Source organism: Komagataeibacter nataicola, from assembly GCF_003207795.1.
Classification (GTDB): Bacteria; Pseudomonadota; Alphaproteobacteria; order Acetobacterales; family Acetobacteraceae; genus Komagataeibacter; species Komagataeibacter nataicola.
This window is the reverse complement of record NZ_NIRT01000019.1, coordinates 1-56106: the sequence shown is the minus strand read 5'-3', so window position 1 is coordinate 56106 and position 56106 is coordinate 1. Positions and strand designations below refer to the sequence as shown.

Here is a 56106-nt window from a genome sequence, read left to right as displayed (position 1 = left end):
CTGCGCGCGGTCACAGCCAGCCGGGCCGATCCTGTTTTCATTGTGCTCGGCCACCGTGCCGCCGAGATCCGGCAGGCAGCGTTACGGGGCCTGCCCCCGAACAGACGCCCCCGTTTCATCACCGCGCCCGACCATGCGCATGGCCTGTCACGCACGCTGGCGGCGGGCGTGCGGGCGGCCATGGATGACCCCACCATAACAGGCGCGCTGATCTGCCTTGGTGACATGCCACTGATAGGCCCCCTCCTGCTCGATACCATGATGGCCAGCTTCGGGGCCCATCCCGGCTGCCCCGGCGTGCTGGCCATGCATGAAGGCAGGCGTGGCAACCCGGTGTTGTGGGGCCGTGCCGTTTTTCCCGCCCTGCTGGCGGGCCGGGGCGATAGCGGCGCGCGCCACCTGCTGGCGCAGCATGCCCCCGCCATGCCCCGCGTGGCGGCAGGCGCGGAAATTGCGGCTGATTTTGATACCCCGGAGCGACTGGCTGAATTCAGTCGCCTTTTCGCGGGGAGTTGACCTCAGCCCGGCCCGGCGCAAAGAGGGAAGGCAGCGCATGCGGCGCGCCGCATGCCAACCAACCAACCAGGACCCGTAACATGAGCAAGATCATTCGCACCGAGCCCAACCCCATCCTGTCCAAGGTGGTGGAGTATCATGGCTTCCTGTTCACGCAGGGATTCGTGGCGCGCGACCTGTCCGCCGACATCACGGCCCAGACCAAGGACGTGCTGACCCAGATCGACGAGGCACTGGAACTGCATGGCACCGACAACACCCGCCTGCTGCAGGCCCAGATCTGGCTGAAGGACATCAATGACCGTGACGCGCTGAATGCCGTGTGGGGCCCCTGGCTGCCCAAGGGCGGCGCACCGGCCCGCGCCTGTGTCGAGGCCAAGATGGCGCACCCGGACGTGCTGGTCGAAATCATGATCATCGCGACCAAATAAGACTTCAGGTCAGCGGGAAGGGAGCCTGTGAAACATGTCACATTTTTGCAACTTTCCCGCTTTCCCAGAATCATTCTACTTCTGTTCTCCCCGCTGAAATCCTTGGGATAAGCGACGGAAAATCAGGGCACAAACAGTCCGAATAAAGAATATATTCCTATTTTTTCATTTTGAGCCTGTTTTTGGAGGAAATATGCCTTGTTGCTCTTCATCCTCCACAGCGCAGGCTTGTCAGACTTGCAATGGGCTTGCTACTCGATGAACGCGATGTGAGCGGATCATTTTGAGAATCACCCGGATGGGGTGGAGAGATTGCGAAAAATGCGGATCAGAAACATGAAGCGTGGCGTCCTGCTTTCCGTCCTTACGGCCACTTTCGGATTCATGTTTTCTGAACAGGGCAAGGCCCATACCGTCCGGCATGTCAGCCATGTACACCCCACCGCCGTGCACACCACCGTTTCCCACCATGCGCCTGTCCATCACGTTGCCTATCATGGCACCCGTGAGCGCGGGCATGTGATCCAGTGCGTGGCCTTTGCCAAATCGGCATCCGATGTCGAGATTCGCGGCAACGCGGTAGACTGGTGGTACAAGGCCGCTGGCCGTTACGCACGCGGCAGCGCACCGGAGGAAGGCAGCGTGCTCAACTTCCGTGGCACGCGCCGCATGCCGCTTGGCCATGTGGCCGTGGTGCGCCAGCTCGTCAACAACCGCACCATCATCATTGACCAGTCTCACTGGGGCCAGCGGGGCATCAGCCGCGATGTGCCGGTTATCGATGTCTCCCCCAACAATGACTGGTCCGCCGTGCGCGTGGCGCTTAACAGCCGCAACGGCGCTTTTGGCAGCATTTACCCCACCTATGGCTTCATCTATGCCCGGCCCGATACCACCTCGCACATGATGCTGAGCACTTACCAGAAGGCCATGCATAACCCCACCGTCATGGCACAGGCGCACACCACCGCCACCCACCGCAACAGCACGGAAGTGGCGGAAGCACCCGAGGGCATTGCAGGACGTGCATCCTCATCCCTCGCCTATTCGGATGATGCGCCCAATCGCTCCCTGCGCTAGAACAGCACAGGCCGCATCAGGTCTTTCTCCAGAAAGCTTTACGGAACACCGCCTTTAAACAGGGCGGGGTGTTTTCAGTCCGGGCGGCCGGCCCGGTGATAGGGATGCCCGGCTGAAATGGCGCGGGCGCGATAAAGCTGCTCCGCCAGCATGCCGCGCACCAGCATGTGTGGCCACGTCATCTTGCCCAGCGAGAGCGTATGGTCGGCACGCTGCACAACCGGGCCATCAAGCCCTTCCGCCCCACCAATAACAAAACACAGCGGTCTTGGCGTCTCGATCCACTGCTCGACCGCGCGGGCGAAGGCGATGCTGTCGTAAGTGCGGCCGCCTTCATCCATAGCCACGACAATAGCGCGATCCGGCAATGCTGCCAGAATCGCCTGCCCTTCCCTGCGCTTGATCTCGTTGGGCGCACCGCGCCCTTCAGGTAGTTCAACCAGCTTGATGCGGGGCGAAAGCCGGGTGGCGTAACGCTCGAACAGGTCGCGCTCCACCCGGTCCTTCATGCGGCCCACGGCAATCAGGTGAAACAAGGCTTACGCCACCGGGCCTGCGGGCGCCTCCGGCGGCACGTCGAGGTCATCACCCCACATGCGCTCCAGCCCATAAAGCGCGCGGGCTTCGGCCTTGAACAGATGCACCACGATATCGCCCGCATCCAGCAGCACCCAGTCGGAGCCGGTCGCCCCTTCCGTGCGCACGCGCTTGAGCCCGGCTTCGCCCAGCTTGCGCTCGATATGCGCGGCCATGGCGGCAATCTGCCGGTCGGCAAGGCCGGTGGCGATCACCATGCGGTCAGCAAAGGAGGCGCGGCCCGTCAGGTCGATCACAACGATATCCTCAGCCTTGTCATCTTCCAGGCTGGTGGTGATGATCTCCAGAAACTGTTCCACGCGCGGGTCAGGCTCGCGCGCTTCAGCGCGGGCGGGGCCTGCCACGGCAGCCTTCTTGCGTGGCGTGCCCGGCACCTGCACGGCACTGCCCAGTGAACCCGTGACGGCACGCGGCGCGGCATGGGGGCTGCCGGTACGGCGCTTGGCGCCACTCTCGGCTATAGGCTTTCTGGTTATGGCTGTTACTCCCGTCGGTGGCCATGGGCGGCCTGCGATGCACGTATTTCTGTAGCTGATATAGCGTTCTGCGGCGCGGGAAGAAAGACCCATGCGGGCGGCATGCATGTTGCCAGTGTTCCCGCCCTGCGCGCGGGCAGCCGCCAGCGCGCAAGCCTGCGGGCAATCTGGCCGTGCAATGCGGCAGGATTATAGCCAGGACGCGGCAATACGGCGAAGGGGGTCATATGCACGATATCGCGCCACCGCCGCCACCGGTTCATCTGCGCCAGCCCATCGGCCCCCATCAGCCAGACAAAACGCACATGCGGAAAAAGCCGCTTCAGTCGCGCCAGCGTATCAACCGTATAGCGGGTGCCGATACGGCTTTCGATATCGGTGGCCACCAGCCGCCTGCCCGCAACACCATTAATGCGTGCCCGCACGCCTGCCAGCCGCTGCGCCAGCGGGGCCATGCCCGCCACCGGCTTGAGCGGATTGCCTGGCGAGACAAGGAACCACACCTGATCCAGCCCCAGTTGCCGCAACGCCCGGCAGGCAAGCTGCACATGCCCTTCATGCACCGGGTTGAACGAGCCACCGAGCAGGCCCACGCGCATGCGCCGTCCATCCCCATGGGCCGGGATTACAGGCGCCATGCCACCGCGCACGGCCAGATCAGGGCCGGACCTGCCCCGTGCCGATCACTTCGTAACGGAAAGTGGTGAGCTGCTCGAGTCCGACCGGGCCACGGGCATGGAACCGCCCTGTGGCAATGCCAATCTCGGCGCCAAAGCCGAACTCGCCGCCATCACAGAACTGGGTGGAGGCATTCCACATCACCACCGCGCTATCCGTGCCGTTGAGGAAAGTGGCAGCCGCCTGGGCATCTTCCGTCACGATGGCTTCGGTATGGGCGCTGCCATAGCGGGCGATATGGGCCAGCGCATCCTCCACGCCATCCACCACGCCAACCGAGAGCACGGCATCAAGCCATTCGGTGGCGAAATCCGCATCGGTGGCGGCAGGCAGGTCGGGAATGGTCTCACGCGCGCGCTCATCGGCGCGGAAGGTGCAGCCACGGGTGGCCAGATCCTCGATCAGGCCGGGCAGGATCTTGGGCGCGATGGCCTGATCCACCAGCAGCGTCTCGGTCGCGCCACAGATGCCGGGGCGGCGCAGCTTGGCGTTGAGCACGATGCGCCGCGCCATTTCCAGATCTGCTGCCGCATGCACGTAGGTGTGGCAAAGCCCTTCGGCATGGGCCAGCACCGGCACGCGGGCCTCGGCACAGACTCGCTCGACAAGCGACTTGCCGCCACGAGGAATGATGAGGTCGATCAGCCCGGCGGCACCCAGCATGGAGGCCACATGGGCGCGATCGGCATCGGGCGGGATCTGCACGCATTCAACCGGCAGCCCCACCGCCTTCAGCCCCGCCTGCATGGCCGCATGAATCACGCGCGCACTGTTCAGGCTGTCCGACCCGCCGCGCAGGATCACGGCATTGCCGGACTTGATGCACAGGGCAGCGGCATCCGCGCCCACATTGGGGCGACTTTCATAAATCATGCCAATGACGCCCACAGGCGTTGCCACCCGGCGGATGCGCAGGCCGTTGGGCCGGTCCCACTCCGCCATGACATGGCCTACGGGGTCAGGCAGGGCGGCGATCTGTTCCAGCCCCTGCGCCATGGCCTCGACCCGCTCGGGGTTGAGGGTCAGCCGGTCGCGGAAGGCAGCCGCCCCACTAAAGGCCGCCACGTCACGCGCATTGGCCGCAAGCAGCTCCGGCTGGGCCGCGCGCAGGGCGGCGGCGGCGGCGGTCAGGGCCGTGTTGCGGGTTTCGGTCGTGCTGCGGGCCAGCACGCGGGCCGCCACGCGGGAGGCGAGCGCCATGACGCGGATCACGTCCGGCTGCGGTGCGTCGGCCCGCGCGGGGGGTGCAACAGCCTGGTCCATGATCCGTATCTCCCTGATCTATCCGTGAACGGGCACCGTGCCCGTATCAGACGTTGAAGCGGAACAGCAGGACATCACCATCCTGCACCACATAATCCCGCCCTTCGATGCGCAGCTTGCCCGCCTCACGGGCACCCGCCTCACCATTGCAGGCGATGTAGTCATCATATGCAATGGTCTCGCACGCAATGAAGCCCCGCTCGAAATCATTATGGATGACAGCGGCCGCCTGCGGGGCCCTGGTGCCTTCGGTAATGGTCCAGGCACGGGTTTCCTTCGGCCCTACGGTAAAGTAGGTGCTCAGGCCCAGAAGGCGGTAGCCTGCGGCAATCACGCGGTCGAGCCCGCTATCCTTCAGGCCCAGCCCGTCAAGGAACTCGACCCGGTCTTCCGCGCCAAGCTGGCTGACTTCAGCCTCGATCGCAGCGGAGACAACAACCATCGCCGCCCCCTCCTCTTCCGCCCGCGCCCGCACGCGCTCTGAAAATTCGTTGCCGGTGGCAGCCGAGGCTTCATCCACGTTGCATACATACAGCACGGGCTTCGATGTCATGAGCTGCAGGCGGCGCACGGCCTCCTCCTGCCCCGCCGGAATGGCCTTGCGCGCGGGCAGGCCCTCACGCAGGGCCGCAATCAGCGGCTCCATCAGCTCAACCTGGGCTGCTGCCTCGCGGTCGTTGCCGCGCGCCTTTTTCTGCAGCGCCACGATCCGCTTCTCCAGCGATTCGAGGTCGGCCAGCATCAGTTCGGTCTCGATGATCTCCGCATCGCGGATGGGGTCGACGCCGCCTTCCACATGGGTGATGTCATCATCTTCAAAGCAGCGCAGCACGTGGATGATGGCATCCACCTCGCGGATATTGGCCAGGAACTGGTTGCCCAGCCCCTCCCCGCGCGAGGCGCCGCGCACCAGGCCCGCGATGTCCACGAACTCAAGGCTGGTGGGCAGGATCTTCTGCGATTTGCCAATCCGCGCCAGTTCCGCCAGCCGCGCATCCGGCACGGCCACGCGCCCGACATTGGGCTCGATGGTGCAGAACGGATAGTTCGCGGCCTGCGCCGACGCGGTCTCGGTCAGGGCGTTGAACAGCGTCGATTTGCCCACGTTGGGCAGGCCCACGATGCCACAGTTAAAGCCCATACGCCCTTACTCCCCGGCCTGCGCGGCCATTCTTGTCATGAACAGTTCCGGCTTTCCATCCGCCAGCAGCGTGGCTTCATCAGCCAGCGCATCAAGCATCGGGTCCAGCCACTCGCGGTCCGTGCGGGAAAAATCGCCCAGCACATGGCCCGTCACACGCTCGCGGCTGCCGGGATGCCCGATGCCAAGCCGCACGCGCCAGTATTCTTTCGTGCCCAGCATGCGGTCCATCGACCGCAGGCCGTTATGCCCCGCCGCCCCGCCGCCACGCTTCACGCGGATGCGGCCGGGTTCGAGGTCAAGTTCGTCATGGAAGGCCGTAATGGCCTCGGCGGGCAGCTTGTAGAAGGAAGCCGCCTGCTGAACGCTCTCTCCCGAGAGGTTCATGTAGGTCATGGGCTTGAGCAGCAGCACCTTGTGCCGCCCCACCATGCCTTCGGCAATCTCGCCACGGAAGCGCTTGCGCCACGGGCCAAACCCGTGGCGCTGCGCAATCCGGTCCACCGCCATGAAGCCGACGTTATGACGATTCCGGCTCATCCCCGTCTCGGGATTACCAAGACCGGTCCAGAGCAGCATCGTTCAGTCTCCTGTCAGGGTTCGTGGCGGTGGGTGGGCAATCAGCCCTCGGCTGCGGCTTCGTCGCCTTCAGCGGCTTCGGGCTCTTCATCAACGCTCGGCGGCGCCACGTTGGCGATGACGAAGTTGTTGTCCTGCAGCACGGGGGTCACTTTTTCCGTGCCCTTGAGGTCTTCCCAGCGCACGTTGTCGTGGAAGTCGAGCTGGGACAGGTCGGCGGTGAAGAATTCCGGAATATCGGCCGGATCAACCACGACATCGACCGTGTGGCGGACAATGTTCATCACGCCACCGCGCTTGACACCCGGCGAAACCTCTTCACCCGTGAAGCGGATTTCCACTTCCACGTGCACCTTGTGGCCAGCGGCGAGGCGCTGATAATCCACATGGATCGGGGCATCGGTTACGGGGTGCAGCTGGATCTCGCGCAGCAGGGCGTGCACGGAAGCACCACCTTCAACGGAGATGTCATAGATGCGCGAACGCCAGCCGGACTTGTGCAGCTCACGGTGCACGATGCGGGGGTCAAGCGCGATCAGGGTGGGTTCCTGGCCGCCGCCATAGATTACGCCGGGCACGTGGCCGGCACGCCTCGTTGCACGCGCTGCCCCCTTACCAGCCTTCGCGCGCGAAGAGACTTCGATTTTGGTGAATTTGGTCACTTGTCTGCTCCTGAAACACAAGCGCGCGGGCCTCCAGGGGTGCCAGCGCGTGCGCGGCGTTTAACGGAAAACCGCGCCTTATGCAATCACCAAGCCCGGACAGCCCCGGTTTTTCAGGAAAGTGCGGTGAGACTCCATACCCCGCTCGCCCCCGGCTCGGCCCACATGGGGGTGGCGTTGGGCAGGCGCACGTTGGGCTTGAGGTGCATGGCCGCACGCAGGGCGCGGAACATCGCGCCATGGCACACGATCAGCGGCACGCCATCATGTTCAAGCGCGCGATTGACCGCCGAGACCGCACGCTCGCGCAGGTCGGCGAAGCTTTCGCCATCAGGGGGCGTATACTCGCCAGCAATCCAGCTGTCGTACCACGAACCCATCGGCTTGCCTTCTTCCGCCCCGAAGCAGACTTCCTTCAGCCCGTCGTCAAGGGCGACCTCAAGGCGGGGCGCGCCGTGTGCTGCAAGCTGGTCGGCCACGATCTCGGCCGTGCGCCGCGCCCGCACCAGCGGGGATGCGACAATGCGCACGATCGGCGCATGATCGCGCCAGTGCCGCGCCAGCAGCAGGCCCGCGGCCTCGGCCTGGGCAATACCCGTGGCGTTGAGCGGAATATCGGTGCGCCCCTGCGAGCGCCCCTGCGCATTCCAGTCCGTTTCCCCATGGCGCAGGTACCAGTATGGCCGGGTCATCAGATCAGTCATGCGTCGTTCCTTCACTCTGCTACGCCCTTGGGGGTAGCGCCGTGCGGGCGAGGCGGTCAATCCCGTCCTGCCTCAAAGCGTTCAGTCGAACAGCGAGGAGACGGAGCTTTCATCCGAGATGGCCTGCATGGCGCGTGAAATCAGGGCCGCCGTGCTGATCTGGCGGATATTGGCTGCATCCTTCACCGCCTCGGTCGCCTTGATGCTGTCGGTCAGGGTCAGCATGCCCAGCGGGGACTGGCCCACGCGGCTCACCGCGCTGCCGGTCAGCACGCCGTGGGTCACGTAAGCCTCGACCGCCGCCGCGCCGTGCTTCATCAGCGCTTCGGCCGCGTTGCACAGCGAGCCGCCGCTATCGACAATATCATCGACGAGGATGCAGTAGCGCCCCCGCACGTCGCCAATCACGTTCATCACCTCCGACACGCCGGCGCGTTCGCGGCGCTTGTCGATGATGGCGAGGTCCACGTTCAGCCGCTGCGCAAGCTGGCGGGCGCGCACCACGCCACCCACATCGGGCGAGACGATCATGAGGTTGTGCGGCCCGCCGGGAATGTCCATCGGCGGCGCGTCATAGGGCAGCGGGGGCTCGCCCTCGATCTTCATGCGGCCGCGGATATCACGCGTGAAGAGCGGCGCTGCGTAAAGGTTGTCGACCGGGATGTCGAAGAAGCCCTGGATCTGCATGGCGTGCAGGTCCATGGTCAGCACGCGGTTCGCACCGGCCTCGACCAGGATGTTGGCCACGAGCTTGGCGCTGATTGGCGTGCGGGGGCCGGATTTGCGGTCCTGCCGGGCATAACCGAAATACGGCATGACCGCCGTGATGCGCCGCGCCGAACCCCGGCGCAGGGCATCGAGCATAATCAGCAGTTCCATAAGGTTGTCATTGGTGGGCGAGCAGGTGCTCTGGATGACGAACACATCCTCGCCACGCACGTTCTCATGGATCTCGACAAAAATTTCCATGTCGGCAAAACGCCGCACGGTCGCGTTGCAGAGCGGTAGGCCCAGTTCCGCCGCAACTTTCTCGGCTAGAGGCAGGTTGCTGTTACAGGCGACAATCTTCATCGTGTGACGCTCCCGGGCGGCGGTAGAGGCGCTGGAGGGCGGTTTTTCCCACCCCCGTTGTGTATGTGCGGCGTTCTATCAACCGGCACATGGCCTGTCACCTGCCTAAGGGTGTGCAAACCTGCACGTCTGCCCCCCGTTGCCGATCCGTCACACCCTTGTCGCCTGCGCCCATCATGCCCTGCCAGTCAGCAAGATGGCTTTTGGCGCCGTATTTTTCTACAGGCTCTGCCACAACGCCGCCTTATTTCAAAAACACTGCGCCCAGAAATTTTTATGCTTTTTTATCAACGCATTATTTTTAAAAAATGCATTTAAACAATCAAACGGCCTGCATGCCCCTGCCCGGCCGCCCGGTTTCAGGGCTGCGCGGGGGCGGCAGGGGCGGTGCTGGCTGCCGGGGCTGGAGTGGGCGCGCTCCCCGGCGTAGGCAGGGTGCCATCGGCGGCAAGCGGCGCATTTTCGCGGCCGGAATAACGGGTGATGATCTGCCGCACGGCACCGGCCGCCTCATCAGCGGCGGCCACGGCCACGTCACCCCAGCGGGAATCCAGCGAATGGGCCGCGATGTCGTGAATCTGGGTGGCGGCGCCGGCTTCGGTCCCCTGCGCGTCGAGTACCTTCCAGGTCAGCACGATATGCTGCTGGGGCGTGGTCGAGGTAGTGGTCACCGCATCATTGAGCACCACGGTGCAGCGCACCGTGTAATCCGCGCCCGTGGCCGCGTGGCGCAGGTCTTCATGCGCATCGGGGAAGGCCGCGGTAAAGGCGCGGGCCAGCGCGTGGTCGCCATCGCCCGGCGCGCCCTGCACGCCCGCGAAATAGACATGGGCGGGGCGGTTCTTGAGGCTGTTGGGGTCTTTTTGCATCTGGGCAGCCTGGATACCGGTCAGCAGTTCGGCAACGCCGGGAGCCACGTCCTGCGCCGAGCGGGTCTCGGCCTGCCCGTCAGCCGCCTGCCACTGCGCCGCAGGCACTGCGGCACCGCTCATATGGCCACGCTCCTCGCCCTTGGGGGTCATGACGGCATAGGTGGGAATGACCGTGTCATCCTGCGCCGTGGTGGTCATTTTCAGCCACCAGTCACCGGGTTTGACCGGCTGGCCCATGGCGGGCACCGACTGCGCCAGCATGGCCTCGACCATGGCATGCTGCCAGGCCTGCGCGCCTGCCTCATCCGTGCCGGATGCGGTGGAAACCGGCACGGCCAGCCGCGCGGTAGGGGGCTGCATGCCGGAACCATCATGGCGGAAGGGATGCGGCACATCCACGCAGCCCCCCAGCAGGGAAAGCCCCACCAGGGCCGCGAGCGCGCCCGACCGGCGGGCAGAAACGTCTGACATCATGGCGCTCCTTATACCGCCCGGCAGGCGATAACGGAAATCTGGTGCCCGATCGGGCCGCCGCCTGCCAGCGTGCGGCGACGATGACTGAAAAACCGCGTTTCATCACGCAGGGTATCGAGGCCCAGAGCCACGGCGGAGCCCACCCCGCACCGCTCGAGGCGCATGACACAGTAACCCGGCAGGTCGAACATGAAGTGCCCCGCCCGCGCGGCCGGGCTGAAAAACGCGTGGGCCGTCGCATCACACGCCAGCACGGCACTGCGCATGTCCGGCCCGACCTCGTAGCTGGCGGGCGCGATACAGGGGCCAACGACCGCAGTGATCTTGCCGGGCGCGCTGCCCAGCGCGCCCATTGCCGCCACCGTGGCCTCGATAATGCCGCCACACGCGCCCCGCCAGCCAGCATGGGCCGCGCCCACCACCGTGCCCTGCGCATTGCTGAACAGAATCGGCGCGCAATCCGCCGTAATCACGCCCAGCGCCAGGCCGGGCGTGGCCGTGACCAGGGCGTCCCCCTCCGGCCCGGCACCCGGAGGCCAGGGAGCAGTTGCCGTCTGCACGCGGTCGCCATGCACCTGGGTCAGGCCCAGCAGATGGTCAGGCGCAACACCCACATACTGCGCCACGCGGCGGCGGTTTTCACGCAGCGCGCCGGGATCATCCCCCGAGCGTGTCGAGACATTGAGCGAGGCATACGGCCCGGTGGAGACCCCGCCCAGACGTGTGAAGAACCCATGCACCACCCTGCCGAGAGCGGGGGCCCGCACCACCTGCGCATCCGTGATCGCGCTATCCGTCATCACTGTTTTCCCCTCTGCCCGTAGCAGGACAATTTATAGAAGTTTCCGGGTGTCGCCTTTTTTGAAAAAAGCTTCACCAAAAACGTCCTTATGCTGACTGTGGGGGATTGCCTTCGCGCATCCCCGCAAAACCCGGCAGCAGGCCCGCCACACCTGCCGACAGCCCCAGCACGCGAAACAGCCGCCCCATCTGCCCGGGCGCCACCAGCCGCCGGGCTGCCGCTCTTATATCCCGCGCCTGACCGGGAGCCGCCCGCGCAAGCTGCTCGCAGCGCGCGCCCAGCCCGAGGGCTGCAAGAAAATCCCCCTGCTTCACGCTGCCCCATACATCAACGCCACCCGCCGCCTGCGCCATGCTGGCAAAATCAACATGGGCGGTCAGGTCCGCCGTGCCGGGATTGCAGAGCGGATCGGCGGGTCGGCCCTCACGAAGCGCCTGCAGGCTGTCGCCCCAGGCCGGGGCATCATAACCGTAATCAATCAGCAGCGCCGCCCCGCGCGCGCGTTGCAGGCGGCCAGCCAGCGCATGGACAAAATCCAGCGCGGGCTGGCAGGTTTCAAGCACACTGCCCTCCGGCACAGGCCGCGCCAATGCCGGGTGGCCGGAAGGCAACGCAGCCGCCTGCTCCACAAACCGCCCCGCCTGCACAAAGCGCTCCGCCCAGCCCTGCCCCCGGCGGACAAACTGGCGGATGGGCAGCGCATCGACAAACTCGTTGGCCAGCAGGACCACCGGCGGCCCCTCCGGCAGGCTGGCAAGACCCGCATGCCAGCCTGCCGGGTTTGGCGTGGCATCCTTCAGGGCCGCGTTCTGGCAGGCGCGCAGGCGCGGCGAGGTCTCGATCAGGTGCACCCGCGCCGCCGCATGGCAGGCCGGGGCCACGCGGCGCAGCAGGCGCAGGGCGTCGGCCATGAGCGTGCCCCGCCCCGGCCCCGCCTCGGCCAGCACGAAAGGATCGGGGCGACCAAGCTGCCCCCACACCACGGCCACCCACGCGCCCAGCAGTTCACCGAACATCTGCGAGATTTCGGGCGCGGTAATGAAATCGGCAAACGGGTCGCGGCCCGCGTAATAGGTCGCGTTGGCCCGCACCATGAAGTGATCCAGCCGTTCGGGCTGCCCGGTCATTTTGCAGCCCCGCCATCCCCGGCGGTCTCGCCCGCCGGTTCCGCCATCACCACGCTGCGCGCGGGGCGCATATACGCATTGAGCATCAGCCCCAGCCCGCCAATGGCCATGGGCACGCACAGTACCTGCCCCATGGTCACGCCAAAAGGCAGGAAACCGATGAACGCATCGGGCTCGCGGAAGCATTCGCACACCGTGCGCGCCACCGCGTAGCCAAACAGGAACAGCCCCGCGATGAAGCCGGGGTGCTGGCGCACCTTCAGGCTGCGCGAGACACACCACAACAGGGTGAACAGCAAAAGCCCTTCGGCAAAGGCTTCATAAAGTTCGGATGGATGGCGCGGCTCCGGCCCGGCATCGGGAAAGATCATGGCCCAGGGCAGCGAGGGCGAGGCAGGCCTGCCCCACAGTTCGCCATTGATGAAGTTGGCGATGCGCCCCAGCCCCAGCCCGATGGGCACCACCGTGGTAATGCGGTCGGAAAAGGCAAGGAAGCTCAGCCCGTTGAGCCGCGTGAACGCGATCAGCGCAATGATTACCCCCGCCGCCCCGCCATGGAACGACATACCCCCATGCCACACCTGCAGGATGGCCAGCGGGTGCGAAAGGTAATAGCCGGGCTGATAGAACAGGATGTAGCCAAGCCGGCCGCCCAGCACCACGCCCAGCGTGGCCCATGTCAGGAAGTCATCGACCTGCAGCGCCGTGGCGGCCCGGGGGGGCAGGGCCGCGAGGCGGCGGGCAATGCGCCACCCCGCCACCAGCGCCACGATATAGGCCATGGCGTACCAGCGTATGGCGAACGGCCCGAAATGGACCATTACCGGATCAAACTGCGGAAAGACCAGAACAGGCAGCATGGGCCGACTTTCAGTAACGTGCTTGAAAACAACTCATTGATGAAAAAACAGACGTCTGAGGATGCCACCTTTTTTCAAAAAAAGCGGCGTGCTCCCGAGCTTTCTGAAAAAGCTTTACCAGAAACGTCTTTCTGATTTTCACAAGGCGCCTAGAGGTAGGGGTCGGGCGTGGCAAGATAGTCGTGCACGTAACGCCGCACGCCTTCCTCCAGCGTGGTGAAGGGGTGGCTGTAGCCCGCCGCGCGCAGCCTGCGCATGTCGGCACAGGTGAAGGACTGGTACTGCCCGCGCAGCGATTGCGGCATGTCGATGAATTCGATTTTGGGCGCAACGCCCGCAGCATTGCACACCGCATGCGCCAGATCGGCATAGGTGCGCGCAATGCCGGTGCCGCAGTTGAACAGCCCGCACACATTCGTATGGTCAAGCAGCCACAGCATGACATTGACCACATCGCCCACCCAGATGAAGTCACGCGCCTGCGCGCCATCGGCCAGGCCCGGCACGTCGGAGCGGAACAGCGTGAGCGGTCCGCCTGCCCGCGCCTCGTCATACTTGACCTTAACCACGGAGATCATGCGCCCCTTGTGGTACTCGTTGGGGCCATAGACATTGAAGAACTTCAGCCCCGCCCATGACAGGCCCGACAGTTCGCCGCGCCCCAGCCGGTGGTGCAGGATCTGGTCAAACGCCTGCTTGGACCAGCCATACAGGTTGAGCGGGCTGAGCCTGTTCAGGCCCGCAGGGTCATCGCTGAACTGTTCGACCTTGTCCGCGGCACCATAGGTCGCGGCCGATGAGGCATAGATGAAGCGCACGCCCTCATGCGCGCACCACTCCGCCAGGCGGCATGACAGGTCGACATTGGTGCGCCACACAAGGTCACCATCGCTTGCCGTGGTCTCGCTGATCGCACCGAGATGCACCACCGCCGACACATCGGGCCGCGTGGCCAGCCACCCGTCAAGCGCCTCGGGCGCCACGACCTGCACGGGCGCATGGTGGCGCAGGTTGCGCCATTTGCCCGCATTGCCCAGCCAGTCCACCACCACCGTATCAACCCCGCGCGCCTGCAGGGCCTGCTGCATGCACGAGCCAATAAAGCCCGCGCCACCCGTAATCACGATCACTGCCCGCACCCCGCTCCTGCCTGCACATTGGTTATGCCGCCCCGAAGGCCGCCACAATCGTGCGGATAGCCCTGAGGCGGCAATGTGTCTATAGTAGCGCCTTTCCCCTTCGCGCGCGCCGGGTTCCGGCTGCCGCGCGGAACGTCATGGAGTATCCACTATGTCCGACAGGCCCCGCATTTTTGATGACCTTGCCGGTGTGGCCGGCGGCGCGTTCTCGGCACTTGCTGGCGTGCGCGAGGAAATCGGCGCCATGGTCCGTGCCCGCGTGGATGAAACACTCGGCAGCCTGAACCTCGTGCGCCGCGATGAATTTGAAGTGGTGCGTGAAGTCGCCACCCGCGCGCGCCTGGCACAGGGCGAGATGGAAAACCGCATCGCACGCCTTGAAGAGCGCGTCTCCGACCTTGAAGCCAGCCTGACCAACCCCGCCCCCCACACCGGCGGCTGAGCACGAGGCTTGCAGCCAGTGCCTGCGGGCCATAGTGTAACAGGACGGTCCGCGCCCTGATTCCCCGTAACAGGACACGGACCGGGTTGCAGAGACACGGAATCCGGCGTCATGCCCGGATCTCCTCCACGACGGCTTCGGGGAGTGCCACATGCCTGCTCTGACTCAGATCACGACCTCTCGTAATACAAACCCGCTCGACCAGATGGAACAGATCGTGGGCGGCTACGACTGGAATTTCGAGCGCCGCAGCGATTCGGAAATGGCAGCCGAGGCACCGGGAAAATGGTGCGATTACGGCCTGTTCTTCTGCTGGTCGGAGGAGGTGAACGCCATGCACTTCACCTGCACGTTCGACCTCAAGGTGCCGGCCGAACAGCGCCGCAACCTGTTTGAACTCGTGGCGCTGGCCAACGAGCGGCTGTGGATCGGCCATTTTGGCATGGACCTTGAGCACGGCACGCCCGTGTTCCGCCATGCGGTGCTGCTGCGCGGCTCGCGCGGGGCCTCGATGGAAAGCCTTGAGGACATGATCGACATCGCGCTGACGGAATGCGAGCGATTCTATCCCGCCTTCCAGTTCGTGCTGTGGGGCGGCAAAAAACCGGCGGAAGCCCTCGAGGCCGCCATGCTTGACTGCGCGGGGATGGCGTAATGACCGAACTCCTTCCGCCGCTGCTGCTCGTGGGTTGCGGCAAGATGGGGGGCGCGATGCTCGATGGCTGGCTGAAGGAGGGGCTCGCCCCCTCCTTCATCGTCGACCGGCATCGCGACTCGGTGCCGCCGCCGCACCAGCTCGTGCGCAGCCTTGATGCGATTCCCGCCAGTTTCCGCCCCGGCATGATCGTGCTGGCCACCAAACCGCAGAAGGTGGACGCGGTGCTGCCCGCCCTCGCCCCCTTTGCCGCCCACGCCCCCGTGCTGTCCGTGCTGGCTGGCCGCACGGTGGAGAGCCTGAGCGCGGCACTGAACGCCTGCCTGCCTGCGGGCAGCGGCGCTCCTGCCGTGATCCGCGCCATGCCCAACACGCCCAGCGCCATCGGGCAGGGCATGACGGTGTGCTACGCCCCGCCACCCGCCACCGCAGCCGATCGCAGGCTGTGCGCGCGGCTGATGAGCGCCGTGGGCGAAGTGGCCTGGATCGACCATGAAGACCAGATGGACATGGTCACCGCCATTTCAGGCAGTGGCCCGGCCTATGTGTTCCTGCTTGCCGAACTGCTCGAGCAGGTGGGCATCGACCACGGCCTGCCCGCCCCCCTTGCGCGCCAGATCGCGCGCCAGACAGTGGCAGGCTCCGGCGCGCTCATGCAGGCCAGCGGGCTTGATGCCGCCACCCTGCGCCAGAACGTGACCAGCCCCGGCGGCACGACGCAGGCCGCCCTTGCGGTGCTGATGGCCCCCGATGCCTGGCCCGCCACGCTCAATACCGCCCTTGCCGCCGCCGCGCGGCGCGCGCGCGAACTGTCAGGCCCGCAGCCCGTTTCATGACCCAGCGGCAGCGCACGGCCCCTATTTTAACGACCCCCAACCCGGAAGATCAGACCCTCCATGGATAACGACCTGTTTGACGCCACCCTTCTCCGCTCCGCGCTGGAGCGTGCCGGTTCGCACGGATGGCGGCGCACAACAGTCGTTGATGCCGCGCGCGATGCCGGGCTGAGCCTCGAGACCGCGCGCAAGCGCTTTGCGTGCAAGACCAAGCTGCTGTTCACGCTCGGGCGTCTGGCCGATGAATCCGCGCTGGTGGAAGACGAGACGGAAGGCAGCGTGCGCGACAGGCTGTTCGACATGCTCATGCGCCGGCTCGATGTGTTCCAGCAATACCGTGAGGGCGTGCGCAGCGTGCTGCGCGCCCTGCCCACCGACCCCGCGCTGGCCCTGCTGCTCGGTGGTGCGACGCTGGAGAGCATGAAGTGGATCGCCACCGCCGCGGGCGTGGACACCAATGGTCTGGCCGGGGCGCTGCGCCTGCAGGCACTGGTGGGCGTATGGACCCTGACCCTGCGCACATGGGACCGCGATGACAGCCCCGACATGGGCCAGACCATGGCGGCACTGGAGGAGGCGCTCAAACGCGCGGGCCGCTTTGTCTCCTTCGGGCCTGAAACCGCCGAGCCCACGGTGCCCGCAGGCCATGGCCACGACACCGACCCGCTGGTGGACCTGCCGCTGGAGCCTTCAGCCTGACGGATCTGGGCTACTGTTAAAAATAAAACCTTGATAGAACAGGATAAAAGTTTTCGGGGGCTGCTTTTTTTTCAAAAAGGCAGCGTTCTTTTGAGGCTTTTTGAAAAAAGCTTCACCAAAAACGTCTTTGCTGGTGGGCACGATGTTTTGGGGGCAGACTTTTCAAACCGCGCCTGAGATATTAGAACAGCATCACACCCACGCGAATCGCGTGGCGTTGGCCTGTTGGGGCGTAGCCAAGTGGTAAGGCAGCGGATTTTGATTCCGCCATGCGGAGGTTCGAACCCTCCCGCCCCAGCCAGTTTCCTTTTGTCAGAAATAAAAGTGCCCGGGTGCTGCCTTTTCCTGAAAAGGCAGCGTTCTTCTGGAGCTTTACCTGCCGTTACTCGCCACCGGCCGCCTGCACCGCCACGGGCGGCCAGAAGGCACCTGCGATCTCGTTCTGGATCAGCCGCAGTTCGCGCTGGATCCAGTCCATGTATTCATGCAGGCCGCGCAGGATGATGTCTTCCACCGTCTGTTCGACCAGCGTCACGCGCAGTTCCTCCACCCGCTCCAGGATCGGCCCGCAATGGCGCAGCCGGTATTCCCCCGCCAGTGAGCCGAGCACGCTATAGACACAGCGCAGGCTGGTGGAGAGCGAACGGGGAAACCCGTCATTCTTGAGCAGGAAACCCACGATATTGGCAGGCGTCATGCCCTCGGGCAGCACGCGGCGAAAAGCGTGGTAAGCCGCCGCCGAGCGCAGCACAGAAGTCCACTGGCTCAGGTCGATATCCGACCCCACCCCTTCGCCGCTGGGCAGCAGGGTGTGATATTTGATGTCGATCAGCCGCGTGATCTGGTCCGCGCGCTCAAGGTTCTTGCCCAGCAGGTAGAACAGCCAGGCCTGATCACGGTACAGCGTGCCCTCGGTTATGCCGAAATGGGTCTGGCATTCCTGCTTGAGCCGCGTGCACAGCGTGGACAGGTAACCTGCCCCCACATCATCAGGCCCGAGATCCATGGCCCAGCGGGTAAACACGTTGAGGTGCATCCACATCTCGGTCGAGATCAGCGGGCGCAGCACACGGGCATTCTCGCGCACGCACCGCGCCATGGATACGATCGAATCCGGGTTATCGGGATCGGTGATGTAAAAGCCGACCACGGTGCGCTCGGTCGCGACCTTGTGGCGCAGGAAGAACGTATCCTCATCGGCATTGATGCGGATGACGCTGTCCCACCCCGCATCCATGTTGCTGGCATGCACCGACGTGCCCGTAACCTCGATCAGCCGGGCCATGTTCTCGATGCGCTCCATGTAGCGCGCCAGCCACATCGTGCTTTCCGCATAGCGCGAGAGCAGGTTGCGCAGGCCCGGCAGCACCGGGGTGGGAAAAACCGAAACCTGTGTCATGACGCCAGCACCCATGTATCCTTGGCCCCGCCGCCCTGCGAGGAATTGACCACAAGCGACCCCTTGCGCAGCGCCACGCGCGACAGGCCGCCGGGCAGCACCCATGTCTCCCGCCCGGTTACGGCAAAGGGGCGCAGGTCCACATGCCGCGCCTCGACGCCAGCGGGGCACAGCGTGGGCGAGACCGACAGGCTGATGACCGGCTGGCTGATGTAATTGGCCGGGTCCGCGCGCAGCCTGCCGCGAAAATCCTCCAGTTCGGCCTGCGTGGCATGCGGGCCGATCAGCAGGCCGTAACCGCCTGATTCGCCCACCGGCTTGACCACAAGGTGCTCAAGGTTGGCCAGCGTATAGGCCAGCCCTTCGGGCTCGGCGCAGATATGCGTCTCCACATTGGTCAGGATCGGCTCTTCATCTAGGTAATAGCGGATGATGCGCGGCATGTAGGCATAGACCGCCTTGTCATCGGCCACCCCGGTGCCGATGGCGTTGGCGAGCGTGACATTGCCGCGCCGGTAGGCATCGACCAGCCCCGGCACGCCCAGCAGGCTGTCGGGGTTGAACACCTGCGGGTCGAGGAAGTCGTCATTGAGCCTGCGATAGATGGAGTGCACCGGCCGCAGCCCGGCTACGGTGCGCATGTACACCCGTCCGTCCTCCACGGTCAGGTCGCGCCCTTCCACCAGCGGAATGCCCATCTCGCGCGCAAGGAACACATGCTCGAAATAGGCGGCGTTATAGATACCCGGCGAGAGCAGGACCACCTGCGGGTCATCCACGCCCATGGGCGCGACCTCCGCCAGCGCCCGGTGCAGGCGGGGGCCGTATTCATCCACCGGGCGCAGGTCCAGCCCGGAGGCGAGGTCAGGCATGAGGCGCAGCATCATCTGCCGGTCCTCGAGCACATACGACACGCCTGAAGGGGTGCGCGCGTTATCCTCCAGCACCAGAAAGCGGCCATCACGGTCGCGCACGAGGTCGGTGCCATTGATGTGCACGTACACCCCGCCGGGCACGTCCAGCCCCACCATGGCCTGGCAGTAATTGGCGTTGCCCAGCACCAGCTGCGCGGGAATCACGCCATCACGCAATATGCGCCGCTCGTGATAGATATCGTGCAGGAACAGGTTGATGGCCCTGACGCGCTGCTGCACGCCGCGCTCGACATGATCCCACTCGGGCGCTGTCAGCACGCGGGGAATGACATCGAACGGCAGCACGCGATCAATCGCCTCGCGGTCGGAATAGACGGTAAAGGTGATGCCAAGGCGGTAGAACTGCGCCTCGACGGCTGCGGCGCGCCTGCGCAGCTCGGCGATGTCAAAGCGGGCCAGCCGGTCGCGCACCTGTTGCAGCCCGGGGGGCGGGATGTCCTTGCGGTTGAGCAGTTCACAGAAAAAATCCGGGACATCATACGTCGCGAACAGCCCGGCGGCCTGTGCCGCCATCTTCATGTCACTCATGCCCTGCCTCCGTTTGCGGGGAGGAGGATCAGGCGTGAAGGAGTCATGTCCACCCACCTGCTGTTTCATTTCGATCCGTTACTAGCGGAGCAAGAAAATCATCTCTTGCCAAGAACGAATCTGCAATCCCTTTCCTTTCGGGCCAGAATGCCGAAAAAATACGATATTGCTGCCACCGCCAATCCTGATACCGTGGGCGTGGCATACCAACCATGTCCGAACCGTAACCATCGCCGGGATCACGCACCGGGATCACGATGGCCGGCATGCGGAACAGCTTACCGGGGCTAAGGATTATATGAACGCGCGTGCCATGCTGGTCCACCACACACGCTACCGCTACGACCGGCCTGTCCACCTCGGCCCGCAGACCATCCGCCTGCACCCCCTGCCCGGCTGCGCCACAATGCTTGCTCATGGGCTGGAGATCAGCCCCGCGCCCAGCACGCAGGCATGGTGCCACGACCCGTTTGGCAACCGCGTCGCCCGCGTTACATTTGATGAGCGTGTTACGCATTTCGATATTACCGTCACCCTCACCACCGACCAGACGCCCATCGCGCCGCGCCCCCTTGCCGTGGCGCCCTCCACCCGGATCTGGACGGCGCAGAGCGTGGATGACAGCCCGTCGCTTGCCGCATACCGGCAGCCCGCCCCCACCGATGCCCCGGCCCTGCCCACGCTGCGACTTGACGCGCTGGTGAAAAAATGGCGCGCGCGCCTGCCCTGCCCCACGGCCGAACTGCTCATGGACCTGACACGCGCCATCGCGGCCGACATCACTTACCGCATCCGCCCCGAAGCCGGAGTGTGGTCGCCCGAGGAAACCCTGCGCCACGGCGCGGGATCGTGCCGCGACACCGCATGGCTGCTCATTGCCATCCTGCGCCGCCTGGGCTTTGCCGCGCGTTTCGTGTCGGGCTACCTGTTCCAGCCCGAGCGCGACGCGCCCGAACAGCTGGGCTGCGAGCTCCATGCCTGGGCGCAGGTGCATGTGCCCGGCGCCGGATGGGTGGGGCTGGACACGACATCGGGCCTGCGGGCAGCACAGGGGCATGTGGCGCTGGCCGTTGCCCCCCGCCCGCAGCAGGCCGCCCCCGTGAGCGGGCTGCTTGACCAGTGCGAGGCGACCTTCGAGGCGGCGATGCGGACCACCATGCTGCCCGCGCACGGCGCATGCGGGCCAGTGCGGTCGAGCCTGTCTTCATGAAACTGTTTTTCTGCCAGTCGTGCCGTCAGATCCTGTTTTTCGAGAATACGGCCTGTGAGCGCTGTGGCCACACGCTGGGCTATCTGCCCGAGCAGACCGAACTCAGCGCGCTTGACGCCCTTGGCGGTGATTTATGGAAACCCCTCGCCGCCCCCGACCAAGCGCGCGCGCTGTGCGCCAACAACGCCCATAGCGCGTGCAACTGGCTGGCGCAGCCAGGGCAGGCCTACTGCATCGCGTGTAGCTTCAACCGCACCATCCCCAACCTGTCGGTACCCGGCAATATCGAGCGGTGGCAGAAGCTGGAGGTCGCCAAGCATCGGCTGTTCTATACCCTGCTGCGGCTGGGCCTGCCGCTGCGCAACCGCAGGCAGGACCCCGAGGGCGGGCTGGCTTTCGACTTTCTCGACAGCCTGCCCGATGGCACGCCCGCCATGACCGGGCACATGAATGGCATCATCACCATCGCCATCCATGAGGCCGATGATGCACAGCGCGAACGCCTGCGGCTGGAAATGGGGGAGTATTACCGCACCCTGCTCGGCCATTTCCGCCACGAGATCGGCCATTATTACTGGAACCTGCTCATCCGCGACGCAGGCCCTGCGCGCCAGGCCGCCTGCCGCGCCGTGTTTGGCGATGATCGACGCGACTACGCCGCAAGCCTCGAGGCCTATTACGCCACGGCCGCCAGCACTGCGTGGCGGGGGCGATATGTCAGCCAGTATGCCACCTCCCACCCGTGGGAGGACTTTGCCGAGACATGGGCGCATTACCTGCACATCATCTCGACACTCGAGACCGCCTGGGCCTATGGCATGTCGCTCAACGCGCGGGGCGCGCAGGCCCCGCCGCTACGCGCCAGTGTCACGCGCGACCCCTATACCGAGATGACTTTCGATGAGATCACGCAGGGCTGGCTGCCGCTGACCTATGCCGTCAACAGCCTCAACCGCTCCATGGGGCTGCCGGATTTCTACCCCTTCGTGCTCACGCCCGACATCCTGCGCAAGCTGTCCTTCATCCACGACCTGATCCGCGACAGCCGGGTGGCGTAGCTCCCGCGGGTTTTTATCATTCCCCTTCAGCCTCACCCAGCATGATGGCATGCGCACCCGCATGCATGTCACGGCAGCACGCCCGCAGGGTCGAGATGAAATTGGACAGCAGCGGCACATGCTGGCCCGCGCGCATGGCAATGGCCAGTTCCGCCCGCGGCGCCTTGGCGCCGAGCGAATGATAGGTCACGCCGCCGGAATGGATCTGATGCAGCGAACGCGGCACGACCGAAACCCCGAGGCCTGCCGCAACCAGCGGCACGGTTGAGGCGATCTGCGGGGCCTGCTGGCCCATGCGCGGCGTAAAGCCCGCATTGTGGCAGGCGGACAGGATGGCATCATGAAAACCCGGCCCCAGCTCCCGTGGGAAGATGATGAAAGGTTCATCGGCCAGCATCTCGAGTTCCAGATGCGGGTTGACCGCCAGCGGGTGCCCTTTGGGCAGGGCCACGACCGTTTCCTCCTCCAGCAGCGGTGATACCAGCAGCCCCGCTCCATCGGGCACCGGCGGGCGCACGATGGCGATGTCGATCGCGCGGTCATGCAGCGCCTTGCGCAGGGCGGGGGTGTTACTTTCCTCGAGGTAGATGGTCACGTCGGGCCACATTTCACGGAAACGGCGCACGGTCAGCGGAATCATGGGCAGCAGCGAGACCGCGCCTGCCAGCCCCACGCGGATATGCCCCTTCTCGCCCCGCGCCAGCCCCGTGGCGGTGGCGATAAACTGCTGCTGCATGCCCAGAAGCGCACGCGCCTGGTCAAGCAGCACGAGGCCGATATCGGTCAGCCTGACGCCACGCGTCAGGCGCTGGAACAGCAGCACGCCGAGTTCGTTTTCCAGTTGCTTGATCTGCTGGCTCAGAGGTGGCTGCTCCATGCCTAGCTGCTCTGCAGCACGCGTGAAGCTCCCGTTCTCGGCAACCGCCACGAAATATCGTAAATGCCTTAAATCCATATTCCATATAAATTATATATGGCAATGTCCTTCAATATATATTTGACGAAATAACATGCCATGCGCCACGTTTCGCGCCAACCGTGCTGAGGATGAGTATCCCCTGATGAAAATTGGCCTGTTCATTCCGTGTTATATCGACGCATTCTATCCCGATGCCGGGATTGCCACGCTGGAGCTGCTGGAGAAACTGGGGCAGGATGTCGAATATCCGCTGGACCAGACCTGCTGCGGCCAGCCCATGGGCAACTCCGGCTGCAACTCGGATGCCGCGGCGGCTGAAGCCCTGTTCGTGCGCAACTTCGCCAAATACGACAAGATCGTCATGCCTTCAGGTAGCTGCACGCACCATGTGCGTGACAATTTCGATGCGATTCCCCAGACGGATGAAGTCCGCCACGTGCGTGAAAACACCTATGAACTGGTGGAATTCCTGCACGACATCCTGAAGGTCGATGCCTTCCCGTGGGCCGAGTTCAACCACACCGTGGGCCTGCACAACAGCTGCGGCACGCTCCGCGCGCTGCGCACGGCCAGCATGTCGGAACTGGGTGAGAAGCCCTTCTCCAAGCCAATGGACCTGCTGAGCAAGGTCAAGGGCATCCGCTTCGCCACCCCCAAGCGGCCGGACGAATGCTGCGGGTTCGGCGGCACCTTCTCTGTTACGGAAGAGGCGGTATCGGCCAAGATGGGCGTGGACAAGGTGCGCGACCACCACCAGGCGGGCGCGGAATACATCGTCTCGGCTGATTCCTCGTGCATCATGCATCAGCAGGGCTGCGCCGAGCGCGCGGGCGTGCCGATCCGCTTCATTCACATCGCGCAGATCCTCAACGGAGCATCCCAATGAGCGACAAGCCCGTCAATCACGCCAGGGCGGCGGAGCACTTCATCGAGGATGCGCCCCACCTGCAGTTCCATGATGAGCGCCTGTGGGACATGCGCCAGAAGCGCGATGCCCAGATGCACATCCTGCCCGAGTGGCAGGAACTGCGCGAGGAAGCCTCGCGCATCAAGGAACACACGCTCTCGCGCCTGCCCGAATATCTTGAGCAGTTCGAGACCAATGCCAAGAAGAACGGCATTCACGTGCACTGGGCGCGCGACGGGGCGGAGCATAACCGCATCGTGGGCGAGATCCTCAAGGCCCATAACGCGCGCAACCTCATCAAGAGCAAGTCCATGGTCACCGAAGAGTGTGACATGCGGCCCTATCTTGCCAAACAGGGCGTAACCGTAACCGAGACCGACCTTGGCGAGCGCATCCAGCAGCTAGATGACCAGCTGCCCAGCCACATCGTGGTGCCGGCAGTGCACAAGCTGACCGCGGACGTGGCGAAGATCTTCGCCAAGGACTACCACACCGACCCCAACATCCGCGATCCGCACCTGCTTGCCGAAGCCCAGCGCCAGGCCGCCCGCCCCGTGATCCTGCATGCCGATGCAGGCATGACCGGCGGCAACTTCGTGGTGGCGGAAACCGGCACGTTCGTGGTCTGCACCAATGAAGGCAATGCCGACCTGAGTGCCACGGTGCCCAACCTGCACATCGCCACCATCGGCATCGAGCGCCTCGTGCCGCGCATGGCCGATATGGGCGTGTTCATCCGCCTGCTCTCGCGCAGCGCGCTCGGTTCGCCCATAACGCAGTACACCACCCATTTCCGTGGCCCGCAGAAGGGTGGCGAGATGCATGTGGTGCTTGTTGATAACGGGCGTTCCGCACGCCTGGGCATGGAAGATTTCTGGACCTCGCTCAAATGCATCCGCTGTGGCGCGTGCATGAACACCTGCCCGGTCTATCGCCGCTCGGGCGGTCTGTCCTATGGCGCGGTGTATTCCGGCCCGATTGGCGCGATCATTGATCCGACCTTCAACGAGCGCAAATACAGCACCCTGCCCTATGCCTCCACGCTGAACGGCAGCTGCACCAATGTCTGCCCGGTCAAGATCAATATCCACGAGCAGTTGTACAAATGGCGCCGCGTGCTGGTGCAGCACCATGAGATGCCGTTCGTCAAGCGTGAGATCATGCACATGGCAGGCAAGCTGATGGGCCAGCCCAGGATGTACCGCGCCGCCATCAAGGCCACCGAGGTCTCGCTCGGCACCATGCCGCGCTTCGTGCTCTATAACTGGCTCAACCCGTGGGGCAAGCACCGCGAAAACCCCCATCCGGTCAAGCAGACCTTTAATGACTGGTATCGCAAGAACCGCCAGACCACCAAGCCCGCCGCCGCACCGGAGACCAAGAAATGAGCACCGCACGCGACGAGATCCTGCAGGCCCTGCGCAATAACCGCCCCACGCCGGAAAACCATCCGCTGCCGCCGGTTGCCACCCTGGGCGACCTTGATGCCAGCCGCGAGCGCTTCATCACCAGCCTCAGGATCCTGGGCGGCGACGTGCTTGAGCCGGTCGAGGGTGAAACGCTGGATCAGGCCATCCTGCGCCGCCACCCCGATGCCAGGGTGATCTGCTCCAACGTGCCCGAAGCGAAGGGCACGCTGCCGGTCGAGAAGGTCAAGACCCCGCAGGATGCCGCCACCATCGATGTAACCGTGGTGCGCGCACCCTTCGGCATTGCGGAAATGGGCTCGATTTTTCTGAGCGAGGCCCAGCTGCCCATCAACTCGTTTGCCCATCTGGGCCAGCATATCGTAGTGCTGCTGTCGGTTGATGAACTGACGGCCAACATGCACACCGCCTATCAGGAGCGGCCCGAGTTCAAGACCGCCAGCTACGGCGTGCTGATGAGCGGCCCCTCCGCCACGGCGGATATTCAGGGCGTGCTGATCCGTGGCGCACAGGGCGTGCGTTCGCTTTCGGTCTGGTTTACCTGAACGCAAAAACGGCTCCTTCCGCATGGGAAGGAGCCGGATATCAAAAGATCAGACGGCCTTCTTCAGGTTCGGGCTGGCCTTGAAACGCACCGTCTTGCCTGCCTTGACCTTGACCGGCTCGCCCGTGCGCGGGTTAAGCGCCTTGCGGGCCTTGGTCTTCTTGACCGTGAACGTGCCAAAAGACGGCAGGGTAAAACCACCCTCGCGCTTCAGTTCCTTGACAATGGCCGCAATCAGGTCAGATGCGGCCTGATTGGCCGCAACGCCAGTGCAATCGATCGAATCCTGAATGACGGCTGCAATGAAGGCCTTACTCATCGGAACTGTCTGCTCCTTCCGGGCTGGAAATGAATTTCGTAAATATCCTGCACCCGTCTTGAAAAACAGGCCAGTTGCCCCACCGGGCCGGACGGTCGCGGCTTGTAACCTGATGATTGAGGTTAGACCAGCAATTTTTTGTTATCACATGAAAATTATCGATGATATGCGCAGCAATAACCGGCTGAATTCATAGAATGCCAGTCCCGGCCATCGATATATTCCATCATGAAAACTTCATATCGATCAGGCATCATTGCGCGTTTATTTAAAAACAACCCATTGATAAAAAACGGTAAAAATTTATCGGAATTTTCTTTTTTTAAAAAAGGCCGTGTTGTGTGAAGATTTTTTGAAAAAAGCTTCACCAGAAACTTCTTTAATTTGCACAGGCTCTCATCAGCAGGCTGTTCTGGCTGCCTTCAAAGCCCGTGCAGACTGGTTGAGGGGCGATTCCGCCCCCGGTGTCAGCTTTTGAAATTCTGTGCCTTGAGGTCGGTCACACCCACGAATGTAATCTGGGTCTGGTCATCAAGGCTTACGGTTGTATTGCCCCCGGCAATGGTAGCCTGATCGAGCATGGACTGAATGGAAGCCGGAGTCGCATCATAGCCGGACAGGAGAATGGCGTTACCGGCCGACTTGCCAAAATCCTGGATGATGTCGGTACCGCTATCCTTGCCCTTGATGAATTCGAATTCGGTCGCACCCTTGCCGCCTGCAAGCGTATCGTTACCCATGCCGCCGACAAGCGTGCTGCTGCCCGTACCGCCAGCAAGCGAATCATTGCCATTGCCTGCCACGGCATAGACGGAGCCAGAGGCGCCGCCATCGAGCGTTTCGTTGCCGCTGCCGGCATAATAGGTGGTGGTGCCGCTGGTGCCTGCGCTCAGGTCCAGCCCCGCCGCGCCAAAAATGGTGGCGTTGCTGCCGGTCACGGTATCTGACACAGGTGATGCGCCATTGCCGCTGATGAAGCTCAGCGTGCCTGCCACGCTGACAATGCTGGCCTGATCCACGCCGATCAGCGTGGCGGACTGGCTGGCTGAAATCGTGTCCTGCACGCCACCTGATACCGTCAGCCCGCTGCTGGCGTTGATGGTGCTGTCATCAAGGTTGTTCACCACCAGCGAACTGCCGCCGTTGATGGTGTCATACGCGCCGCCCGTGATGGTGGCGGTAGAACCGCCCGACTCACCGTTGAAAAAACCACCGAGGACCGTGGTATTGACCGTATCGAACTGGGTATCCTGCACCACAACGCCATTGAGCACATCGAGCATGCTGCCGTCGCCGCTGAACTGCGTGGCCGCAGCGCCCGCAGCGCCGGGGGCGGTCCAGTCGCCTGTTACGGTAGGGGTGCTGTCATAGGCCACGATGGTGTCCGTGCCGCCCATGGTGTGGATGACATCCTGCCCCGCTCCGCTGAGGAAGAACGTGTCACCCGCAGCGGCATAGTAATCCACATTGCCTGACCCGCCGGCGTAGACCACCGTACCCGCATCGCCATCCATCACATTGGTCGTGCCGGACCCGCCCTGGATGTTGATCGACTGGTCAAGCACGCTGCCCGTCTCGCTGCCGATTTCCACCGTGCCGGCCGAGGCATCATAGGTGCCTGCTCCGGCCAGCGTTTCGATACTGCCACCTGAATCCTCCCTGAGCGCTCCGTCAATGGCAACCACGCCCACGGCCTGGGCTGCCAGCACCGCCCCCCAGGCGGGGTTGTTGCCATCCCCTTCCAGCGCGGTGATTTCGGTCCGGGGGATACCTTCGTTAATGGCATTAAGGGCATTCTGGGCGTTCTGCGCCGCATTCTGCTGCATGTCCTGCATCAGCGCAGTCGTGTCCTGGTTCAGCCCCAGCGTGAGCCCGGTGGCACCGGCTACGGTCACGTATCCCATTCATTCCGTTCCTTGTCTCACGGCGGCAGAAACAGGCCTCGCCGCAGATGATCCGCTGCCCCTTCCCTGCCGGTGGCCGGAGGAAGCATTCTTTCAGGACCGTATTTGTCAGGAATGGGTTAAGAAATTCGGAATCAGGATTGATCTGGATCAATCATGCGGCACGCGCCGCTCCAGTTCTTCCAGCCACAGCCGGGCATTCCCATCCGATGGCGCGCGCCAGTCACCGCGCGGCGACAGCGCGCCACCGGCCACCACCTTCGGCCCGTTGGGCATGGCCGAGCGCTTGAACTGGCTGAAACCAAAGAAACGGTTAAGGAACACCCCCAGCCAGTGGCGTATTTCCGCCAGTGTATAAGTCCGCCTGCCTTGGGCAGGAAAGCCGGGGGGCCAGCCCCCGCCCTCAGCGTCGCCCCAGGCATGCAGCGCCATAAACGCGATTTTGGAGGGGCGGAAGCCATAGCGCAGCACATGAAACAGGGTGAAATCCTGCAACGCGTATGGCCCGATCAGCGATTCCGTGCTCTGCACCGCCTGCGTTGCGGTGGCGGGCACCAGTTCGGGCGAGATCTCGGTGCACAGGATGGCCTCGAGCACCGTGCAGGTGCGCGCCTGCTCGCGCCCGCTGGCCATGACCCAGCGGATCAGATGCTGGATCAGGGTCTTGGGCAGCCCGGCATTGACATTGTAATGGGCCATCTGGTCGCCCACGCCATAGGTGCACCACCCCAGCGCAAGCTCCGACAGGTCGCCCGTGCCGATCACGATCCCGCCCGACTGGTTGGCCAGCCGGAACAGGAAATCGGTCCGCAGGCCCGCCTGCACGTTCTCGAATGTCACGTCATACACCGCCTCACCCGCGGCGAAGGGATGACCCATCTGCTCAAGCATGAGCCGGGCTGCGGGGCGGATGTCGATCTCGCGCGCCTGCACGCCAAGGGCCGCCATGAGTTCATGCGCATTGTCGCGCGTGGCCCCCGTGGTGCCAAAACCGGGCATGGTGTAGCCCAGCACCGCCTGCCGCCCCAGCCCGCATTCCTCCGCCGCGCGGGCGGCGACGAGCAGCGCATGGGTGGAATCCAGCCCGCCCGATACGCCAATGACCAGCGTTTTGGCGCGTGAGGCGAGCAGGCGGCGCTTGAGCGCGGTAACCTGAATGGTGAACGCCTCGTAGCAGTCCTGATCGAGCAGCGCCGGGTCGCTGGGCACGAAGGGGAAACGCGCAATGTCGCGCCGCAGCCCCAGATCGGTTGCTGGCGGGGTGATGGACAGTTCGATGTGCCGCCACGCGCCTGCCGTGCTCCGGGCACAATTATCGGCGAAGGTGCCCATGCGCAGGCGTTCCTGGCGTAGCAGGTCCAGATCCACATCGGCCATGAGCGTGACCTGACCCGAGGGGAAACGCTCGCTTTGTGCCAGTGGCATGCCATTTTCAAAAATTGAGGTCTGCCCGTCCCATGCCACGTCGGTGGTGGACTCGCCTTCGCCCGCCGCCGCATAGACATAGGCGCACAGGCAGCGCGCCGAATGCGACTGGCACAGCAGCGTGCGCGTGCGCGCCTTGCCTACCGTGATGTTGCTGGCAGAAAGATTGGCAATGACCGTGGCCCCGGCCAGGGCGGCATCGACACCCGGCGGGTGCGGCACCCACATGTCCTCGCAGATCTCGGCGGCCACGGTCAGCCCCTGCACCGCAGGCGCATGGAACAGAAGGTCAGTGCCAAACGGCACGGCCTCACCGCCAAGGGTGACCACGCCACCGCGCAGCGCCGCTCCTGGCGTGAACTGTCGCGCCTCATAAAACTCGCGGTAATCGGGCAGGTAGGATTTGGGCACCACGCCCACAACACGCCCGTCATGCAGGGCAACGGCGCAGTTATACAGCGCATCGCCCACGGCCAGCGGCGCGCCAACGAGCACCAGCGGCAGCAGGGCCGCCGTCTGCCCGGCCAGCCAGCCAATCGCCTCGCGCACGCCATCAAGCAGCACATCCTGCTGGCGCAGGTCATCAATGGCGTAGCCCGACAGCCCGAGTTCGGGGAACACGGCCACCACGGCGCCAGCCTCGTGGCAGGCGCGGATGGCCTGCACCGTGCGGCGGGCGTTTTCCATCGGGTCAGCCAGGGCCACGGGCAGGGTGCAGGCTGCCACCCGGGCAAAGCCGTGGTGGTACAGGCTATGAAAACCTGCCGTGTCCGTGCCGTCTTTCATGTGCTGCCTCCCGCCTGATCTGCGCGAAACCCCGCTCGGGTCGTAACCGCGCCGGGGCCAAAATAACGTATTGCGATGAACCCGTCGCCCTCTGGCGCATTGTTAAGGGGCGGATGTCATGCCCGCGTCTGTCACAACATCGATCGGAAGGAACCGGATCATGGACCTGTTACGCTGGACCATCACATTCCTTGTTCTCGCCCTGATCGCCGCGGTTTTTGGCTTCGGCGGCATTTCGGACACGTTTGCCTATTTCGGCAAGGTGCTCTTCTTCATCTTCATCGTGCTGTTCATCCTTGGATTGTTTTTCGGCCGCGGCCGCGGAACTTCGCCCTGATCCGTAACCCCCGGCGCACGACAGGGATCAGCGCCAGCGCGTAGATCCCGCCCAGCGCCGCCATGGAAAGCGGCACGCCGGGCACAAGATAGGTTGCCGCATCGCACGGCTTGGCCGGGCGGGATGGCATGGACGCCAGACGCTGCGCGAAACTGCCGCCATGAAACGTGGGCGCGCGGCATTCGGGCAGCGGGCTGGGCCACCAGCCCTGCTCCACGCCCACATGCAGCCCGCCAAGGGCCGCCGCCACCAGCAGCACCGGCATGCACAGCCACAACGCACCGCGCGCCGCGTCACGTGGCAGCACCGCCGCAAGCAGTCCCAGCCCCGCCAGCACCCGATAGGGCCAGCGCTCCCATAAACATAATCCGCAGGGCACATGGCCCAGCGTATATTCACTCCACCAGGCCACGCCAAGGGCGGCGCACCCGGCCATTACCATCAATAAAGCGGTTGAACGCATGGGCGGTTATGACCGCCCCGCAACAGGTGCCGCCTCAAGCGCGCGCAGGAAATCGGCCGCCCAGCTTATGGCCGTGGTGCTGCTGACTTCCTGCTCCAGCGCCTGCCAGCGCGTGCGCCGTTCCGCCAGCCCCATGGTCAGGGCGGCGTGCAGGGCATCGGCAATCTCATCAGGATCATAGGGATTGACCAGAATGCCCTCATCCATTTCCGGCGCGGCACCGGCAAAATGCGACAGGATCAGCACCCCGGGATTGGCCGGGTTCTGGGCGGCCACGTATTCCTTGGCCACGAGGTTCATGCCATCACGCAGCGGCGTGATCAGGGCGGCTTCGGCCCGGCGGTAGAACCCGGCCAGCACCTCACGCGGAAGCGGACGGGTAATGTAGCGGATGGGCGTCCAGTCAAACTCGGAATAGGCGCCGTTGATCCGCCCGGTCAGTTCATCAAGCTGCCGGCGTAGCTGGCGGTATTCCTCCACGCTGCCGCGCGAGATGGGAGCCACCTGCAGAAAGGTCACCTTGCCGCGATGCTCGGGGTAGCGCGCCAGAAGCGCCTCATAACCCCGAAACCGCTCGGGCAGGCCCTTGGAATAATCCAGCCGGTCCACGCCCAGCACCAGCCTGGCGCCGCGCAGGCTGCCTTCAAGCCGCTCGACCTCCGGGCCTTCCATACTCTTTTCGGCCTGCGCGCGGAACTCATCGGGGTCGATGCCGATGGGAAAGGCCTGCCCCCGCGCATCAAGGCCATTGGCCTGAAGGGAATGGTTGAGGTTCTCGGCATCCTCGGGTGTCTGTACGCCAATCAGGTCGTAGCTCTGCATATCCTCAAGCAGGAGGTCGGCGCCGGGCAGCGAGCGCACGAGGCTCCATGGCGGGAACGGAATATGCAGGAAGAAGCCGATGCGACATTTCACCCCAAGGTCACGCAACGCCTGCCCGAGCGGGAACAGGTGGTAGTCATGCACCCAGATCACGTCATCAGGCCTGAGCAGGGGCAGCAGCGTGCGGGCAAACATGGCGTTGACCGCCAGATACGTCTTCCAGTCCGTGCGGGAATAATTCATCAGCCCGACACGGTAGTGGAACAGCGGCCACAGGATGCCGTTGGAGAAATTCTGGTAGAACCCCTCATATTGCAACGGGGTCAGGTCAATGGTGGCGTAGGTGACGTTATCGACCCTGTCGAGCCGGGGCACCGGGTCGCCGCCATGCAGCTGCACCTGCTTGCCCGACCAGCCGAACCATAGCGATTCCCCCTCGCGCAGCGCATCTTTCAGCCCCACCGCCAGCCCACCGGCAGGCTGGCTGCGCTCACGCGGGGAAGGCACGCGGTTGGATACGATAATCAGCCGCCCCATGCGCCATCACCCCCCTGTGCCAACCCGGCCAGCCATGCACGGAAAGCCGCCGGATCAGGGAAATCATTGGGAATGCGAAAACCCACCCCTCCAAGCCTGACCGCTTCGCGCATGCCATCCTCATCGGTCACGTCATCGCCCACGAAGATGGGCAGCCGCCCCGCGAACGGCGCGCCCTGCATCACCGCTTCAACCGCATGGCCCTTGTCGATGCCGGCGGGGCGGATTTCCCACGCCATCTTGGCAGCCTGCACATGAAACGCGCCGTTGGTGGCCTTAACCCATTCATCCGCGATCTGGCCCAGAGCCGGACCCGCATCGGGCGCGCCGCGATAATGCAGCACGAGCCCCGCCTTCTTGTGTTCGATCCGCACACCGGGGTGGGATGCGGCCAGCTTCTCCGCCTCATCCATCCATGCCTGCGGCACAGGCGGCAGCGCCGCGCGCTCGACGGGCTGGCCCGGCGCATGGCGGATGGCGATGCCATGCTCGCCCGCCACGGCATAGGGCACATCAGGCAGGAAATGGTCGATCTGCTCGATGGGGCGGCCCGAAATGACCGCGAGCGCATTGCCGCATTTATCACGCAGGCGGCGCAGGGTATCGCGCAGGCCGGGCGCCACGACCACGGATTCGGGCGTAGGCGCGATATCCACCAGCGTGCCGTCAAAGTCCAGGAGGAAGGCAGCGCGTGCAGGAGGCGGCAGCCGATCGAGCGAAGGGAGGGAGGATGTCTTGCTCATGATGGATCTAGCCTCTGGCAAAGCTGGGTAATACGCAAGCCCACAACCGTGCTGAACAGGGCTGCAGCATTTATACGACACAAATTAAATAATTTTCTAATGCAGCATGAGGGGCGCCGCCCCTTCATCGGCAGGCTCGGACGGCATGGCGGGCATCGGCGGGGAAAGCGGCTGCGGCGCAGGCTGGGGGGCGACTGGCGTGGCACCCACACCACCGGCCTGAGGCGGTGCGGGCTGACCATCGGGCGTGGCAGCGGCGGGTGCTCCGGGTGTGGCTTCCGTGGGCACGGCCACGGCGGCGAGTGGCGGCGGGGTGGGTGCGACACTGTCGCCCGCGCAACCGACCAGCTGCACATCATAAAGCGGGTTCTGGAACACGCCGGTCGCGGGTTCGGCCACCGCCATCCAGCCCTGGAAGGCGGCCATGCCCTCATGCGCGTCATGTACGTCGAGCCACGCGGCGCTATCGGCAGGCAGGGTGGCCGGGCGCTGCAGGCACGACGTGGCGTGCAGTGTCAGACTTTTATAAGGCATGTCCTGGCCTACGGGCACGTTAAGCAGCGCGACATGGGCATCGAGCTTGTCAAGCACGCGCACCACCGCAACCGTGCGCCCCTGCCACGTATCGGGCGGGTACATGGCAGGCGAGGCCAGCCATTCGGTGGCGTGGGCGAGGCCCGGCAGGCCAGCGAGCAGCAGGGCGGGCAGGCAGCGGAGCACGCGCCTCATGCGTGGGGGCTCCGCAGGGTGTTGACCACCTCGATCAGGATCTGGCGCATGGCCGCCTCATCCACGCCCATCAGCACGGCATCCTCGAACGCATCTTGCAAGATGCCCTGCACTTCCGCATGATTTTCCTGCAGGACCAGCAGTTTGTCGCGGCACGAGACCGGCGTGCCATCACGCTGCGGCCAGACAGCAGGCGGGGCGTGGGCACCGCTCATGGCGCGTCTCCGCCCGGCGCGGGAGCGGCGGCCTGGCTGGCCTTGTCCTGCCGGGCCTTGGTCAGCGTATCGGTCACCGAGAAGATGAACTTGCTGAGCAGCTGCTCAAGGCTGATCGCGCCCTGGGTCTGGCCAATCGTGCCGCCGGGGGCGAGCATCTTGTCATCGCCGCCGGGTGAGAGGGCGATGTATTTGCCGCCAAGCAGGCTGTCGCTGGTAATGATGGCCGCCGTGTCATCGGGCAGCTTGATGTCGGGGCGCACGGTAAAGGCGACCTGCGCCGCATAGGTCTTGGGGTCGACGCGCTCATCGACCACCTGCCCCACCGTAATGCCCGCAAGCCTTACATCCGAGCCAATGGACAGCCCATCAATATGAGTGAACCCGGCATTGAGCCGGTAGCCGGTTTCATGCGGGCGGCCCTTGTCGAGCACGGCATAGGCCAGCAGCCCCGCAAGCCCCGCCAGCACGGCAAAACCGGCAAGAAGTTCCGCTGGCTGACGGCCCGCGCGCCCTGAAACAGCAGCAACCATGATGGCAAAGCTTCCCCAATATCCAATGGCGCATACCCTAGCAGGTTACGCCACGGGTTTCATCCCTCGGGGTACCATGCCTCATAATCACTGGTGGTTGAAGCCCGCTGGCCGCCCCGGCAGTCACTGCCGGGCGGGTGGTAGGCATCCGCCGTGCCGGTCTGGTTGGGCTGCCAGGGCTGCTGCCACGGCTGGCGCGCGCTTTCGGGCAGGGGGGCGGCCTCCATGTGGTGCAGCCAGCCCCACCATTCGGGCGGCACGGCGGATGCGTCCTCGCCCTTGTGATAGATGACCCAGCGCTCGTGGCGCTTTTCCCCGCCGCCGGTGCGGTTGGGGGTGCGGGCCTCATAATAACAGCGGCCATCGGCATCCTTGCCGACCAGCCGCCCCCTGAAGCGGGTATAGATACGGGTGCCTAGATTTGCCATGCCGCAAGCCTAATCCGCCCGCAACCGCGTGGTCCACGCGCATCTGCGCGCGCGCCCGTCACATCTGCGGGATCAGTATGGGGAAGATCAGCGCGGGGCGTGCGTCGGGACTGCCCGCACTTTTTACAGACGCCGCCTTTTTGAAAAAAAGCGGCGTCCGGAAACTTTATATTTAAGGCGCACGGAGCAGTCGCCTCACGGCGCGGTGATGGCGGCGCGCGAAGCCGCTGCACAGTTATCCCCCATATCCACTGTATTCAGTGGCATGTATAGTTGCGACTCCGTTGTAAGCGGGTTCCGCCGCCCCGTGGCTGCCCGGTAAACAGGAAGCATGACAGCACGAAGCCACTGGAACGGCGTGCGTATGCGTACCGTTGAAGCCGCAGCGGACCCAGACGACGCGCCGCGTTCCGTAACCCTGCCCGCCGACTGGGATGATACGGCAGCCGAGGCCGTGGCCCGGCTGGCTCCCGGTCATGGCCCCGCCAACCTGCCCGAACTCGCGGCGCGATGGATTGATGACCTGTGCGCGGGCGAGGTATCCGGCCCGGTCATTGGCCCGGTCGCGCGCACGCTGTCGTGCCTGCTGCTCATGCGCCAGGCAGCACCGGGCGAAAGCCTGTGGCATGGCCATCATGACCGCAGGCCCACCTTCGTGGTCAACCTCGCTGCCTTTGTCGAGGCTGATAACAGCTTCATGGCGCGCGACTTCGTGGCAGCCCTGCGCCTGCTGGCCCGCGTGCTGCGCACCCTTGCGCACCAGAAGCTGCACATGCGCAATGGCGAACTGCCCCTGCCCGAGCCCGAGGGCGGAGCGGTGGCACATCTGCGCGCCGTGGCCCTGCCCACCGCAGGCGAAAGCCATGAACGCCCCCCCGTTGCGGGCGCGCTGCTGCTGACCAACCTCGATGCCTGCCTGGCCGGGCTGGGGCTGGATTATGACAGCGAGGCCGGGCGCGACGCGGCATGCAGCATCGTGGCGCTGGCCACCCTTGTCGCCCATGCGGGCGAAGGGGCGGACGCCATGCCGCTGCCCCCCGTGCGCAGCATCCTGCCCGGCGTGAGCCAGATCGCGCGCAGCGTGTGGCAGGAAGCGGCGGTCGAGACCGACCAGCCCGCCGCCCGTGTCGAGACCGGCTTTTCCACCCCCGGCCCCATCGATGCGCTTCTCGGCGTGGAAGCGTGCGGGCTGGCCCCCGTCTTTTCCCCACTGCGCGCTGACGGGCGGCTGGCCATGAGCACGCTGGCCCGCCTGGCCAGCCGGGGCCTGACGCTGGAGGCCGCCTTTGCCGCAACCCTTGCGGGCGAGAGCGTGCTGCCCCTGCCGGGCGCCGTATCGCACCAGGCCATGCACCGTGCGCTCAGTGGCTTTGTGGACCGCGTGCCCGCCCGCCCCGACGCCACGCGTGACACGCTGGCCACCCGCGCGGGGCTGGAGCGCGGCGTACGCCGCCACCTGCCCGCCCGCCATGGCGGCTTTACGCAGAAAACCCGCATCGGCGGCCACCGCCTGTTCCTGCGCACGGGGGAATATGCCGATGGCTCGCTAGGAGAGGTCAGCCTGACCCCCACGCGTGAAAGCCCGATGGTGCGCGGCCTGATGGACACGCTGGGCCAGGCCGTGAGCATCGGCCTGCAATACGGCGCACCGCTGGAAAGCTACGTGGAAGCCTTTGCCTACACCCAGTTCGGCCCCGCTGGCACGGTGGAAGGCGACCCGGTTGCATCCTACGCCACATCCATGCTCGACTACGCCTTCCGCGCCCTGTCAGATGCCTATCTGGGCCGCAGGCTACCCGATGCCCCGCATGAGGACGCACTGGCCGAAAGCCCCGCCCCCATGCTGCCGCTCGACCTGCCCGGCTCCGGCAATGACGATGGCGATGACACGCCGCCCCGGCGGCGCGGGCTGCGGCTGGTCGGATAACCCGGCGCAGCACTGCGCCGCCTGATACAAGGATTGTTGCCCATGCCCGATACAACACCCGAACAGCGCCTCAGGCAGCTTGGCATCGTGCTGCCCACGCCTGCCACCCCCGTGGCCAATTACGTGGGCACCGTCATCAGCGGGTCCTCGCTGGTGGTGTCAGGCCAGTTGCCGCTGGTTGATGGCAAGCTGCTGACCACCGGCAAGCTCGGCGGCACCGTGGCGGTGGAACTGGCGGTGGAAGCCGCGCGCTACAGCATGATTAACGTGATCGCGCAGGTTAAGGCCGCCGTGGGCGAACTCTCGCGCGTCAAACGCGTGGTGCGGCTGGGCGGGTTCATCGCCTGCACGCCCGACTTCACGCAGCATGCCGCTGTCATGAACGGGGCCTCCGACCTCGCGGTGGCCGTGTTTGGTGATGCGGGCCGCCATGCGCGCTCGACCGTAGGCGTGCCCTCGCTGCCGCTCGACTCCGCTGTCGAGGTCGAGGGCCTGTTCGAAATCGGCTGATGTAACCACACCAACGTCAAGGGAGCCTGTCATGACCGCACCGCCCCGCACAGCCTGCACCACGGCGCAGGCATCATGACCGGCACCACCATGACCCTGCACCGCCGGATTGCCGAGATCCCGGCGGCGCAGTGGGATGACTGCGCGGGTGATGAAAACCCGTTTGTCAGCCACGCCTTCCTCTCCGCACTGGAAGACAGCGGCTCCACTGGCCCCCAGACCGGCTGGATGCCCCAGCACCTGGCCCTGCGCAACGGTGAAGGCCACCTGCTGGCGGTCGCCCCGCTTTACGCCAAGGGTCATTCCTTTGGCGAGTACGTGTTCGACCACGCCTGGGCCCGCGCCTTCGAGCAGGCGGGCGGGCAGTACTACCCCAAATTGCAGGTAGCCGTGCCGTTCTCGCCCGTGCCGGGGCCACGGCTTCTGGTTCACCCTACTGCCCCCGATGCCGACAGCCTGCGCCTGCTGGCGGGCCGCGCGCTGCGGCAGGCCTGTGGCGAGATGGAGCTTTCCTCCGCGCACGTCACCTTCTGCACCACGCATGAATATGAACTGCTGGGTGAAAGCGGCTGGCTACAGCGCCTTGGCGTGCAGTACCATTGGGATAATCAGGATTATGCCAGCTTTGACGATTTTCTGGGCATGCTGGCCTCCCGCAAGCGCAAGGCCATCAGGCGCGAGCGGCGCGACGCCAATGCCTGCGGGCTGACATTCCACACCTATCGCGGCGCGGAAATTACCGAGGCGCTGTGGCATGATTTCCATCACTTCTACCTCTCTACAGTGGACCGCAAATGGGGCAGCGCCTATCTGCAGCCCGCCTTCTTCCCGCTCCTGTCCGAACGCCTGGGCGACAGGGTGGTGCTGATGATTGCCAGGCAGGACGGCGTGCCGGTGGCGGGCGCGCTCAACCTGATGGGGCGCGATACGCTGTACGGTCGCAACTGGGGGCGGCGGGATGGGGACTGGCCGTTCCTGCACTTCGAGCTGTGCTATTACCGCGCCATCGACTTCGCCATCGCCCACGGGCTGAAACGGGTGGAAGCCGGTGCGCAGGGCGAGCACAAGCTGCAACGCGGCTACCGCCCCTGCCTGACCCATTCCGCTCACTGGATCAGCCACCCCGGCCTGCGTGAGGCCGTGGCCGAATTCCTGCAGCACGAGCGCGCGGCCATACGGGCCGAACTGCCCGCCCTTGATGCCATGACCCCCTACCGCGTGGAGGAATAGGCGCGGAACCCGTTCAGGAGAACGCCGCCTTATTTCAAAGCAGAACAGCGCGATGATGCATGTCATGCCGCGGGGGGCACCATCATGCTAGCCTGTGCATCATGGCACCAGCGGCCAGCAGGCCGCCCCTGACAGCCCAAGGAGCGCACCCAATGTACGCAATGCGACTGCTCGCCCCCCACACCGCCCTGCAATGGACCGAACTGCCCGACCCCCAGCCGGGGCCGGGACAGATCCGCGTGACCGTAGGCGCGTGTGGCGTGTGCCGCACCGACTTGCACGTGGTCGACGCCGACCTGCCCTTCCCCGGCCATGCGCTGACCCCCGGCCACGAGATCGTGGGACGGATCGACGCCATCGGCCCCAATGTGGAGGGGCTGCACATGGGCCAGCGCGTGGGCATTCCGTGGCTGGGCCATACCTGTGGCTGCTGCCACTACTGCCAGACCGACCACGAGAACCTGTGCGACCACCCGCTGTTCACTGGCTACACGCGTGATGGCGGCTACGCCACGAAAGCGGTGGCGGATGCGCATTTCACCTTTCCCCTGCCTGATGGGGATGACGATGTGGCCGTGGCTCCGCTGCTCTGCGCGGGGCTGATCGGCTGGCGCTCACTGGTCATGGCGGGCCAGGAGGCCCGGAGCATCGGGCTGTATGGCTTTGGGGCGGCAGCCCATATCATTGCACAGGTGGCCGTGTGGCAGGGGCGCAAGGTCTATGCCTTCACCCGCCCTGGTGACACGAAAACCCAGGAATTCGCCCGCTCGCTCGGCTGCGTATGGGCAGGCGGCTCGGATGAAGCCCCGCCCGAACAGCTTGACGCCACCATCATCTTCGCGCCCGTGGGCGCGCTGGTGCCCGCAGCGCTCAAGGCCGTGCACAAGGCGGGGCGCGTGGTATGCGCGGGCATCCACATGAGCGAGATCCCGGCCTTTTCCTACGACCTGCTGTGGGAGGAGCGCCAGATCATGTCGGTTGCCAACCTGACCCGGCAGGACGGGATCGACTTCCTCGAACTCGTGCCGCGCGTGGACATCCGCACCACCACCACGCCCTATCCGCTGAAGGACGCCAACAAAGCGCTTGATGACCTGCGCCACGGCCGCTTTGAAGGCGCTGCCGTGCTGGTGCCCTAAAAAGGTTTCTGGTGTGGTTTTTCAGGTCCCGGAAGAGCGCCGCTTTATAAACAAAGGCGGCATCCGGAAACCTTTTTCATGTCCCCTGAGCCGCACTGAAGATGCCCGGGCGCACGCGCAAAAACGCCCCGGCCATTATTAATTCTGGCTTTTGGGGCAATCATTCTTTATGCACCGGCCTTCTCCCCTGACGCATGAACACGGCCGGCGGCCAGTTTCCTTCCTGCGTCGCCCATGTTCTTCATGTTTTTGTCCGGATTACCCGATACATGCCGTTTCCCGAAACCCACCCCGCCCTGCAACGCGCGCTGGACGAGCGTGGGTACGACAACCCGACTCCCGTCCAGAAAGCAGTTCTGGATGTCGCAGCCGAGGGGCGTGACCTCCTCGTCTCCGCCCAGACCGGCTCGGGCAAGACCGTTGCCTTCGGCATCGCCATGGCCGACACCCTGCTTGGTGGCGCCGAGCGCTTTGGCCCCGCAGGCCCGCCGCTGGCCGTCATCATCGCGCCGACGCGCGAGCTGGCCATGCAGGTCACGCGCGAGCTGACCTGGCTCTATGCCCCCGCGGGCGGGCGCATCGTGTCATGCATTGGCGGCATGGATGCCCGCCGCGAGGCGCGCGCGCTCCAGATGGGCGCGCATATCGTGGTCGGCACGCCGGGGCGGCTGTGCGACCACCAGTCCCGTGGCCGGCTGGACATGTCGGACCTGCGCGTGGTCGTGCTTGATGAAGCCGACGAGATGCTTGACCTCGGCTTCCGCGATGAACTCGAGCAGTTGCTCGACGCCATGCCCAAAACCCGCCGCACGCTGCTGTTCTCGGCCACCATCGCCAAGGAAATCGCATCGCTGGCGCGGCGCTACCAGAACGACGCCGTGCGCATTGATACGCTTTCGGGCGCCAAGCAGCATGCCGATATCGAATACCGCGCCATCGTGGCCGATGCGCGCGAACTGATCCCCGCCGTCGTCAACGTGCTGCGCTATACCGACAGCCAGACCACCATGGTGTTCTGCGCCACGCGTGAGATGGTGCGCCACATGCAGGCGGCCCTGGTCGAGCGCGGCTTCTCCTCGGTCGCCCTTTCGGGCGAGCTGGGGCAGAACGAGCGCACGCGCGCCATCGACAGCCTGCGCAAGGGTCAGGCCAACGTGTGCGTGGCCACCGACGTGGCAGCCCGTGGCATCGACATCCCCGCGCTGGCGCTGGTGGTGCATGCCACCCTGCCGACCGACCCGGCCACCCTGCTGCACCGTTCGGGCCGCACGGGGCGTGCGGGCCGCAAGGGCGTGTGCGTGCTGATGGTGCCCATGTCACAGCGCCGCCGCGCCGAGCGCCTGATGCAGGGTGCGAAGATCACCGCCACATGGTCCGGCGTGCCCACGGCCGCCGAGATCCGCGCCAATGACGCCAGGCGCCTGCTGGCCGACCCCGTGCTGAACCAGGACGTGGCCGAAGCCGATGCCGAACTGGTGGGACAGCTTGTGGAAGGCCGGACGAGCGAGCAGCTTGCCGCAGCCCTGCTGCAGATGTATCGCGCTCGCCTGCCCGCGCCGGAGAACGTGCGCCACATCACGCCTGACGCCCCGCGCCCCGTGCGTGAGCGCACCGAGCGCGACGGCCCGCGCCCCCCGCGTGAGAGCTATGGCAGCGGCGAGCCGGGCGCGTGGTTCGCCATGAATGTGGGCCGGCAGGAAAAGGCCGACCCGAAATGGCTGATTCCGCTGATCTGCCGCCTTGGTGGCGTGCGCAAGGCGGATATCGGCGCCATCCGCATCAATGACAGCCAGACGCTGTTCGAGATCACGCCGGAATCGACCGAGAAGTTCCGCTCGTGCATTGCCGCGATCGAGAATGACGAAGTGCAGATCTCGCCTGCCGCAGCCCCTGCCGGTGGCGCAGGCCCGCGCCGCAGCGGCCCGCCGCGCGGTGGCCGCCCCTTCGCCCGCAAGCCCGGTGGTGGCGGTGGTCGCCCCGGTGGCGGGTTTGGCGGCGGACCGCGCGGAGCAGCTTCATCGCGCAAGCGCCCGCCACGTTCATAAGCGCCAACGTCCTTACGTTTCCTTCATGCCCGGCATCGTCCGGGCATGTTGTGTTTCAGGGCTATGAAACACGATGGCCCTTCGTAGGCTCCCAGTCCTGTCAGGGCGTCCGGGGCAAAACCATCCCCTCCCCGCTGAGCGCGCGGCAGGGTGGATGCCGGGCTGCGGATTTCAGGAACGGTTCCTGAGAGGCTGTTTGGAAAGTCAGGCCCAATAATATCCTGAAATTATAAAGTTTTTGGCGAAGCTTTTCCCAAAAAGCTTCAGAAGACGCCGCCTTTTTGAAAAAAGGCGGCACCTGATGACTTTGATTATTTTTATCTAAACCCTGTTCCTGAACAGTTCTTTACTGGCTGTTCTGGCTATTGCCACCAAACAGGCTGCTCACGTCGGAGCCGGTCTGGCTTTTCAGGTTATCCCAGCGCTGACGTTCCTCGCTGCCTGCATCACGCAGCTTGTCGAGGCGGTTTTTGGGTGCGTTGCGAATCGCATCAAGCCGGTCACGGCCATTCTGGATCTTCTGGTCCACGCGGTCGCGGTCATCGGTCAGGTTCTGTTTTGCACTGTCCCACCGGCCCACCGTGTTCTGGCGCAGCGCATCCTTGCGGTCCTGATAGCCCTGCTCAACGTTCTGCTGCTTGTCCTTCCATGCCTGCTCACGGTCCTGCAGCCGGGTGTTGGCGCAGTCACCGGCCTGAGCCACGCGACCGAGCACATCCCATTTGGAGGTGGTCTGGCTGCTATCGCAATCAGCAGCCCGCGCCGTTATGGAAACACCCGTACCTGCCGCGACAACTGCCAGCACAAGCATATATTCACGAAATTTCATAAACGGAACCTTGTACAAAATGGTTTCTACCTGAAACTTTACAGAAACATATGTCAGATTCCGGTCAGAAACATGACAATGCACTGTCATCATTCCTGAATATAGTAATCAAACGCTGAAAGCGTAGCGCATGCAGCACATGCCACCTGCCCTGCAAACGCAGATGACCTCCAATACCTATGGTGGACAGCCTGCGATAATGGCACTATGTGACATATAAACGCATACTACCCCGAATTAACCCGGTTGCACCACGCCGCCCCTGTTGCGGCAATGCTGCCGCCTGCCTGCAACGGTCCCTGCCGCGATGTGGAATGAACCATACCTTGAAACCTGCTGCCGCTCGGCCCTGCACCGGCTGAAGCTCAGTGGTGAAAACGGGCGCCCGGCCGGCCTGCGCGATGATCCCTGCCTGCGCAGGCTCACGGGCATGGGTCTTGCCCATGAGCATGCCGGGACCCGCTTCACCATGACCGCGCAGGGGCAGGACCGCCACCGGACCGAAATACTGAAACTGGCCCCATGATCACCCATGCCGACATCTGGCGCGCAATCGACCGCCTCGCCGCCGAGCGCGGACTGACCCCTTCAGGCCTGGCGCGGGCGGCAGGGCTGGACAGCACCACCTTCAACCCTTCCAAGCGGATCACCCCCTCGGGCCGCCCGCGCTGGCCGGGCACCGAAAGCCTGGCCCGCACGCTCAGCGCCACCGGCATCTCCTTTGAGGGGTTCAGCCGCCTGCTCGCTGGCCATGGCGACCCCGAGGCGGACGGCAAGGTGCACCATTCCCACCTCAAGATCGCCCTGTTCTCGCAGCTCGCCCACCCGGAGCTTTTTGACGAAACCGGCCTGCCCGAGGGCGAACGATGGGAAAAATGGGATTTCCACGGCATGGCCGACCACCATTCCTATGCCGTGCATGTGGACTGCGATTCAATGGAGCCGATCTTCCGCCGCAATGGCACGCTGATCATCTCGCCCACGGCGGCCATACGCGTGGGCGACCGCGTGCTGCTCCATACCGCGCAGGGCATGGCCTGCTGCGGGCATGTAACCGAACGCTGGCATGATGCGCCCGTTACCGCCCCGCTACATGAACTCGTGCGCATCCGCGGCCTCGGCGCCATTGACGGGCAGGAAATCATTCTGGATGGCAACACGCGCATCCATCGCATCACGATGGCGTGCATGTAAGCACGCGCGCTGCGCCGCCCCGATATTTTCCTGCCTGGCATGACAGGTAGCGGCTGACTTTCGTGCAATTTTACACTATGTCTCGCGCATGACCGACACGCCCCTCTCCCTGATCCGCAATTTCTCGATCATCGCGCATATCGACCATGGCAAATCGACCCTGGCCGACCGCCTGATTCAGGCCTGCGGCGCGCTGACCCAGCGGGAAATGACCAATCAGGTTCTGGACAACATGGATCTGGAACGTGAACGCGGCATCACCATCAAGGCGCAGACCGTCCGCCTGACCTACCCGGCGGAAGATGGCAAGACCTACGTGCTCAACCTCATGGACACGCCGGGCCATGTCGACTTCGCCTATGAGGTCAGCCGCTCGCTCGCCGCGTGCGAGGGTTCGCTGCTCGTGGTCGATGCCTCGCAGGGGGTGGAGGCGCAGACCCTGGCCAACGTGTATCAGGCCATCGACGCCAATCACGAGATCGTGCCGGTGCTCAACAAGGTTGACCTGCCCGCCGCCGACTGCCCGCGCGTCAAGGAACAGATCGAGGAAGTGGTGGGCATTGACGCCGAGGACGCCGTCGAGGTCTCGGCCAAGACCGGGCTGAACATCGAGGCCGTGCTCGAGGCGCTGGTCAGGCGCCTGCCGCCGCCCACGGGTGATGCCGAAGCCCCGCTCAAGGCGCTGCTCGTCGATAGCTGGTACGACCCGTATCTGGGCGTCATCACGCTGGTGCGTGTAAAGGAAGGGCGGCTCAGGCGCGGCATGCGCATCCGCATGATGTCATCGGGCGTGGTGCATCTTGTGGACCAGGTGGGCGTGTTCGCGCCCCGCATGACCAACGTGGCCGAGCTTGGCCCGGGCGAGATCGGCTACATCAACGCCGCCATCAAGACCGTGGCCGACACCAATGTGGGCGACACCATTACCGATGACCGCCGCCCCGCCGAGACCCCGCTGGCTGGCTTCAAGCCCTCCATCCCGGTGGTGTGGTGCGGCATGTACCCCATCGTGGCCGATGACTTTGAAAAGCTGCGTGACAGCCTGGCCAAGCTGCGGCTCAATGATGCCTCCTTCCACTACGAGGCCGAAACCTCCGCCGCGCTGGGCTTCGGCTTTCGCTGCGGGTTCCTTGGGCTGCTGCACCTCGAGATCATCCAGGAGCGGCTGAGCCGCGAATTTGACCTGGACCTGATCGCGACCGCGCCTTCGGTGGTCTATAAAATGCAGCTGACCAATGGCGAGACGGCGGAACTGCACAACCCCGCCGACATGCCCGACCTGTCGCTGATCGAGAAAATCGAGGAACCGTGGATCAAGGCCACCATCATGGTGCCCGATGAATATCTGGGCGCGGTGCTGACCCTGTGCAGCGAGCGGCGCGGCGTGCAGGAAGACCTGACCTACGTGGGCAACCGCGCCATGGCGGTCTATCGCCTGCCGCTCAACGAGGTGGTGTTCGACTTCTATGACCGCCTGAAATCCGTTACCCGCGGCTATGCCAGCTTTGACTACCAGATGGACGGCTACGAGGAGAGCGACCTCGTGCGCATCTCCATCCTTGTCAACCAGGAGCCGGTGGATGCGCTGTCCTTCATCGCCCACCGCTCGGCGGCCGAGACGCGCGGGCGCTCCATCTGCGCCAAGCTCAAGGAACTGATCCCCCGCCAGTTGTTCAAGATCGCAGTGCAGGCCGCCATTGGCAGCCGCATCATCGCGCGCGAGACCATTGGCGCCATGTCGAAGGACGTAACCGCCAAGTGCTATGGCGGCGACATCTCGCGCAAGCGCAAACTGCTCGAAAAGCAGAAGGAAGGCAAAAAGCGCATGCGGCAGTTCGGCAAGGTCGAGATCCCGCAGAGCGCCTTCCTCGCAGCCCTCAAGATGGACCAGTAACTCCTGTCCCGACCGCCTGCCACGCCGAATTGCGGCGGGCGGGCGGGGCATGCCGTTTTCCCCTTGCGCGGACGGAATTTGGTGATATGTTCCGCACCCATCGGATACAGCCGCCCCACGGGCATGGCCAGACTTCGATACGGCTGGAGAGATGGCCGAGCGGCTTAAGGCGCACGCTTGGAAAGCGTGTGTACGTTAATAGCGTACCGTGGGTTCGAATCCCACTCTCTCCGCCACATATGATTTCCCCGATCCAGTCAGTCAGTTCTGTGCGCGCGGCCGAGTATCGTGCCGCATGCCCTGACGCGCGACCCTGTGTTCTTAGTCTGGTATCACCGGATTAATGGCCAGCATTGCGCCCCCATGCGGCACGGAAAGCATGATGTGACGATGCGTGCGGGACTATTGCAGTAACGAGGCATTTCCAACCGTCCAATACTGTAAATATCTGTAATTCAGATGTCGGGATTTTCAGGCACGAATGTGCTGCCGTCGCATCAATCCGCATGCTCATTTCGTAACAAAGAGTGACTGCGGCTTATCGACGGATTATTTTATTCCAGATAGCATGGCTCCTGCCCGTCACGGGAATGACATGATCCCGTCATGGCACGACAAAACAGCTTGCGGAATATCCGGTCTGCCGCGTATCAGGCGCGGCAACGGATATTGCGCTCAGGGAAGTACGAAGATCATTGGAAAAGAGTGCGTTAAACGAAAAACCCGGTGCAGGTGAAGGCCGGGTTGCCGTTGTCACGGGGGCAACGGGCGGTATCGGGCAGGCTCTCGTCCGTCGCATGCGCGCGCGGGGTTACGCCATCATCATCCTGTCGCGCCAGGCACGGCCCGATAGTTCCGGCATAACGACTGTCGTGTGTGACCTGACCAATAACGAGAGCATAAAGCAGGCCGCCGCCACCATTGCGGCCCGTACCGCAAAAGTAGATGTGCTGGTGCACTGCGCGGGCGTGATAACGCCCCAGCCCGTGGGCAGACTCGACAGCGCCACGATTGCCAGCCAGATTGCCGTTGACCTGACCGCACCGATTGAACTGACCAATGCCCTGCTGCCCATCATGCCGCGCGGGGGGCATATCGTTTTCGTCAATTCCATGGCGGCGGCTTTTCCGCTTGCGGGCAGCAGTGTCTATACGGCGGCCAAATTCGGCCTGCGCGGGTTTGCGCGCGCACTCGAGCAGGAGCTGCGGCCCCGGCGCATACAGGTTTCTTCCATCTATCCCGCCAGCGTCAACACCCCCATGCTCAGCCAGGAAATGGCGGCGGGCGGGTCGATCTACAACTTCATCGACCCGCCACAGGAACCCGATGTCACGGCGCAGCGCATCCTTGAATGCTGCGAGCGCGGCAGCCGCGAGATCTTCAGTTCCGTATTCGACAAGCTGTTCACCCACGCCTGCCTCACCTCCATGCGGCTGCTCAACCTGAGCCTGCCCATCATGAAACTGCTCGGGCGCCGGGGCCACCGCCGCTATCTGCGCGGCCTCACCACCCGGCCCTGACCCACGGGGCGGGTTCAGGCCTTCTGCAGCAGCGCGCGCGCCAGTTCATTATGCCGGTGGGCCAGGCGATCGGGATCATGTTCGGTGAACTGCCCGTCACGGATCAGTACGCGCCCGTTGACAATGGTGCAGGCCGCCCGGCGGGGCGTGCAGAACACGAGGGCCGCCACCGGGTCGGCCTGCGCGCCCGCATGGTCGATGCCGCGCAGGTCAAACGCCACGATATCCGCCGCCATGCCCGGCGCAAGATGGCCGATGTCATCGCGCCCCAGCACGGCCGCCCCGCCGCGCGTGGCCAGTTCCAGCACTTCACGCGCCTGCATCATGGGCTGGCCGTCCGGCGTTTCGACCAGGCGGCCGAGCAGCATGGCCTGCCGGGCCTCGCCCAGCATGTGGCTGCCATCATTAGATGCCGAGCCATCCACCCCCAGCCCGACCCGCATGCCCGCCGCAACCATGCGCCGCACGGGCGCAATGCCCGAGCCAAGGCGCATGTTGGAGCACGGGCAATGCGCCATGCCGGTATGGGTGGCGCCAAAACGGTGAATGCCCGCATCATCAAGCCGCACGCAGTGCGCGTGCCACACATCGGGGCCGATCCAGCCGGTATCCTCGGCATATTCCGCCGGTGTCATGTTGAATTTTTCGCGGCTGTAGGCGATGTCGCTCGCATTCTCGGCCAGGTGGGTGTGCAGCATGGTGCCGGTGGCGCGCGCCAGGGCCGCCGCATTGCGCATGAGGTCGCGGCTGACCGAAAACGGCGAGCACGGCGCAACCGCAATGCGCTGCATGGCAAGCGGCTCGGGGTCATGATAGGCCGCGATCACGCGCTCGGTGTCGGCCAGGATGGCCTCCTCGTCTTCCACCACGCTGTCAGGGGGCAGGCCGCCTTTGCTTTCACCCACGCTCATCGCGCCACGGGCGGCATGAAAGCGCAGGCCCATCTGCCGTGCCGCCTCGATTTCGTCATCAAGCCGCGCGCCGTTGGGGAACAGGTACAGATGGTCGCTGCTTGTGGTGCAGCCTGACCACAGCAGCTCGGTCATGGCCGTGCAGGCGGAAACGCGGATCATCTCTGGCGTCAGCCCCGCCCAGATGGGGTAGAGGGCCTGCAGCCACCCGAACAGCGAGGCATCCTGTGCTGCGGGAATGACGCGGGTCAGCGTCTGGTACATGTGATGATGGGTGTTGACCATGCCGGGCATGACCATGTGGCCGGTCATGTCCATCACGTCATCGGCGGGTGGCAACGGGTCGGTGGCGGTGCCAATGGCCGCCACCTGCCGGTCACGCACAAGCACCCAGCCGCCTTCAATCTCGCGCCGGGCGGCATCCATCGTGACGAGACGCAGTGCATTCTTGAGCAAAAGGGTACGAGCCATGGGCCATCACCATACAGAAACGGAAAAACCGGACGCTTATGCCGCATTTTGCGTGCCATGCCCATGGAACCACGCGAACGGGTGTGGTTTTTAGGATTCTGCAACCGTTGTCCCCTATGCTGAAGGAGTTCCCAACATGGCAGCACCCGCCGATACCCTGCATGTCGATCCGCTGGTATGGGGCCATGGCCCGAAAGTGTTCGAGGCGTTTCTGGAACCGACCTGCCCGTTTTCCGTCCGGGCCTTCACCAAGCTGCCCGAACTGCTTGCGGCGGCGGGGCCGGAGCGCATCACCATCAGGATCCGCCTTCAGTCGCAGCCGTGGCACATGTTCTCGGGCGTGATCGTGCGCTGCATCCTCGCCGCCGCAACCCTGCCAGACGGGCGGAACGCCGCGCGTGCCGTCATGGCAGCCGTGGGCGCGCACCGCGAGGAATTCGAGTTCACCAACCACTGCGCCGGCCCGAACATGGATGCGACCCCAAACGACATCATCCGCCGGATCGAACGCTATAGCGGGCTGGAACTCGCCACGGCCTTTGCCGTGCCCGCATTGCAGAAAGCCATCAAGTGGCAGTGCAAATATTCCCGCCAGAACGGCATCCACGTCTCGCCCACCTTCATGGTCGATGGCCTGATCGACCCTGCCATCAGCAGCGGCGATACGGTGGAAGAATGGATGGCGCGTATTTTTGCCTGACCGGCCATAAAGGGCAGAAGACCCGGAGCGCTGCCTTATATTTTAAAAAAGGCAGCGTTTCTCGAAGCTTTCTGGAAAAAAAGCTTCACCGGGAACTTTTCATGATTTTTATGAAAATGGTGCCGGGTGAGGGATTTGAACCCCCGGCCTTCGGTTTACAAAACCGCTGCACTACCACTGTGCTAACCCGGCATTATAGCATTGCTGCCATAGTGTTTCCCCTTTTTGCCGAAATGTCCCGCACGGTCAAGCAGGGATTCGCGGGGCTGAAAACTGCACGAAAAGCCCGTGCAGAAAACAGTATGCCAGCAGAAGACAGTTTTTGGTGAAGTGTTTTTCAAAAAGCTTCAGGGAACGCCGCCTTATTTTCAAAAAGGCGGCACCCAAAATGTTTTATCATTTATTATCAATACATTGATTGCAGATCATCCCTTAATGCGCTGCCATTTTCTTGGCCCAGGCAGCCCGGATGCGCGCGCGTTCGGCAGCACTCAGTCCGCCACTGCCCACCGACGGGGCCGGTGCGTTCGGGGTACCGGCCCGCGCATGGTGCCCATGACGCACCGGGCGCGAGGCATGCGGCGCAATGCCTGCGGCCGGGTTCTCGTTCACATCCCGGATCGCGCTGGCGCAGGATGAGTTCTTGCCCACGCCGCCTTCAATGGTGGGCAGCAGGCCGATGGGCGAGAACACGAAGCCCGTCAGCACCGATGCCACGGCACGGCCGATAATCTCGGCGCCGGGGCGGATACTGGGGCTTTTGAGCGGGCCGGTAATGTAAAGCGGGCCGGGAAAGGACGCGATGGCGAAATGCCGCGAATGCGTGAGCAGCGTATAGTCGATGGTGTTGTTGCTGAACTTGATGTCGCCCTTGCCCACGGTGCGGGTATCACCCGTTTCCATCAGCATGGTGCGGGTATGAAAGACGCCACTTTCCAGCGGCATGTCGGCAATCAGGCATTTGAGATCGGTGCGCGCGGGCAGGCCAAGGGCCGAGAGCAGCGCCTTGCCAAGTTCCAGCCCCAGCAGGTCGGGCAGGATGGCGGAAATATCGCCGCCTTCATCAAGCGCCACGGTCACGCCGCCATTGCCGCTGCCCACGATCTGGGCCAGCGACTGGCCATGACCATGCACCATGATATGGCCGCCAATAATGCCCTGCCCGTGCAGGTTGCGGCCCATCGCCTGCATGAGGCGGGCAAGGTCGATCCGTTCCATGTCGATGCGGATGCGCGCATCCACCCCGTTGCCCTGCGGCACGAAGGTGCCACTGCTGGCCAGTTGCCCCTTACCCACGCCAAAGTTCAGGTGGTGCACGTCGATCGTGCCATCGCGAATGTCCGCCAGCACGTCGATGTTGTCGAGCGGGACATGCTGGTTCTCGATATGGTCGCCATGATAGGCGAGATGGACATTGGTGGCCTTGAGCTTGGGCATGTTGATCGGCGTTGTGGGCAGCACGGCGCCGCTGGCCTCATGCGCCTTCTGCTCCGCCGCCTGCTGCGCGGTTGAAGGGTGGTCGCCCGGCGTCGCGCCAAAGAAACCACCCAGATCGGCAAGGTCCACATGGCGTGAATGCAGGTCGGTATCAACAAAGGTCACGGCCTGGTGCGGGTCCACGCTGATCGTGCCGCCAAGGTCGCTGGAGCCGACCGTGCCCTCGAATTCATGAAAGCGCACCCGGCCATCGACATAATCAAGGCCGCCCGCCACATGATAGGCGGGGGTTTGCGGAATCACCACGCCGGTCAGCGGATAAAGCAGCGACATGTCCGGCCCCGCCAGCGTCAGCCGAAGCCGCGCCCCCCTGAACGAGAGCGGGTCATCCACCGAGCCCACCAGCGTCAGCCGTGTGGGGCCGTGGCGCACGTCCACATCCACCGGGTAGGGCTTTGTCCGGTCCGCCAGCGAGACCAGCGCCCCACCCGAGAAATGCCCGGTAATAGCCTGCCCGGTATAGGTGCCGCGTACGTCCGCCACGATCCGGGGCTGCACGTCGCCCTTGCCTGGCGTGGTGTGCACCTGCGCGCGCATGTCGCTGCGCAGGCCCGCATGCACGAGGTGAAGCTGGCCGTCATTGATGTTGAGTTCACCGATCTGCGGCATACCACCCGAAGAACTGTCGCCACTGGCGGGGAACTGGTAGTTGGCCCGCCCCCCGCGCTGCTCGTTGAGTTCAACCACCGGTTTGTCGAGGGCGATGACCGGCAGGTCGATCCGGCCGCCAAGCAGGTGCCACAGGTTGAGGCCCACCATCAGGTGGTCGGCGGTGGCAAAGGGCGGCAGCTTTTCAAACCCGTCCGGCTCGTCAATCCGCACGCCATCGGCCGTGATGCGGATCACGCGCCCGATATGCACATGCAGGTGAGCCACCGTAACCTTGCGGCCCAGCGCTGCCCCCGCCCGGCGCTCCACGATGGGAATGAACCAGTCCCATGACCAGAAGATGACCAGCGCCATGATCGCGACAGCCAGCACACCCAGAACCGGAAAACGTATCTGTGCCAGCACGCCACGCCGCGCCGTGCTGTTCTTGGGTTCCGGTTGAGGCATTGCTGCAGGTGCTCCTTGTGCAGATGGGGGTCAGCCATCAGATGAACGACTGGCTACGGGGTGGAGTTGCGCCCATTCCCCCCGCACCCTTGCACGCCGCCGGTTAACGGCTGGTTCAGGCCCGTGCGCTTTGGGGTGGCGCAGGGGGCGTGCGTCCTGTATGCGATCAGGCAACTTTATCCCCTTCTTTAACCAGATTGACGCAAGAGGTCACTGTCATGCCCGCCTATCGTTCCCGCACGACGACCCATGGCCGCAACATGGCCGGTGCGCGCAGCCTGTGGCGTGCAACCGGCATGAAGGATGGCGACTTTGGCAAGCCGATCATCGCCATCGCCAACTCGTTCACGCAGTTCGTGCCCGGCCATGTCCACCTCAAGGATATGGGCCAGCTCGTGGCGGAGGCGGTAGCCGGGGCCGGCGGCATTGGCCGCGAGTTCAATACCATTGCGGTTGATGACGGCATCGCCATGGGCCATGGCGGCATGCTGTACAGCCTGCCCTCGCGCGAGCTGATCGCCGATGCGGTGGAATACATGGTCAATGCCCACTGCGCCGATGCGCTGGTGTGCATCAGCAACTGCGACAAGATCACGCCGGGCATGCTCATGGCGGCGATGCGGCTCAACATTCCCACCATCTTCGTCTCTGGCGGGCCGATGGAAGCGGGCAAGATCCTCAATAACGGCACCGAGCAGCAGGTCGATCTCATCACGTCGATGGTGGCGGCGGCCAATACCGATGTCAGCGATGAGCAGTCGGCCACGATCGAACGCTCCGCCTGCCCCACCTGCGGCTCGTGCTCGGGCATGTTCACCGCCAACTCCATGAACTGCCTGACCGAGGCGCTCGGCCTGGCCCTGCCGGGCAATGGCAGCCTTGTCGCCACCCATACCGACCGGCGCGAACTGTTCGAGCGCGCGGGCCGCGACATCGTGGCCCTGGCCAAGCGATGGTATGAAAATGATGACGCCACGGCTCTGCCGCGCGGCATCGCCACCAAGCCCGCGTTTGAAAACGCCATGACGGTCGATGTGGCCATGGGCGGCTCGACCAACACCGTGCTGCACCTGCTGGCCGCAGCTCACGAGGGCAAGGTGCCCTTCACCATGGCCGATATCGACCGCCTCTCACGCCGGGTGCCCAATCTGTGCAAGGTCTCGCCCTCACGCATGGACATCCATATGGAAGACGTGCACCGCGCGGGCGGCATTCCCGCCATCATGGGTGAACTGGCCCGCATGGGGCTTCTGCACATGGACGTGCCCAGCGTGCATTCCGCCGATCTGGGCACGGCGCTGGGCCAGTGGGATATCAGCGCCGCAACGGCGGATGAGGCGGCGCGCATCTTCTTCAGCGCGGCACCGGGCGGCGTGCGCACCACGCAGGCGTTCTCGCAGTCAAGCCGCTACAGGGCGCTTGATACCGACCGGGCGAATGGCGCGATCCGTGATGCGGAACATGCCTACAGCCGCGATGGCGGGCTGGCCGTGCTGTTTGGCAACTTGGCGGAAGACGGCGCCATCGTCAAAACCGCTGGCGTGGCCGACAACCTGCTCACCTTCACCGGGCCTGCCCGCATCTTTGAAAGCCAGGATGCCGCCGTCTCGGCCATTCTGGGCAACGAGATCGTGCCTGGCGACGTGGTGGTGATCCGCTACGAAGGCCCCAAGGGCGGCCCGGGCATGCAGGAGATGCTGTACCCCACCAGCTACCTCAAATCGAAGGGTCTGGCCGAGAAATGCGCCCTGATTACCGATGGCCGCTTCTCGGGTGGCAGTTCGGGGCTTTCGATCGGCCATATCTCGCCCGAGGCGGCGGAGGGCGGCATCATCGGCCTGCTCAAGGAAGGGGACACGATCGAGATCGACATCCCCAACCGCATCCTGCGCACCACCGTAAGCGATGCCACGCTGGCCGCACGCCGTGACGCGATGGAAGAGCGCGGCGAACGCGCCTGGCAGCCTGACCGCACGCGCACGGTCTCGGTCGCCCTGCAGGCCTATAGCGCGCTGACCACCAGCGCAGCCCGCGGCGCCGTGCGCGACGTAAGCCAGATCGGCCGCCGCACCAGCCGCTAAAAAAGCCCGGGTGCCGCCTTTTTTTGAAAAAGCGGCACCCTTTTCGGGGCTTTGTTCACAAGGCTTCAGCACAAAATCCTGTTTTCAATGGAATGCCTTACGCGCGCGGCAGGCAGGCCCTGCCGCGCCCCATGCGGCGGAACGTAGCCGTGACATGGTGCCGCAGCGCCGCAAGGTCCGGCAGGATGGCATTATGCAGCGAGCGCACGCTTTCATGCGTGGCATAAAAGCGCAGCGACGTGGCCAGCCCGGTGATGATGGCCGCCCCCACGAACACGCCATCCACTTCTATAATCTTTGAATCAAACATGACTTCCTGCCCTGAGCGGCCCTTTGCACCAGCGCGCCGTACGGTTTCCCCTTGGGTGGAAAAAACCCGCATGCCGGTCATGGCCTGTTTCTTGCTATTGTCGTAACGCGCCAACGTGGTCCGGACTGAAGGGTTGCCCGACGAACTGGCTATTAAAAACATTTTTTTACAGACACTTGCGTCCGATTTCGCAACACCGTGCCGTATCGTGTCGCCGCATGCTGTAGCACTTCATGGCAGGGATATAAAGTGTATTATTATGGCATTTCAAAGGCCAGTTTATATCATGACAAAACGATACTGGAACAATACATACAAGATATAATATATCTTTAATAAATTCAGAAATACGCGTTTTAATTACATAGATTTGATATGCAACCCTGCCATGAAGCATACCCCGCCTGCCGGGCAGGGCTGGCATGAAGCCGCTCTTCATGACAGGAAAGAGGCAGAACTGTTTTACCCTGAATACGGACTGGTCACGCCTTGCACCGCCCTGCATGCCTTCCCTACCCGCACCGCCTGCGCCGCCTGCTTCAGGGCGCGGGGGCCTGTCTTGCCATGGCCCTGCTGCCAGCTCCAAGCCATGCGGCACCGGCTTATCCCGCACCGATCATGGGGCCGCAGACCACGGCCCATGCCTGGGGCATTGAAACCCGTTTTGCCCAGAGCACGCCCTGCCGGGTGGAGATGACCATCAACCAGTCCATCTTCATGGCCCACATGCCGGAAATGATTCAGGCAGGGCTGTTCAACACGCAGGTCACACCCGCGCTGCAAAAACAGATCCCGCATTACCTCATGAACACATTGCAGATTGATGTGACGCCGGGCTTCGTGCACGCGCTGTTCACCCAGCGCGGTGCGCCCGCAAGCTGTCATTTCGACTGGTTCTATACCGCCCCCGATAGCTCCCGCCACCCCATGGTGGCCTTTGACATGACCCGCGCGGCCGATGCGCGGATTGACTGGGCGCATCTGCGCTTTGGCGACATGGCGGCCGCCACCCGCAACACGGTGGTCGACCCCCGGTTTGATGCGCTGGTCAATCAGGAGACGGTGGACGTGACCATTGCCCTGGGCCAGAACCAGAACGCGGCGGAGAGCGACCTTCCGCCCCCCTCAAACGTAGGCAAAGCCGCGCAATAACCGGTTGCCTCCCGAAGTTTGAGGATGCTGTCTTTTTTGAAAGGGTATTATGCTTTCAAAACTTTTCGAAAAAAGCGTTACCAAAAACGTTTATCGCTCCTCTTTCTGCAGTCTAAGGGGCTGCTTGAAAGTCAGGCTCAATAATATCCTGAAATTGTAAAAGTTTTTGGTGAAGCTTTTTTCAAAAAGCTTCAGAAGACGCCATTTTTTTTAAACGACGGCCCCAAAAAATTTTCCTATTTTTTATCAATGATTTGTTTTCAAACAATCTCTAGCAGCCTGTCGGGTTGGGGTACCCTGTGAAGGGGTAAGGCTGTAGAGTGTCGCGATGAGCCGCTTCATCCCGTTTGACCGATCCCAGCCGTATC

The 56106-nt window shown here is 64.2% G+C and carries 57 protein-coding genes and 3 tRNA genes (1 of these 60 only partly in view); 27 read left to right on the top strand and 33 right to left on the bottom strand.

What is annotated here, in order from left to right; all coding sequences use genetic code 11:
- The 3 genes from CDI09_RS11245 to CDI09_RS11235 form a co-directional block, all read left to right on the top strand.
- On the top strand, positions 1-516 hold the 3' portion of the coding sequence (locus CDI09_RS11245; protein WP_078526235.1) for a nucleotidyltransferase family protein. 123 nt of this gene lie to the left of the window's left edge; the window shows 516 of its 639 coding nt (coding positions 124-639); its start codon lies off the left edge, out of view; its stop codon occupies positions 514-516.
- 80 nt (positions 517-596) lie between these two features.
- Positions 597-947, top strand: a complete 351-nt coding sequence (locus CDI09_RS11240) for a RidA family protein (protein WP_078526233.1) — start codon at positions 597-599, stop codon at positions 945-947.
- A 321-nt stretch (positions 948-1268) separates the two neighbouring features.
- Positions 1269-2027: a CHAP domain-containing protein gene (locus CDI09_RS11235; protein ID WP_249034020.1), complete on the top strand. Its 759-nt coding sequence runs from the start codon at positions 1269-1271 to the stop codon at positions 2025-2027.
- Positions 2028-2101: 74 nt separating this feature from the next.
- On the opposite strand, the gene CDI09_RS11230 is transcribed toward CDI09_RS11235, so the two are convergent.
- The 14 genes from CDI09_RS11230 to rfaD form a co-directional block, all read right to left on the bottom strand.
- Positions 2102-2563 carry a 23S rRNA (pseudouridine(1915)-N(3))-methyltransferase RlmH gene (locus CDI09_RS11230; RefSeq protein ID WP_078526229.1) on the bottom strand — a complete coding sequence of 154 codons (462 nt, stop codon included), beginning with the start codon at positions 2561-2563 and terminating at the stop codon, positions 2102-2104.
- A 3-nt stretch (positions 2564-2566) separates the two neighbouring features.
- Positions 2567-3016, bottom strand: coding sequence for a ribosome silencing factor (gene rsfS / locus CDI09_RS11225; protein WP_078527999.1), 450 nt, complete (start codon positions 3014-3016; stop codon positions 2567-2569).
- Between the two features lie 89 nt (positions 3017-3105).
- Positions 3106-3738, bottom strand: a complete 633-nt coding sequence (locus CDI09_RS11220; protein ID WP_078526227.1) for a nicotinate-nucleotide adenylyltransferase — start codon at positions 3736-3738, stop codon at positions 3106-3108.
- A 19-nt stretch (positions 3739-3757) separates the two neighbouring features.
- Positions 3758-5041, bottom strand: coding sequence for a glutamate-5-semialdehyde dehydrogenase (locus CDI09_RS11215; RefSeq protein WP_078526225.1), 1284 nt, complete (start codon positions 5039-5041; stop codon positions 3758-3760).
- 46 nt (positions 5042-5087) lie between these two features.
- Entirely contained in the window at positions 5088-6182 is a 1095-nt protein-coding gene (gene ychF, locus CDI09_RS11210; RefSeq protein WP_078526223.1) for a redox-regulated ATPase YchF, read from the bottom strand.
- Between the two features lie 6 nt (positions 6183-6188).
- A complete protein-coding gene (gene pth / locus CDI09_RS11205; protein WP_078526221.1) occupies positions 6189-6761 on the bottom strand; it encodes an aminoacyl-tRNA hydrolase in 573 nt (190 codons plus the stop codon).
- 41 nt (positions 6762-6802) lie between these two features.
- Complete coding sequence (locus tag CDI09_RS11200; RefSeq protein WP_078526219.1) at positions 6803-7423, bottom strand: 50S ribosomal protein L25/general stress protein Ctc; 621 nt, start codon at positions 7421-7423, stop codon at positions 6803-6805.
- Positions 7424-7536: 113 nt separating this feature from the next.
- Positions 7537-8127, bottom strand: coding sequence for a histidine phosphatase family protein (locus CDI09_RS11195; protein ID WP_078526217.1), 591 nt, complete (start codon positions 8125-8127; stop codon positions 7537-7539).
- An 81-nt stretch (positions 8128-8208) separates the two neighbouring features.
- Positions 8209-9198, bottom strand: a complete 990-nt coding sequence (locus tag CDI09_RS11190; protein ID WP_078526216.1) for a ribose-phosphate pyrophosphokinase — start codon at positions 9196-9198, stop codon at positions 8209-8211.
- A 359-nt stretch (positions 9199-9557) separates the two neighbouring features.
- Entirely contained in the window at positions 9558-10544 is a 987-nt protein-coding gene (locus CDI09_RS11185) for a hypothetical protein (protein ID WP_078526214.1), read from the bottom strand.
- Positions 10545-10552: 8 nt separating this feature from the next.
- Positions 10553-11344: a peptidoglycan editing factor PgeF gene (gene pgeF, locus CDI09_RS11180; protein WP_110571329.1), complete on the bottom strand. Its 792-nt coding sequence runs from the start codon at positions 11342-11344 to the stop codon at positions 10553-10555.
- 88 nt (positions 11345-11432) lie between these two features.
- The gene (locus CDI09_RS11175; RefSeq protein WP_078526210.1) at positions 11433-12473 is read right to left on the bottom strand and encodes a class I SAM-dependent methyltransferase; all 1041 of its coding nucleotides are present in this window, start codon (positions 12471-12473) and stop codon (positions 11433-11435) included.
- Positions 12470-13333, bottom strand: coding sequence for a prolipoprotein diacylglyceryl transferase (lgt, locus tag CDI09_RS11170; protein WP_078526208.1), 864 nt, complete (start codon positions 13331-13333; stop codon positions 12470-12472). The genes CDI09_RS11175 and lgt overlap by 4 nt, the downstream gene beginning before the upstream one ends.
- A gap of 149 nt (positions 13334-13482) precedes the next feature.
- Positions 13483-14463: an ADP-glyceromanno-heptose 6-epimerase gene (rfaD, locus tag CDI09_RS11165; protein WP_078526206.1), complete on the bottom strand. Its 981-nt coding sequence runs from the start codon at positions 14461-14463 to the stop codon at positions 13483-13485.
- A 160-nt stretch (positions 14464-14623) separates the two neighbouring features.
- Here rfaD and CDI09_RS11160 point away from each other — a divergent pair, with 160 nt between their 5' ends.
- The 5 genes from CDI09_RS11160 (at position 14624) to CDI09_RS11140 (ending at position 17405) form a co-directional block, all read left to right on the top strand.
- Positions 14624-14914 (top strand): accessory factor UbiK family protein, encoded by a 291-nt coding sequence (locus CDI09_RS11160; protein WP_078526204.1) that lies wholly within the window; start codon positions 14624-14626, stop codon positions 14912-14914.
- 151 nt (positions 14915-15065) lie between these two features.
- Positions 15066-15569 (top strand): type III secretion system chaperone family protein, encoded by a 504-nt coding sequence (locus CDI09_RS11155; RefSeq protein WP_078526202.1) that lies wholly within the window; start codon positions 15066-15068, stop codon positions 15567-15569.
- Positions 15569-16405 carry a pyrroline-5-carboxylate reductase gene (proC, locus tag CDI09_RS11150; protein WP_078526200.1) on the top strand — a complete coding sequence of 279 codons (837 nt, stop codon included), beginning with the start codon at positions 15569-15571 and terminating at the stop codon, positions 16403-16405. The genes CDI09_RS11155 and proC overlap by 1 nt, the downstream gene beginning before the upstream one ends.
- A 60-nt stretch (positions 16406-16465) precedes the next feature.
- Positions 16466-17104, top strand: a complete 639-nt coding sequence (locus tag CDI09_RS11145) for a TetR family transcriptional regulator (RefSeq protein WP_078526198.1) — start codon at positions 16466-16468, stop codon at positions 17102-17104.
- Between the two features lie 226 nt (positions 17105-17330).
- Positions 17331-17405, top strand: a tRNA-Gln gene (locus CDI09_RS11140).
- An 81-nt stretch (positions 17406-17486) separates the two neighbouring features.
- On the opposite strand, the gene CDI09_RS11135 is transcribed toward CDI09_RS11140, so the two are convergent.
- From CDI09_RS11135 to CDI09_RS18180, 3 genes are read right to left on the bottom strand one after another with little or no spacing between them, the layout of a single operon-like run.
- Positions 17487-18518 carry an alpha-E domain-containing protein gene (locus tag CDI09_RS11135; protein ID WP_078526196.1) on the bottom strand — a complete coding sequence of 344 codons (1032 nt, stop codon included), beginning with the start codon at positions 18516-18518 and terminating at the stop codon, positions 17487-17489.
- Positions 18500-19966 (bottom strand): circularly permuted type 2 ATP-grasp protein, encoded by a 1467-nt coding sequence (locus CDI09_RS11130; protein WP_078526194.1) that lies wholly within the window; start codon positions 19964-19966, stop codon positions 18500-18502. Before CDI09_RS11130 ends, CDI09_RS11135 begins: the two co-directional genes overlap by 19 nt.
- A 43-nt stretch (positions 19967-20009) precedes the next feature.
- Positions 20010-20234 (bottom strand): hypothetical protein, encoded by a 225-nt coding sequence (locus CDI09_RS18180; protein WP_151892033.1) that lies wholly within the window; start codon positions 20232-20234, stop codon positions 20010-20012.
- Positions 20235-20264: 30 nt separating this feature from the next.
- Between CDI09_RS18180 and CDI09_RS11125 the strand changes: the two genes are divergently transcribed.
- Positions 20265-21176, top strand: coding sequence for a transglutaminase family protein (locus CDI09_RS11125; RefSeq protein ID WP_078526192.1), 912 nt, complete (start codon positions 20265-20267; stop codon positions 21174-21176).
- Complete coding sequence (locus CDI09_RS11120) at positions 21173-22234, top strand: zinc-binding metallopeptidase family protein (RefSeq protein ID WP_078526190.1); 1062 nt, start codon at positions 21173-21175, stop codon at positions 22232-22234. Before CDI09_RS11125 ends, CDI09_RS11120 begins: the two co-directional genes overlap by 4 nt.
- A gap of 16 nt (positions 22235-22250) precedes the next feature.
- Here CDI09_RS11120 and CDI09_RS11115 read toward each other — a convergent pair whose 3' ends face one another.
- Positions 22251-23189 carry a LysR family transcriptional regulator gene (locus CDI09_RS11115; protein ID WP_078526188.1) on the bottom strand — a complete coding sequence of 313 codons (939 nt, stop codon included), beginning with the start codon at positions 23187-23189 and terminating at the stop codon, positions 22251-22253.
- Between the two features lie 106 nt (positions 23190-23295).
- Here CDI09_RS11115 and CDI09_RS11110 point away from each other — a divergent pair, with 106 nt between their 5' ends.
- The 3 genes from CDI09_RS11110 to CDI09_RS11100 are packed head-to-tail and all read left to right on the top strand — an operon-like array spanning position 23296 to position 26032.
- Positions 23296-24039 (top strand): (Fe-S)-binding protein, encoded by a 744-nt coding sequence (locus CDI09_RS11110; RefSeq protein WP_078527997.1) that lies wholly within the window; start codon positions 23296-23298, stop codon positions 24037-24039.
- The gene (locus CDI09_RS11105; RefSeq protein ID WP_078526186.1) at positions 24036-25448 is read left to right on the top strand and encodes a lactate utilization protein B; all 1413 of its coding nucleotides are present in this window, start codon (positions 24036-24038) and stop codon (positions 25446-25448) included. Before CDI09_RS11110 ends, CDI09_RS11105 begins: the two co-directional genes overlap by 4 nt.
- A complete protein-coding gene (locus tag CDI09_RS11100) occupies positions 25445-26032 on the top strand; it encodes a LutC/YkgG family protein (protein WP_078526184.1) in 588 nt (195 codons plus the stop codon). Before CDI09_RS11105 ends, CDI09_RS11100 begins: the two co-directional genes overlap by 4 nt.
- 48 nt (positions 26033-26080) lie before the next feature.
- Here CDI09_RS11100 and CDI09_RS11095 read toward each other — a convergent pair whose 3' ends face one another.
- The 3 genes from CDI09_RS11095 to CDI09_RS11085 form a co-directional block, all read right to left on the bottom strand.
- Positions 26081-26350 (bottom strand): HU family DNA-binding protein, encoded by a 270-nt coding sequence (locus CDI09_RS11095; protein WP_010514654.1) that lies wholly within the window; start codon positions 26348-26350, stop codon positions 26081-26083.
- Positions 26351-26817: 467 nt separating this feature from the next.
- Positions 26818-28254: a calcium-binding protein gene (locus CDI09_RS11090; RefSeq protein WP_078526182.1), complete on the bottom strand. Its 1437-nt coding sequence runs from the start codon at positions 28252-28254 to the stop codon at positions 26818-26820.
- A gap of 150 nt (positions 28255-28404) precedes the next feature.
- Positions 28405-30465 (bottom strand): NAD(+) synthase, encoded by a 2061-nt coding sequence (locus tag CDI09_RS11085; RefSeq protein ID WP_078526180.1) that lies wholly within the window; start codon positions 30463-30465, stop codon positions 28405-28407.
- A 160-nt stretch (positions 30466-30625) separates the two neighbouring features.
- On the opposite strand from CDI09_RS11085, the gene CDI09_RS11080 reads away from it, so the two are divergent.
- Positions 30626-30802: a DUF1328 domain-containing protein gene (locus CDI09_RS11080; RefSeq protein WP_078526178.1), complete on the top strand. Its 177-nt coding sequence runs from the start codon at positions 30626-30628 to the stop codon at positions 30800-30802.
- On the opposite strand, the gene CDI09_RS11075 is transcribed toward CDI09_RS11080, so the two are convergent.
- From CDI09_RS11075 to CDI09_RS11045, 7 genes are all read right to left on the bottom strand, one after another.
- Entirely contained in the window at positions 30756-31265 is a 510-nt protein-coding gene (locus CDI09_RS11075) for a disulfide bond formation protein B (protein WP_078526176.1), read from the bottom strand. The two genes, CDI09_RS11080 and CDI09_RS11075, sit on opposite strands and share 47 nt — an antisense overlap.
- 6 nt (positions 31266-31271) lie before the next feature.
- Positions 31272-32624 (bottom strand): alpha,alpha-trehalose-phosphate synthase (UDP-forming), encoded by a 1353-nt coding sequence (locus CDI09_RS11070; protein ID WP_078526174.1) that lies wholly within the window; start codon positions 32622-32624, stop codon positions 31272-31274.
- Entirely contained in the window at positions 32612-33367 is a 756-nt protein-coding gene (gene otsB / locus CDI09_RS11065; protein WP_078526172.1) for a trehalose-phosphatase, read from the bottom strand. Before otsB ends, CDI09_RS11070 begins: the two co-directional genes overlap by 13 nt.
- 96 nt (positions 33368-33463) lie before the next feature.
- The gene (locus CDI09_RS11060) at positions 33464-34096 is read right to left on the bottom strand and encodes a DUF2155 domain-containing protein (RefSeq protein WP_078526170.1); all 633 of its coding nucleotides are present in this window, start codon (positions 34094-34096) and stop codon (positions 33464-33466) included.
- On the bottom strand, positions 34093-34311 hold the full coding sequence (locus CDI09_RS11055; protein WP_078526168.1) for a hypothetical protein: 219 nt from the start codon (positions 34309-34311) through the stop codon (positions 34093-34095). Before CDI09_RS11055 ends, CDI09_RS11060 begins: the two co-directional genes overlap by 4 nt.
- On the bottom strand, positions 34308-34844 hold the full coding sequence (gene mlaD / locus CDI09_RS11050) for an outer membrane lipid asymmetry maintenance protein MlaD (RefSeq protein WP_078526167.1): 537 nt from the start codon (positions 34842-34844) through the stop codon (positions 34308-34310). The genes CDI09_RS11055 and mlaD overlap by 4 nt, the downstream gene beginning before the upstream one ends.
- A 59-nt stretch (positions 34845-34903) precedes the next feature.
- Positions 34904-35272 (bottom strand): NADH-ubiquinone oxidoreductase subunit NDUFA12 family protein, encoded by a 369-nt coding sequence (locus tag CDI09_RS11045; protein ID WP_078526164.1) that lies wholly within the window; start codon positions 35270-35272, stop codon positions 34904-34906.
- A gap of 331 nt (positions 35273-35603) precedes the next feature.
- Here CDI09_RS11045 and CDI09_RS11040 point away from each other — a divergent pair, with 331 nt between their 5' ends.
- From CDI09_RS11040 to CDI09_RS11020, 5 genes are all read left to right on the top strand, one after another.
- Entirely contained in the window at positions 35604-37199 is a 1596-nt protein-coding gene (locus CDI09_RS11040; protein WP_110571328.1) for a TSCPD domain-containing protein, read from the top strand.
- 42 nt (positions 37200-37241) lie between these two features.
- The gene (locus tag CDI09_RS11035) at positions 37242-37709 is read left to right on the top strand and encodes a RidA family protein (protein WP_078526160.1); all 468 of its coding nucleotides are present in this window, start codon (positions 37242-37244) and stop codon (positions 37707-37709) included.
- A gap of 75 nt (positions 37710-37784) precedes the next feature.
- Positions 37785-38939 carry a GNAT family N-acetyltransferase gene (locus CDI09_RS11030; protein WP_167370208.1) on the top strand — a complete coding sequence of 385 codons (1155 nt, stop codon included), beginning with the start codon at positions 37785-37787 and terminating at the stop codon, positions 38937-38939.
- Positions 38940-39091: 152 nt separating this feature from the next.
- The gene (locus tag CDI09_RS11025) at positions 39092-40078 is read left to right on the top strand and encodes a zinc-dependent alcohol dehydrogenase family protein (RefSeq protein ID WP_078526158.1); all 987 of its coding nucleotides are present in this window, start codon (positions 39092-39094) and stop codon (positions 40076-40078) included.
- 269 nt (positions 40079-40347) lie between these two features.
- On the top strand, positions 40348-42123 hold the full coding sequence (locus tag CDI09_RS11020; RefSeq protein ID WP_110571327.1) for a DEAD/DEAH box helicase: 1776 nt from the start codon (positions 40348-40350) through the stop codon (positions 42121-42123).
- A 346-nt stretch (positions 42124-42469) separates the two neighbouring features.
- Here the strand turns inward: CDI09_RS11020 and CDI09_RS11015 are convergent, their stop codons facing one another.
- Positions 42470-42952 (bottom strand): hypothetical protein, encoded by a 483-nt coding sequence (locus CDI09_RS11015; RefSeq protein WP_078526154.1) that lies wholly within the window; start codon positions 42950-42952, stop codon positions 42470-42472.
- A 307-nt stretch (positions 42953-43259) separates the two neighbouring features.
- Here CDI09_RS11015 and CDI09_RS11010 point away from each other — a divergent pair, with 307 nt between their 5' ends.
- The 5 genes from CDI09_RS11010 (at position 43260) to CDI09_RS10990 (ending at position 47560) form a co-directional block, all read left to right on the top strand.
- Positions 43260-43478, top strand: coding sequence for a hypothetical protein (locus CDI09_RS11010; protein WP_078526152.1), 219 nt, complete (start codon positions 43260-43262; stop codon positions 43476-43478).
- Positions 43475-44146, top strand: coding sequence for a S24 family peptidase (locus CDI09_RS11005; protein WP_078526150.1), 672 nt, complete (start codon positions 43475-43477; stop codon positions 44144-44146). Before CDI09_RS11010 ends, CDI09_RS11005 begins: the two co-directional genes overlap by 4 nt.
- Positions 44147-44234: 88 nt before the next feature.
- On the top strand, positions 44235-46040 hold the full coding sequence (lepA, locus tag CDI09_RS11000; protein ID WP_078526148.1) for a translation elongation factor 4: 1806 nt from the start codon (positions 44235-44237) through the stop codon (positions 46038-46040).
- A 145-nt stretch (positions 46041-46185) separates the two neighbouring features.
- Positions 46186-46276 (top strand) — tRNA-Ser (locus CDI09_RS10995).
- A gap of 459 nt (positions 46277-46735) precedes the next feature.
- A complete protein-coding gene (locus CDI09_RS10990) occupies positions 46736-47560 on the top strand; it encodes an SDR family NAD(P)-dependent oxidoreductase (protein WP_078526146.1) in 825 nt (274 codons plus the stop codon).
- Positions 47561-47574: 14 nt separating this feature from the next.
- Here CDI09_RS10990 and CDI09_RS10985 read toward each other — a convergent pair whose 3' ends face one another.
- Positions 47575-48942 carry an 8-oxoguanine deaminase gene (locus CDI09_RS10985; RefSeq protein WP_078526144.1) on the bottom strand — a complete coding sequence of 456 codons (1368 nt, stop codon included), beginning with the start codon at positions 48940-48942 and terminating at the stop codon, positions 47575-47577.
- Between the two features lie 136 nt (positions 48943-49078).
- Between CDI09_RS10985 and CDI09_RS10980 the strand changes: the two genes are divergently transcribed.
- Positions 49079-49642 (top strand): DsbA family protein, encoded by a 564-nt coding sequence (locus CDI09_RS10980; RefSeq protein ID WP_078526142.1) that lies wholly within the window; start codon positions 49079-49081, stop codon positions 49640-49642.
- Positions 49643-49759: 117 nt separating this feature from the next.
- Here CDI09_RS10980 and CDI09_RS10975 read toward each other — a convergent pair.
- Both CDI09_RS10975 and CDI09_RS10970 read right to left on the bottom strand, forming a co-directional pair.
- A tRNA-Thr gene (locus tag CDI09_RS10975) sits at positions 49760-49834 on the bottom strand.
- A gap of 240 nt (positions 49835-50074) precedes the next feature.
- Positions 50075-52195, bottom strand: coding sequence for an AsmA family protein (locus CDI09_RS10970; protein ID WP_078526140.1), 2121 nt, complete (start codon positions 52193-52195; stop codon positions 50075-50077).
- 218 nt (positions 52196-52413) lie between these two features.
- On the opposite strand from CDI09_RS10970, the gene ilvD reads away from it, so the two are divergent.
- A complete protein-coding gene (ilvD, locus tag CDI09_RS10965) occupies positions 52414-54276 on the top strand; it encodes a dihydroxy-acid dehydratase (RefSeq protein WP_078526139.1) in 1863 nt (620 codons plus the stop codon).
- A gap of 97 nt (positions 54277-54373) precedes the next feature.
- On the opposite strand, the gene CDI09_RS10960 is transcribed toward ilvD, so the two are convergent.
- Entirely contained in the window at positions 54374-54586 is a 213-nt protein-coding gene (locus tag CDI09_RS10960; protein WP_078527993.1) for a hypothetical protein, read from the bottom strand.
- 489 nt (positions 54587-55075) lie between these two features.
- Between CDI09_RS10960 and CDI09_RS10955 the strand changes: the two genes are divergently transcribed.
- A complete protein-coding gene (locus CDI09_RS10955) occupies positions 55076-55738 on the top strand; it encodes a hypothetical protein (protein ID WP_236944475.1) in 663 nt (220 codons plus the stop codon).
- Positions 55739-56106: the final 368 nt, after the last annotated feature.

Bases quoted from the DNA above. Each gene is read 5' to 3' on its own strand.
- otsB (WP_078526172.1), bottom strand. From the start codon at position 33,367: ATGAGCAAGACATCCTCCCTCCCTTCGCTCGATCGGCTGCCGCCTCCT.
- CDI09_RS11075 (WP_078526176.1), bottom strand. From the start codon at position 31,265: ATGCGTTCAACCGCTTTATTGATGGTAATGGCCGGGTGCGCCGCCCTT.
- CDI09_RS11010 (WP_078526152.1), top strand. From the start codon at position 43,260: ATGTGGAATGAACCATACCTTGAAACCTGCTGCCGCTCGGCCCTGCAC.
- CDI09_RS11220 (WP_078526227.1), bottom strand. From the start codon at position 3,738: ATGGCGCCTGTAATCCCGGCCCATGGGGATGGACGGCGCATGCGCGTG.
- ychF (WP_078526223.1), bottom strand. From the start codon at position 6,182: ATGGGCTTTAACTGTGGCATCGTGGGCCTGCCCAACGTGGGCAAATCG.
- CDI09_RS11175 (WP_078526210.1), bottom strand. From the start codon at position 12,473: ATGACCGGGCAGCCCGAACGGCTGGATCACTTCATGGTGCGGGCCAAC.
- CDI09_RS11240 (WP_078526233.1), top strand. From the start codon at position 597: ATGAGCAAGATCATTCGCACCGAGCCCAACCCCATCCTGTCCAAGGTG.
- CDI09_RS11100 (WP_078526184.1), top strand. From the start codon at position 25,445: ATGAGCACCGCACGCGACGAGATCCTGCAGGCCCTGCGCAATAACCGC.
- CDI09_RS11045 (WP_078526164.1), bottom strand. From the start codon at position 35,272: ATGGCAAATCTAGGCACCCGTATCTATACCCGCTTCAGGGGGCGGCTG.
- proC (WP_078526200.1), top strand. From the start codon at position 15,569: ATGACCGAACTCCTTCCGCCGCTGCTGCTCGTGGGTTGCGGCAAGATG.
- CDI09_RS11135 (WP_078526196.1), bottom strand. From the start codon at position 18,518: ATGGGTGCTGGCGTCATGACACAGGTTTCGGTTTTTCCCACCCCGGTG.
- CDI09_RS10970 (WP_078526140.1), bottom strand. From the start codon at position 52,195: ATGCCTCAACCGGAACCCAAGAACAGCACGGCGCGGCGTGGCGTGCTG.
- CDI09_RS11145 (WP_078526198.1), top strand. From the start codon at position 16,466: ATGGATAACGACCTGTTTGACGCCACCCTTCTCCGCTCCGCGCTGGAG.
- CDI09_RS11130 (WP_078526194.1), bottom strand. From the start codon at position 19,966: ATGAGTGACATGAAGATGGCGGCACAGGCCGCCGGGCTGTTCGCGACG.
- CDI09_RS10960 (WP_078527993.1), bottom strand. From the start codon at position 54,586: ATGTTTGATTCAAAGATTATAGAAGTGGATGGCGTGTTCGTGGGGGCG.
- CDI09_RS11155 (WP_078526202.1), top strand. From the start codon at position 15,066: ATGCCTGCTCTGACTCAGATCACGACCTCTCGTAATACAAACCCGCTC.
- CDI09_RS11235 (WP_249034020.1), top strand. From the start codon at position 1,269: ATGCGGATCAGAAACATGAAGCGTGGCGTCCTGCTTTCCGTCCTTACG.
- CDI09_RS11195 (WP_078526217.1), bottom strand. From the start codon at position 8,127: ATGACTGATCTGATGACCCGGCCATACTGGTACCTGCGCCATGGGGAA.
- CDI09_RS11105 (WP_078526186.1), top strand. From the start codon at position 24,036: ATGAGCGACAAGCCCGTCAATCACGCCAGGGCGGCGGAGCACTTCATC.
- CDI09_RS18180 (WP_151892033.1), bottom strand. From the start codon at position 20,234: ATGCCGGCCATCGTGATCCCGGTGCGTGATCCCGGCGATGGTTACGGT.
- CDI09_RS11215 (WP_078526225.1), bottom strand. From the start codon at position 5,041: ATGGACCAGGCTGTTGCACCCCCCGCGCGGGCCGACGCACCGCAGCCG.
- lgt (WP_078526208.1), bottom strand. From the start codon at position 13,333: ATGCTGCCTGTTCTGGTCTTTCCGCAGTTTGATCCGGTAATGGTCCAT.
- CDI09_RS11110 (WP_078527997.1), top strand. From the start codon at position 23,296: ATGAAAATTGGCCTGTTCATTCCGTGTTATATCGACGCATTCTATCCC.
- CDI09_RS11125 (WP_078526192.1), top strand. From the start codon at position 20,265: ATGAACGCGCGTGCCATGCTGGTCCACCACACACGCTACCGCTACGAC.
- mlaD (WP_078526167.1), bottom strand. From the start codon at position 34,844: ATGGTTGCTGCTGTTTCAGGGCGCGCGGGCCGTCAGCCAGCGGAACTT.
- CDI09_RS11035 (WP_078526160.1), top strand. From the start codon at position 37,242: ATGCCCGATACAACACCCGAACAGCGCCTCAGGCAGCTTGGCATCGTG.
- CDI09_RS11115 (WP_078526188.1), bottom strand. From the start codon at position 23,189: ATGGATTTAAGGCATTTACGATATTTCGTGGCGGTTGCCGAGAACGGG.
- pgeF (WP_110571329.1), bottom strand. From the start codon at position 11,344: ATGACGGATAGCGCGATCACGGATGCGCAGGTGGTGCGGGCCCCCGCT.
- CDI09_RS11030 (WP_167370208.1), top strand. From the start codon at position 37,785: ATGACCGGCACCACCATGACCCTGCACCGCCGGATTGCCGAGATCCCG.
- CDI09_RS11060 (WP_078526170.1), bottom strand. From the start codon at position 34,096: ATGAGGCGCGTGCTCCGCTGCCTGCCCGCCCTGCTGCTCGCTGGCCTG.
- CDI09_RS11090 (WP_078526182.1), bottom strand. From the start codon at position 28,254: ATGGGATACGTGACCGTAGCCGGTGCCACCGGGCTCACGCTGGGGCTG.
- ilvD (WP_078526139.1), top strand. From the start codon at position 52,414: ATGCCCGCCTATCGTTCCCGCACGACGACCCATGGCCGCAACATGGCC.
- CDI09_RS10985 (WP_078526144.1), bottom strand. From the start codon at position 48,942: ATGGCTCGTACCCTTTTGCTCAAGAATGCACTGCGTCTCGTCACGATG.
- CDI09_RS11020 (WP_110571327.1), top strand. From the start codon at position 40,348: ATGCCGTTTCCCGAAACCCACCCCGCCCTGCAACGCGCGCTGGACGAG.
- CDI09_RS11085 (WP_078526180.1), bottom strand. From the start codon at position 30,465: ATGAAAGACGGCACGGACACGGCAGGTTTTCATAGCCTGTACCACCAC.
- pth (WP_078526221.1), bottom strand. From the start codon at position 6,761: ATGCTGCTCTGGACCGGTCTTGGTAATCCCGAGACGGGGATGAGCCGG.
- CDI09_RS11185 (WP_078526214.1), bottom strand. From the start codon at position 10,544: ATGATGTCAGACGTTTCTGCCCGCCGGTCGGGCGCGCTCGCGGCCCTG.
- CDI09_RS11005 (WP_078526150.1), top strand. From the start codon at position 43,475: ATGATCACCCATGCCGACATCTGGCGCGCAATCGACCGCCTCGCCGCC.
- CDI09_RS11120 (WP_078526190.1), top strand. From the start codon at position 21,173: ATGAAACTGTTTTTCTGCCAGTCGTGCCGTCAGATCCTGTTTTTCGAG.
- CDI09_RS11190 (WP_078526216.1), bottom strand. From the start codon at position 9,198: ATGAAGATTGTCGCCTGTAACAGCAACCTGCCTCTAGCCGAGAAAGTT.
- lepA (WP_078526148.1), top strand. From the start codon at position 44,235: ATGACCGACACGCCCCTCTCCCTGATCCGCAATTTCTCGATCATCGCG.
- CDI09_RS11055 (WP_078526168.1), bottom strand. From the start codon at position 34,311: ATGAGCGGTGCCCACGCCCCGCCTGCTGTCTGGCCGCAGCGTGATGGC.
- CDI09_RS11160 (WP_078526204.1), top strand. From the start codon at position 14,624: ATGTCCGACAGGCCCCGCATTTTTGATGACCTTGCCGGTGTGGCCGGC.
- CDI09_RS11070 (WP_078526174.1), bottom strand. From the start codon at position 32,624: ATGGGGCGGCTGATTATCGTATCCAACCGCGTGCCTTCCCCGCGTGAG.
- CDI09_RS10980 (WP_078526142.1), top strand. From the start codon at position 49,079: ATGGCAGCACCCGCCGATACCCTGCATGTCGATCCGCTGGTATGGGGC.
- CDI09_RS11080 (WP_078526178.1), top strand. From the start codon at position 30,626: ATGGACCTGTTACGCTGGACCATCACATTCCTTGTTCTCGCCCTGATC.
- CDI09_RS11015 (WP_078526154.1), bottom strand. From the start codon at position 42,952: ATGAAATTTCGTGAATATATGCTTGTGCTGGCAGTTGTCGCGGCAGGT.
- CDI09_RS11040 (WP_110571328.1), top strand. From the start codon at position 35,604: ATGACAGCACGAAGCCACTGGAACGGCGTGCGTATGCGTACCGTTGAA.
- CDI09_RS11025 (WP_078526158.1), top strand. From the start codon at position 39,092: ATGTACGCAATGCGACTGCTCGCCCCCCACACCGCCCTGCAATGGACC.
- CDI09_RS11095 (WP_010514654.1), bottom strand. From the start codon at position 26,350: ATGAGTAAGGCCTTCATTGCAGCCGTCATTCAGGATTCGATCGATTGC.